The organism is Streptomyces sp. CA2R106, assembly GCF_037034245.1.
GTDB lineage: Bacteria > Actinomycetota > Actinomycetes > Streptomycetales > Streptomycetaceae > Actinacidiphila.
This window is the reverse complement of the sequence record NZ_JBAGKC010000026.1, coordinates 1-56,210: the sequence shown is the minus strand read 5'-3', so window position 1 is coordinate 56,210 and position 56,210 is coordinate 1. Positions and strand designations below refer to the sequence as shown.

General features: G+C 72.2%; 55 protein-coding genes. 33 read left to right on the top strand and 22 right to left on the bottom strand.

All coding sequences use genetic code 11. The features are described 5' to 3' along the window. Positions 1-160: 160 nt before the first annotated feature. Complete coding sequence (locus WA788_RS28070; protein ID WP_335981930.1) at positions 161-778, bottom strand: TetR/AcrR family transcriptional regulator; 618 nt, start codon at positions 776-778, stop codon at positions 161-163. Between the two features lie 79 nt (positions 779-857). On the opposite strand from WA788_RS28070, the gene WA788_RS28065 reads away from it, so the two are divergent. Continuing rightward, positions 858-1,739, top strand: coding sequence for an NAD(P)H-binding protein (locus WA788_RS28065; protein ID WP_335981928.1), 882 nt, complete (start codon positions 858-860; stop codon positions 1,737-1,739). 29 nt (positions 1,740-1,768) lie between these two features. Here the strand turns inward: WA788_RS28065 and WA788_RS28060 are convergent, their stop codons facing one another. After that, positions 1,769-2,116 carry a hypothetical protein gene (locus tag WA788_RS28060; RefSeq protein WP_335981925.1) on the bottom strand — a complete coding sequence of 116 codons (348 nt, stop codon included), beginning with the start codon at positions 2,114-2,116 and terminating at the stop codon, positions 1,769-1,771. A gap of 452 nt (positions 2,117-2,568) precedes the next feature. Between WA788_RS28060 and WA788_RS28055 the strand changes: the two genes are divergently transcribed. Next, positions 2,569-5,910, top strand: coding sequence for a GH92 family glycosyl hydrolase (locus WA788_RS28055; protein ID WP_443034105.1), 3,342 nt, complete (start codon positions 2,569-2,571; stop codon positions 5,908-5,910). Positions 5,911-5,998: 88 nt separating this feature from the next. Here the strand turns inward: WA788_RS28055 and WA788_RS28050 are convergent, their stop codons facing one another. Continuing rightward, complete coding sequence (locus tag WA788_RS28050; protein ID WP_335981921.1) at positions 5,999-8,656, bottom strand: alpha-L-rhamnosidase-related protein; 2,658 nt, start codon at positions 8,654-8,656, stop codon at positions 5,999-6,001. Between the two features lie 56 nt (positions 8,657-8,712). Between WA788_RS28050 and WA788_RS28045 the strand changes: the two genes are divergently transcribed. Further along, the gene (locus WA788_RS28045; RefSeq protein WP_335982031.1) at positions 8,713-8,982 is read left to right on the top strand and encodes a hypothetical protein; all 270 of its coding nucleotides are present in this window, start codon (positions 8,713-8,715) and stop codon (positions 8,980-8,982) included. A 129-nt stretch (positions 8,983-9,111) separates the two neighbouring features. On the opposite strand, the gene WA788_RS28040 is transcribed toward WA788_RS28045, so the two are convergent. The 8 genes from WA788_RS28040 to WA788_RS28005 all read right to left on the bottom strand — a co-directional run bounded on the left by WA788_RS28040 (position 9,112) and on the right by WA788_RS28005 (position 17,627). After that, a complete protein-coding gene (locus WA788_RS28040; protein WP_335981919.1) occupies positions 9,112-9,918 on the bottom strand; it encodes an ABC transporter ATP-binding protein in 807 nt (268 codons plus the stop codon). Continuing rightward, positions 9,915-10,715, bottom strand: a complete 801-nt coding sequence (locus tag WA788_RS28035) for an ABC transporter ATP-binding protein (protein ID WP_335981917.1) — start codon at positions 10,713-10,715, stop codon at positions 9,915-9,917. The genes WA788_RS28040 and WA788_RS28035 overlap by 4 nt, the downstream gene beginning before the upstream one ends. Beyond that, entirely contained in the window at positions 10,712-11,584 is an 873-nt protein-coding gene (locus WA788_RS28030) for an ABC transporter permease (RefSeq protein ID WP_335981915.1), read from the bottom strand. The genes WA788_RS28035 and WA788_RS28030 overlap by 4 nt, the downstream gene beginning before the upstream one ends. Beyond that, entirely contained in the window at positions 11,581-12,546 is a 966-nt protein-coding gene (locus WA788_RS28025; protein WP_335981913.1) for an ABC transporter permease, read from the bottom strand. The genes WA788_RS28030 and WA788_RS28025 overlap by 4 nt, the downstream gene beginning before the upstream one ends. After that, the gene (locus tag WA788_RS28020; protein ID WP_335981911.1) at positions 12,546-14,063 is read right to left on the bottom strand and encodes an ABC transporter substrate-binding protein; all 1,518 of its coding nucleotides are present in this window, start codon (positions 14,061-14,063) and stop codon (positions 12,546-12,548) included. Before WA788_RS28020 ends, WA788_RS28025 begins: the two co-directional genes overlap by 1 nt. Before the next feature lie 55 nt (positions 14,064-14,118). Continuing rightward, positions 14,119-14,850 (bottom strand): DUF1684 domain-containing protein, encoded by a 732-nt coding sequence (locus WA788_RS28015; protein ID WP_335981909.1) that lies wholly within the window; start codon positions 14,848-14,850, stop codon positions 14,119-14,121. 345 nt (positions 14,851-15,195) lie between these two features. Continuing rightward, positions 15,196-16,779 carry a S9 family peptidase gene (locus WA788_RS28010; RefSeq protein ID WP_335981908.1) on the bottom strand — a complete coding sequence of 528 codons (1,584 nt, stop codon included), beginning with the start codon at positions 16,777-16,779 and terminating at the stop codon, positions 15,196-15,198. Continuing rightward, positions 16,776-17,627, bottom strand: a complete 852-nt coding sequence (locus tag WA788_RS28005; RefSeq protein WP_335981907.1) for a helix-turn-helix domain-containing protein — start codon at positions 17,625-17,627, stop codon at positions 16,776-16,778. Before WA788_RS28005 ends, WA788_RS28010 begins: the two co-directional genes overlap by 4 nt. Positions 17,628-17,979: 352 nt before the next feature. Between WA788_RS28005 and WA788_RS28000 the strand changes: the two genes are divergently transcribed. The 3 genes from WA788_RS28000 (at position 17,980) to WA788_RS27990 (ending at position 19,302) form a co-directional block, all read left to right on the top strand. Continuing rightward, positions 17,980-18,807, top strand: a complete 828-nt coding sequence (locus WA788_RS28000; RefSeq protein ID WP_335981905.1) for a helix-turn-helix domain-containing protein — start codon at positions 17,980-17,982, stop codon at positions 18,805-18,807. Beyond that, on the top strand, positions 18,804-19,013 hold the full coding sequence (locus WA788_RS27995; protein WP_335981904.1) for a DUF397 domain-containing protein: 210 nt from the start codon (positions 18,804-18,806) through the stop codon (positions 19,011-19,013). Before WA788_RS28000 ends, WA788_RS27995 begins: the two co-directional genes overlap by 4 nt. 67 nt (positions 19,014-19,080) lie before the next feature. Continuing rightward, positions 19,081-19,302 (top strand): DUF397 domain-containing protein, encoded by a 222-nt coding sequence (locus tag WA788_RS27990; protein ID WP_335981903.1) that lies wholly within the window; start codon positions 19,081-19,083, stop codon positions 19,300-19,302. Here WA788_RS27990 and WA788_RS27985 read toward each other — a convergent pair. Then, a complete protein-coding gene (locus WA788_RS27985; RefSeq protein WP_335981901.1) occupies positions 19,286-19,777 on the bottom strand; it encodes a GNAT family N-acetyltransferase in 492 nt (163 codons plus the stop codon). The genes WA788_RS27990 and WA788_RS27985 overlap by 17 nt on opposite strands. A gap of 127 nt (positions 19,778-19,904) precedes the next feature. Between WA788_RS27985 and WA788_RS27980 the strand changes: the two genes are divergently transcribed. The 3 genes from WA788_RS27980 (at position 19,905) to WA788_RS27970 (ending at position 21,961) form a co-directional block, all read left to right on the top strand. Beyond that, a complete protein-coding gene (locus WA788_RS27980) occupies positions 19,905-20,114 on the top strand; it encodes a DUF397 domain-containing protein (protein ID WP_335981899.1) in 210 nt (69 codons plus the stop codon). An 18-nt stretch (positions 20,115-20,132) separates the two neighbouring features. After that, entirely contained in the window at positions 20,133-20,918 is a 786-nt protein-coding gene (locus WA788_RS27975) for an AAA family ATPase (RefSeq protein WP_335981897.1), read from the top strand. Between the two features lie 137 nt (positions 20,919-21,055). Further along, positions 21,056-21,961 carry an NADP-dependent oxidoreductase gene (locus WA788_RS27970; RefSeq protein ID WP_335981895.1) on the top strand — a complete coding sequence of 302 codons (906 nt, stop codon included), beginning with the start codon at positions 21,056-21,058 and terminating at the stop codon, positions 21,959-21,961. Between the two features lie 33 nt (positions 21,962-21,994). Here the strand turns inward: WA788_RS27970 and WA788_RS27965 are convergent, their stop codons facing one another. Together WA788_RS27965 and WA788_RS27960 are read right to left on the bottom strand one after the other, a co-directional pair. Then, positions 21,995-22,480: a 2'-5' RNA ligase family protein gene (locus tag WA788_RS27965; protein WP_335981893.1), complete on the bottom strand. Its 486-nt coding sequence runs from the start codon at positions 22,478-22,480 to the stop codon at positions 21,995-21,997. A gap of 72 nt (positions 22,481-22,552) precedes the next feature. After that, a complete protein-coding gene (locus tag WA788_RS27960) occupies positions 22,553-23,521 on the bottom strand; it encodes a LysR family transcriptional regulator (RefSeq protein WP_335981892.1) in 969 nt (322 codons plus the stop codon). A gap of 118 nt (positions 23,522-23,639) precedes the next feature. On the opposite strand from WA788_RS27960, the gene WA788_RS27955 reads away from it, so the two are divergent. Both WA788_RS27955 and WA788_RS27950 read left to right on the top strand, forming a co-directional pair. After that, positions 23,640-24,485: an alpha/beta hydrolase gene (locus WA788_RS27955; protein ID WP_335981890.1), complete on the top strand. Its 846-nt coding sequence runs from the start codon at positions 23,640-23,642 to the stop codon at positions 24,483-24,485. After that, positions 24,482-25,969: an MFS transporter gene (locus WA788_RS27950; protein WP_335981888.1), complete on the top strand. Its 1,488-nt coding sequence runs from the start codon at positions 24,482-24,484 to the stop codon at positions 25,967-25,969. Before WA788_RS27955 ends, WA788_RS27950 begins: the two co-directional genes overlap by 4 nt. Positions 25,970-26,019: 50 nt before the next feature. Here the strand turns inward: WA788_RS27950 and WA788_RS27945 are convergent, their stop codons facing one another. Further along, on the bottom strand, positions 26,020-27,012 hold the full coding sequence (locus tag WA788_RS27945; protein WP_335981886.1) for an SDR family NAD(P)-dependent oxidoreductase: 993 nt from the start codon (positions 27,010-27,012) through the stop codon (positions 26,020-26,022). Positions 27,013-27,075: 63 nt separating this feature from the next. Here WA788_RS27945 and WA788_RS27940 point away from each other — a divergent pair, with 63 nt between their 5' ends. Continuing rightward, entirely contained in the window at positions 27,076-27,651 is a 576-nt protein-coding gene (locus WA788_RS27940; RefSeq protein ID WP_435174554.1) for a TetR/AcrR family transcriptional regulator, read from the top strand. Between the two features lie 139 nt (positions 27,652-27,790). Then, the gene (locus WA788_RS27935; protein WP_335981884.1) at positions 27,791-28,168 is read left to right on the top strand and encodes a DUF2255 family protein; all 378 of its coding nucleotides are present in this window, start codon (positions 27,791-27,793) and stop codon (positions 28,166-28,168) included. Positions 28,169-28,414: 246 nt separating this feature from the next. Here the strand turns inward: WA788_RS27935 and WA788_RS27930 are convergent, their stop codons facing one another. Then, on the bottom strand, positions 28,415-29,236 hold the full coding sequence (locus WA788_RS27930) for a MerR family transcriptional regulator (protein ID WP_335981882.1): 822 nt from the start codon (positions 29,234-29,236) through the stop codon (positions 28,415-28,417). A 200-nt stretch (positions 29,237-29,436) separates the two neighbouring features. On the opposite strand from WA788_RS27930, the gene WA788_RS27925 reads away from it, so the two are divergent. The 3 genes from WA788_RS27925 to WA788_RS27915 are packed head-to-tail and all read left to right on the top strand — an operon-like array spanning position 29,437 to position 31,737. Continuing rightward, positions 29,437-30,084 (top strand): TetR/AcrR family transcriptional regulator, encoded by a 648-nt coding sequence (locus tag WA788_RS27925; protein WP_335981880.1) that lies wholly within the window; start codon positions 29,437-29,439, stop codon positions 30,082-30,084. Then, complete coding sequence (locus WA788_RS27920; RefSeq protein WP_335981878.1) at positions 30,081-30,767, top strand: type 1 glutamine amidotransferase domain-containing protein; 687 nt, start codon at positions 30,081-30,083, stop codon at positions 30,765-30,767. Before WA788_RS27925 ends, WA788_RS27920 begins: the two co-directional genes overlap by 4 nt. Before the next feature lie 49 nt (positions 30,768-30,816). Next, positions 30,817-31,737, top strand: coding sequence for an NAD-dependent epimerase/dehydratase family protein (locus tag WA788_RS27915; RefSeq protein WP_335981876.1), 921 nt, complete (start codon positions 30,817-30,819; stop codon positions 31,735-31,737). Between the two features lie 122 nt (positions 31,738-31,859). On the opposite strand, the gene WA788_RS27910 is transcribed toward WA788_RS27915, so the two are convergent. From WA788_RS27910 to WA788_RS27895, 4 genes are read right to left on the bottom strand one after another with little or no spacing between them, the layout of a single operon-like run. Then, the gene (locus WA788_RS27910) at positions 31,860-32,327 is read right to left on the bottom strand and encodes a MaoC family dehydratase (protein WP_335981874.1); all 468 of its coding nucleotides are present in this window, start codon (positions 32,325-32,327) and stop codon (positions 31,860-31,862) included. Between the two features lie 46 nt (positions 32,328-32,373). Next, positions 32,374-33,855 carry an acyl-CoA synthetase gene (locus WA788_RS27905; RefSeq protein ID WP_335981872.1) on the bottom strand — a complete coding sequence of 494 codons (1,482 nt, stop codon included), beginning with the start codon at positions 33,853-33,855 and terminating at the stop codon, positions 32,374-32,376. 11 nt (positions 33,856-33,866) lie between these two features. After that, positions 33,867-34,754, bottom strand: a complete 888-nt coding sequence (locus WA788_RS27900) for an amidohydrolase family protein (RefSeq protein WP_335981870.1) — start codon at positions 34,752-34,754, stop codon at positions 33,867-33,869. Continuing rightward, positions 34,751-35,698, bottom strand: a complete 948-nt coding sequence (locus WA788_RS27895) for an SDR family NAD(P)-dependent oxidoreductase (RefSeq protein WP_335981868.1) — start codon at positions 35,696-35,698, stop codon at positions 34,751-34,753. The genes WA788_RS27900 and WA788_RS27895 overlap by 4 nt, the downstream gene beginning before the upstream one ends. A gap of 76 nt (positions 35,699-35,774) precedes the next feature. Between WA788_RS27895 and WA788_RS27890 the strand changes: the two genes are divergently transcribed. The 5 genes from WA788_RS27890 to WA788_RS27870 are packed head-to-tail and all read left to right on the top strand — an operon-like array spanning position 35,775 to position 39,248. Beyond that, a complete protein-coding gene (locus tag WA788_RS27890; protein WP_335981866.1) occupies positions 35,775-36,233 on the top strand; it encodes a MarR family winged helix-turn-helix transcriptional regulator in 459 nt (152 codons plus the stop codon). 17 nt (positions 36,234-36,250) lie between these two features. After that, a complete protein-coding gene (locus WA788_RS27885) occupies positions 36,251-37,108 on the top strand; it encodes an IclR family transcriptional regulator (RefSeq protein ID WP_335981864.1) in 858 nt (285 codons plus the stop codon). Positions 37,109-37,126: 18 nt separating this feature from the next. Beyond that, a complete protein-coding gene (locus WA788_RS27880; RefSeq protein WP_335981863.1) occupies positions 37,127-38,140 on the top strand; it encodes an aromatic ring-hydroxylating dioxygenase subunit alpha in 1,014 nt (337 codons plus the stop codon). Between the two features lie 29 nt (positions 38,141-38,169). Next, positions 38,170-38,319, top strand: a complete 150-nt coding sequence (locus WA788_RS27875) for a hypothetical protein (protein WP_443034104.1) — start codon at positions 38,170-38,172, stop codon at positions 38,317-38,319. Next, positions 38,316-39,248: a PDR/VanB family oxidoreductase gene (locus WA788_RS27870; protein ID WP_335981858.1), complete on the top strand. Its 933-nt coding sequence runs from the start codon at positions 38,316-38,318 to the stop codon at positions 39,246-39,248. Before WA788_RS27875 ends, WA788_RS27870 begins: the two co-directional genes overlap by 4 nt. Positions 39,249-39,267: 19 nt before the next feature. Here WA788_RS27870 and WA788_RS27865 read toward each other — a convergent pair whose 3' ends face one another. Then, positions 39,268-40,470, bottom strand: coding sequence for a 4-hydroxybenzoate 3-monooxygenase (locus WA788_RS27865; protein ID WP_335981856.1), 1,203 nt, complete (start codon positions 40,468-40,470; stop codon positions 39,268-39,270). Between the two features lie 271 nt (positions 40,471-40,741). Here WA788_RS27865 and WA788_RS27860 point away from each other — a divergent pair, with 271 nt between their 5' ends. Then, positions 40,742-41,677, top strand: coding sequence for a PaaX family transcriptional regulator (locus tag WA788_RS27860; RefSeq protein WP_335981854.1), 936 nt, complete (start codon positions 40,742-40,744; stop codon positions 41,675-41,677). Here the strand turns inward: WA788_RS27860 and WA788_RS27855 are convergent. Then, complete coding sequence (locus tag WA788_RS27855) at positions 41,671-42,534, bottom strand: PaaX family transcriptional regulator (protein ID WP_335981852.1); 864 nt, start codon at positions 42,532-42,534, stop codon at positions 41,671-41,673. The genes WA788_RS27860 and WA788_RS27855 overlap by 7 nt on opposite strands. A gap of 310 nt (positions 42,535-42,844) precedes the next feature. Here WA788_RS27855 and WA788_RS27850 point away from each other — a divergent pair, with 310 nt between their 5' ends. From WA788_RS27850 to WA788_RS27800, 11 genes are all read left to right on the top strand, one after another. Continuing rightward, positions 42,845-44,428: an ABC transporter substrate-binding protein gene (locus WA788_RS27850; RefSeq protein WP_335981850.1), complete on the top strand. Its 1,584-nt coding sequence runs from the start codon at positions 42,845-42,847 to the stop codon at positions 44,426-44,428. A 40-nt stretch (positions 44,429-44,468) separates the two neighbouring features. Beyond that, on the top strand, positions 44,469-45,410 hold the full coding sequence (locus tag WA788_RS27845; RefSeq protein ID WP_335981848.1) for an ABC transporter permease: 942 nt from the start codon (positions 44,469-44,471) through the stop codon (positions 45,408-45,410). Continuing rightward, positions 45,407-47,323 (top strand): dipeptide/oligopeptide/nickel ABC transporter permease/ATP-binding protein, encoded by a 1,917-nt coding sequence (locus tag WA788_RS27840; protein ID WP_335981846.1) that lies wholly within the window; start codon positions 45,407-45,409, stop codon positions 47,321-47,323. The genes WA788_RS27845 and WA788_RS27840 overlap by 4 nt, the downstream gene beginning before the upstream one ends. Further along, complete coding sequence (locus tag WA788_RS27835; RefSeq protein ID WP_335981844.1) at positions 47,320-48,372, top strand: oligopeptide/dipeptide ABC transporter ATP-binding protein; 1,053 nt, start codon at positions 47,320-47,322, stop codon at positions 48,370-48,372. Before WA788_RS27840 ends, WA788_RS27835 begins: the two co-directional genes overlap by 4 nt. Further along, positions 48,369-49,883, top strand: coding sequence for an alpha/beta hydrolase domain-containing protein (locus tag WA788_RS27830; RefSeq protein ID WP_335981842.1), 1,515 nt, complete (start codon positions 48,369-48,371; stop codon positions 49,881-49,883). Before WA788_RS27835 ends, WA788_RS27830 begins: the two co-directional genes overlap by 4 nt. Continuing rightward, positions 49,880-50,728 (top strand): alpha/beta fold hydrolase, encoded by an 849-nt coding sequence (locus WA788_RS27825; RefSeq protein WP_335981840.1) that lies wholly within the window; start codon positions 49,880-49,882, stop codon positions 50,726-50,728. Before WA788_RS27830 ends, WA788_RS27825 begins: the two co-directional genes overlap by 4 nt. Further along, positions 50,725-51,861 carry a CapA family protein gene (locus WA788_RS27820; RefSeq protein ID WP_335981838.1) on the top strand — a complete coding sequence of 379 codons (1,137 nt, stop codon included), beginning with the start codon at positions 50,725-50,727 and terminating at the stop codon, positions 51,859-51,861. The genes WA788_RS27825 and WA788_RS27820 overlap by 4 nt, the downstream gene beginning before the upstream one ends. Before the next feature lie 5 nt (positions 51,862-51,866). Continuing rightward, a complete protein-coding gene (locus tag WA788_RS27815; protein WP_335982021.1) occupies positions 51,867-53,114 on the top strand; it encodes a CaiB/BaiF CoA transferase family protein in 1,248 nt (415 codons plus the stop codon). Then, positions 53,114-54,238 carry a 2-hydroxyacyl-CoA dehydratase family protein gene (locus WA788_RS27810; RefSeq protein WP_335981836.1) on the top strand — a complete coding sequence of 375 codons (1,125 nt, stop codon included), beginning with the start codon at positions 53,114-53,116 and terminating at the stop codon, positions 54,236-54,238. Before WA788_RS27815 ends, WA788_RS27810 begins: the two co-directional genes overlap by 1 nt. Next, positions 54,235-55,512 carry a 2-hydroxyacyl-CoA dehydratase family protein gene (locus tag WA788_RS27805; protein WP_335981834.1) on the top strand — a complete coding sequence of 426 codons (1,278 nt, stop codon included), beginning with the start codon at positions 54,235-54,237 and terminating at the stop codon, positions 55,510-55,512. Before WA788_RS27810 ends, WA788_RS27805 begins: the two co-directional genes overlap by 4 nt. Positions 55,513-55,577: 65 nt before the next feature. Next, a complete protein-coding gene (locus tag WA788_RS27800; RefSeq protein ID WP_335981832.1) occupies positions 55,578-56,027 on the top strand; it encodes a hypothetical protein in 450 nt (149 codons plus the stop codon). Positions 56,028-56,210 lie beyond the last annotated feature (183 nt).

Below are 56,210 nucleotides of genomic sequence, written 5' to 3'. Positions count from 1 at the left end.
CGCTGGCCACGATCACTGCTCCCCGCGCGTGCGGGGTTGGTCCCTGCACGCCCTCACCACTCACACACTCGCCTGAGTGCTCCCCGCGCCCGCGGGGCTGCTTCCCGGGTGGGGTGCCCGGCACCCCGGAAGCGCGGCTCTGCACGAAGAGACGGGCACTTCAGGGGTTGGAGAAGGGGGCGAACGCCTGGGTCGCGTCGGCGACAGCCTCGGGGTGGACGTCGTCCGCGGTGCGGCCGGCCGCGATCTTGTGCCAGGTGGTACGCGCGAGAACGCGCTGGGTCGCGAGGAGTTGGGCCGCGAGAAGGTGAGCACCGATGCCGGGGCCGAGGTCGGCCCCGAGGGCGTCGGTCAGGGCCGCTTCGTCGTCGAGTTGGTAGCGGGTGAGGCGGCCCGCCAGGGCAGGCGTGTCGAAGACGAGGCGGTGGAAGGCGACGACGGCCGGGTGGTCGTTGAGGCCGGTGACGGGGTCGCGGCGGTCGAGGCCGGCGCGGAAGTGGGCGTGGAGGGCGGCGGCGGGGGAGACCCCGGGGCCGCGGTCGCGGACGACGCGGGCGGCCTCGCCCTGGTGGTCGGCGAAGCGGTGGAGGACGAGGTCCTCCTTCGTGGGGAAGTAGCGGAAGAGGGTCGGCTTGGAGACCTCGGCCGCGGCGGCGACGTCGTTGACGGACACGGCGTCGAAGCCGTGCGCCAGGAAGAGGGAGATGGCCGCGTCCGCGATGGTGTCGCGCGTGCGGGCCTTCTTGCGGGCGCGCAGCCCCGTCGGCTCGTCGGTCACACGCACACCGTAGCATTTGTGACCAGGTTGCTTTTGTGGATGAGTTGCTTTTGTGACCGAGTAACGGTTTCATGGCCGGGTGCAGACGACAGACACCCTCCCCGTACTCGTGACCGGCGCGACAGGCCGGATCGGCCGCGCCGTGGTCGACCGGCTCCTGGCCGCGCGCGTGCCGGTACGCGCCCTCGTACGCCGACCGGAAGCCGCGGAACAACTGCCGCCGCAGGTCCAGGTGTTCACCGGCGACCTGACCGAGCCGGCTTCGCTGGACGCCGCGTTGGACGGCGCGGGCGCCGCCCTCCTCGTCTGGACCGCCCCACCGCAGACCGTCGGCGCCGTCGTCGAGAAACTGGCGGCCCGCGTACGGCGGGTGGTCTTCCTCTCCTCCCCGCACCGCACCCCGCACCCGTTCTTCCAACAGCCCAACCCCATGGCCGAGTTGCACGCGGACATCGAGCGGCACATCGCGGCTGCGGGACTGGCCGCGACCATCGTCCGCCCGGGCATGCTCGCCTCGAACGCGCTGGCCTGGTGGGCGCCCGCGCTCCGGGCCGGCGAGACCGTACGGTGGCCGTACGCCGCCGCCGAGACCGCGCCGGTCGACGACCGCGACGTCGCGGACGTCGTGGCCCGTACGCTCTGCCACGAGGCGCACGCCGGGGGCGACTACGTCCTCACCGGCCCCGACGCACTCACCCACGCCGCCCAAGTACAGGCCATCGGCGAGGCGTTGGGGCGCCGCCTGACCTTCGAGGAGATGACGCCGGACGAGTTCCGGCGCCTGTCGGAGGGTACGGCGCCCGCGCCCGTCGTCGAGATGCTGCTCGCCGCGTGGCGCGCGGCAGTCGGTCCGCCCGCGTACGTCACCACCACGGTGGCCGACCTCCTCGGAACGCCGTCCCGTACGTTCGGCCAGTGGGCCGCCGACCACGCCCCCGCGTTCACTCGCGACCGCCCCTGACGCTCCCGACCCGGCCGCGGCCCCCGCGGTCAGCGGAAGGTGTGGACCACCTCGATCCGCCCCACGATATGGGCGTTGAACTCGTCCAACTCCTCCGCCGGCACCCACAGTTCGAGGATCGTCCGGCCCCCGGCCTGCCGTACGGGGTAGCGGGTGAGGAAGTCCGAGGAGACCTCGAAGCGCGTCACGAAGCCGGCGCCGCTGTGCGGCACGTTCCAGTCCCGGGCGATCCGGATCGCGTACTCCTCGTCGAGCACCGGGTAGAAGATCGGCTGCTCGGGCAGCCGCGGCGGCCACGCCCGCCACCCGAGCGCCCGGACGAGCGTCAACTCCTCCGGGCCGGTGGGGCGCCACAAGGTCGTCGTCCCGCCGTTCACGTCCCCACCGCCCTCTCCGTAAGCGGGCCGCCACCGCAACGCCCCCCGGGCTCCCGGACGATACCGGCGCGCCCCGCCCCCCGACCACGGGATTTCGGAGCGGAGCGGGCACCCGTCAAAGAGGGCCGGTGCCCACCGAAAACCCCCGGCCCCACCTCCACCCCCGCCCCCAACCCCGCCCCCAAACCCCCCACTTGCCCCCTTTGCCCACCCCACCCCCACCCCTTTCCTTGACACCCCTCCAACCCCCGGAGGAACATCATCTGTCAATCTCCTGACAACGTTGTCGGGTTCGGCCCTGTCGCCCGCCCAGCCGGGCACAGCGGCCGTTCCCCTGCCGATCACCTTGTACGCCTCGTACGCCACGTACTTCACGAAGGGCAGGATTGGTGCACGACTCAACCCCGCACCGGACGGTCGCCGGCCGCCGCAGGCGCAGAGCCGCCTGCGCGCTGGCCGCGGCCTCCGCACTCCTCGGACTCGGCCTCGGCGCCGGGACCGCGAACGCCGCCTCCTCGAACGCCTCCTCGAACGCCTCCGCCTCCGCGGCGAAGGGCGCGCCCGCCGACCCGGCCGCCACCGTCAACCCGCTGATCGGATCGTCCAACGCGGGCAACACGTACCCGGGTTCGGTGGTCCCGTTCGGCATGCTCGCCTGGAGCCCGCAGAACTCGACGGGCAACCAGTTCTCCACGCCCGCCCCCGGCGGCTACCGGTACGACGCCACGAAGATCCGCGGCTTCAGCCTCACCCACCTCAACGGCGTGGGCTGCTCCGGCGCGAACGGCGACATCCCGATCATGCCGTACGTCGGCGACGTGGACTCCTCGCCGAGCGCGGACACCAAGGACGCCACGTACGCGAGCACCTTCAGCCACGCCAACGAGACGGCCTCGCCCGGCTACTACAAGGTCGGCCTGGACAGCGGCGCCAGCGCCGAGCTGACCACCACCGAGCGCACCGGCACCGGCGAGTTCGGCTTCCCGGCGGACAAGCCCGCCAGCATGCTGCTGCGCACCTCCAACTCCGAGAGCGGCAGCAGCGCCGCCGACGTCCACGTGGACGAGGCGACGCAGACCGTCACCGGCTCGGTCAGCGCGGGCAACTTCTGCGGCCCGCAGAGCGCGAACAACCGGCACGACCTGTACACCCTGTACTTCACCGCGCACTTCGACCAGCCGTTCGCGAAGGTCGGCACCTGGACCGACGGAACGCTGAACCCCGGCTCCACCTCGGCCTCGGGCGGCACCGGCTACAACTCCAGCGGCAACGCGGCCGCGGGCAAGGGCTCCGGCGCCTACGTCACCTTCGCCCAGGGCACCACCCACGTGCAGGCCAAGGTCGCGATCTCGTACGTCAGCGCCGCCAACGCCGAGGCGAACCTGTGCGCGGAGAACCCGCCGAAGAAGACGTTCGCCGCGGTGCACGCGCAGGCCGTCGCCGCCTGGAACACCGCGCTGCGCAAGGTCCAGGTCTCCGGCGGCAGCGACGACCAGACCAGCACCTTCTACACCGCGCTCTACCACTCGATGCTGGAGCCGACGCTCACCAACGACGTCAACGGCCAGTACCTGGGCGGCGACCGCAAGGTGCACCGGCTCGCCAAGGGCCAAAAAGCGCAGTACGGCACCTTCTCCGGCTGGGACCAGTACCGCGCCCAGGTGCAGCTGCTGACGCTGCTCCAGCCGAAGGTCGGCAGCGACTATGCCCAGTCGCTGTACAACTACGCGCAGCAGCGCGGCGGTGAGTGGGACCGCTGGCTGCTGGAGAACGGCAAGACCAGCGTGATGTCCGGCGACCCCTCCGACGCCGCGCTCGCCGGGATCTACGCCTTCGGCGGCACCGACTTCGATGCCAAGGGCGCCCTCGCCTCGCTCGTCAAGGCCGCCACGGTGCCGACCGCCAACGACTCCGACAGCTCGGGCTGCAACGTCGAGTGCGTCGGCCAGCGCCCCGCGCTCGACCAGTACCAGGCGCTCGGCTACGTGCCCGCCGACAACTGCCACTGCTGGGGCGGCGCCGCCGAGACGCTGGAGGACGCCGCAGCCGACTTCGGCATCTCGCAGCTGGCCGGCCAGCTCGGCGACCGCTCCGACGCGCAGAAGTTCGCGCAGCGCAGCGGCAGTTGGAGCAACGTCTTCGACCCGAACGCCACCGCGCAGGGCGGTTGGATGCGCAACCGCAACTCCGACGGCTCCTGGGCCGGCACCAACTTCAGCCCCGCCACCGGTGACGGCTTCGTGGAGGGCACCAGCTCGCAGTACAGCTGGATGGTCTACTCCGACATCGCCGGCCTCGCCCAGGCGATGGGCGGGAACAAGGCGGCCATAGACCGCCTCGACGCCTTCTTCCACGACGCCGACGGCAGCTTCGACTTCACCGCCGACGACCCGACGAAGAACGACCCGACCAACGAGCCCGACATCAACGCGGCCTACCTGTACGACTACTTCGGCGCTCCGTACAAGACGCAGGAGACCACCCGCGCCGAGACCGACACGCTGTGGACCAACACCCCCGGCGGCATCCCCGGCAACGACGACGCGGGCACCATGTCGTCCTGGTACGTCTTCTCCGCGCTCGGCATGTACCCGCAGGTGCCCAGCCGCGCCGACCTGGTGCTCACCGCGCCGGTCTTCCCGCACGCGGTGATCCACACCGGCCACGGCAAGTCCATCACGGTCAACGCGCCGCAGACCTCGGCGAAGAACGTCTACATCCAGAGCCTGCGCACCAACGGCAAGAGCTCCGACCAGCCCTGGGTGCCCGCCTCCTTCGTCACCCACGGCGGCACCCTGGACTACACCCTGGGCAGCACCCCGAACACCAAGTGGGGCAGCGCCGCCAAGGACGCGCCGCCGTCCTTCCGCGACGGTGAGGCGCCGTTCTTCGCCAGCACCGCGCCCGACGCGGTCAAGGCCGAGCCCGGCACGTCGGCGGACAGCACGCTGAACGTCTCGACGATCCAGGACAGCCGCCAGGACGTGCGCTGGTCGGCGTCCGCGCCCGACGGGATCACCCTCAGCCCGGCGAGCGGCCGGATCAGCCTGCCCGCAGGCGGCACGGCCAGCGCGAAGCTGTCGGTCTCCGTCGCCAAGGACACCAAGTCCGGCGTCTACGAGGTGCCGATCACCCTGACCTCCTCGGCCGCCGCGGCCGGCAGCACCCCCGCCCCCAAGGCGTGGCTGTCGGTGACGGTCGGGGTCAAGGGCAGCATCAGCTGGTACGTCAACAACCGCGGCATCTCCGCCGACGACACCAATCCGGCCGCCAACTTCGACGGCGGCGGCTGGAGTTACTCGGCGAAGGCACTGGCCGCGGCCGGGGCCACCCCCGGCAGCACCGTCTCCGTGAACGGCTTCGACTTCACCTGGCCGCAGGTGACCGCGGGCGCCCCGGACAACATCCAGGTCGGCGGCGGTGACCAGGTGCTGGACGTCTCCAAGACGTCGGCGGGCGCCACCCGGCTCAGCCTGCTGGGCAGCGCGGACGACGGGCCGACCAGCGGCACCGCCACCCTCACCTACACCGACGGCACCACCCAGCAGGCCGACATCGGCTTCAGCGACTGGACCCTCGGCGGGGGCGGCGACCAGCCCTCCTTCGGCAACATCACCGCGGTGCACACCACCTACCGCGACGTGATGGGCAGTCCCACCACCGACCCGGTGGGCACGGACGTGTTCGCGACCGCGCCCATCGCGCTCCAGGCGGGCAAGCAGCTCGCCTCGGTGACGCTGCCGGCCACCACCTCGGGCGGCGACATGCACGTCTTCGCGGTGGCGACGGCGTAACGCACACACCGCGGGCGGCCGTCCCCGGGCTCTCTGCCCGGGGCGGCCGCCCGCGGCTGTTCGCGCGCCGCCGGATCAGTCCGCCGGATCAGTCCGCCGGGCGGACCGACACCGCGCGGGTGCCCGCGGTCAGCCCGTCGAGCACCACATACCCCTCCTCGGCCGCGGCGTCGTACGCCTTGGCCTTCTTCCCGTTCCAGGCCAGCTTGCCGTCCACCCGCACGCTGACCGCCTTCCCGTCGGTGGGCACCGCGACGCTGCCCCGGGTGCCGCCCGGCACCCGCAGCGTCAGCGCGAACGCGCCCTGGCCGGGGTGGCGCCAGTCCACGCCCAACGGTCCGTGCGGGGTGGGCAGTTGGCCGCGCGCCCAGGCCACCGAGCCGGGCCGGGGCCGTACCGACCAGGTGGTGAAGCCCGGAGCGGTCGGCCGGGCGCCGAGCAGTTCGTTGGTGAGCGCCGGGACGACGCCGGTGGACCAGCCGTGCGCCATGCTCGTGTAGGCGCCCTCGTACAGCGAGCCGTCCGGGCCGATGCCCTCCCAGTTGGTGATGCCCGGGTCGTGGCGGTCCATCCAGCCGTAGGTGCGGCGGATCTGGTCCAGCGCGGAGTCCGCGCGGCCGGTGCGGAAGCGCGCGACCAGCTCCGGGTAGGAGGTGAAGGCGTAGACCCGCTGCGAGGCGCCGTCGAAGATCGTGTCGTTGTCCATGAAGGCGTTGCCGTAGGGCAGCACCGTGGTGGCGTCCAGGTGGGCCAGCGCGGAGGCGGCGCGGCTCGCGCCGGCGACCCCGGCGGTGATCGCGATGGCGTTGCCGTCCTGGGCGTGCCGGGCCGGGCCGGTGGCGGAGTCCAGGTAGGCGCCGGCGGCCGCGTCCCACAGGTGGGCGTTGACCGCGTTGGCGACGGTGGCCGCGCGGGCCGTCCAGCGCGCCGCGTCGGCGGAGTTGCCGAGCCAGCCGGCGAGCGAGGCGGCGTCGTTGAGCGCCTGGACGTAGTTGGCGTTGTAGTACGTGATCTGCCCGGAGCGGCCGAGGAAGGCGTAGTCGCCGTACCCGGACGTGCCGTTGAGGCCCTTGCTGAGCAGCCCGTCCCCGTCGGTCACCGACGGGTACCAGGAGTCGAGCACCTTCGTCAGGTGCGGGTAGTAGCCGGTGGCGTAGCCGCGGTCGCCGGTGTGCAGGACGTAGTCCCAGCTGCAAGTGACCCACCACAGCGGGTAGTCGAAGAGCGGGAGGGTGTAGCCGTTGATCGACGCGGGCGGAATCCAGCCGTCGGAGCGCTGGTGGTCGGCGAGGTCGGCGAGCACGTTGCGGGCGGCCTCGGCCGCGTCGTCGTGGGTGAGGTACAGCGTGCGGGCGGAGACCGCGAGGTCCCCGACGTACGGGTCCCGGTCGCGCTTGGCGCCGTCCTGGAGGACCAACTTGCCGTCCAGGGACGGGCTGTCGGCGCCGCGCGGGTCGATGTCGTCGGACCGGAAGGTGTCGGTGACCAGCTCGTTGGTGTACGCGGCCCCGTACCAGTAGCGGTTGAGGTCGTCGTCGGAGCTGAGGAACCAGCCGCTGTACGACTCGGGCGTGCCCAGGTAGGCGGTGAACTCCAGCCACACCTCGTCGATGGACACCTCGCCCCACGGCTGGGCGGCCGGGGCGTCGGAGGCGAGGGCGTCCAGGCTGATCTGGAGGTAGCGGAAGCCGTGCAGGCCGTCGGCGTAGACCTGGTCGCCGCTCTGGTAGCCCTTGGTGTCCTTCCAGTCCGTGCCGCCGGCCGGTACCGCGACCTGGTCGGTGCCTTGGGAGGCCACCCCGGACTGGTCGGCCCGGGTGAAGTCGCTGCGCTCGGTGAGGTATTCGACGGTCTCGGAGAACGCCAGCCGCACGCCGGGGAAGTTGTCCGACGCGGAGCTGAACCTGATGTGCGGGTAGCCCACGACGACCTTGCCGAAGTCGACCACGACGCGGGGGACATCGTTGTCAGGCAGCAGGCCGGGATAGACCTCGTTGATCCGGGTGAATTCGCCCTGGGGCGTGCTCTGGTCGGCGGTGACGCTGATCCGCACCTGGGTGGTGGATACGGTGGCGGCGAAGGGCACGGCCCGCTGGACCTGGGTGTTGCCGCTGACGGTGGCGGCCGGCTGCCAGGCGGCGCCGTCCCACGTCTCCACGGTGAAGTCGCTCGGTACGCCGTCGGCGTTGGAGAGCAGGGTGATGCCCGGCAGCGACAGGGGTGCGGTCGTGGTGACCGTGAGGGTGTCCGGATACGCCGCGAGGGTGTCGTCGTTCCAGAAGGTGCCCGGGTCGCCGTCGATCGCGTTGGCCGCGTCATAGGTGCGCGGCTGGCCGTCGTCGCCGTTGTTGGGGGCGTGGGCGGAGGAGGCGGTGGCGGTGGTGCCGTCCGGCCAGTGCGGCGGCTTCGGCGGCTGCGGGCGGCTCAGCTTGGTGCTGCCGCCGCCGGGCGCGAGCAGTGCGTCGGGGTCGGTGACGGCGCCGCTGCTGCGCAGGATGCCCACCGGGCGGACGGTGCGGTCGGTGGGGCCCTGGAGGTAGCGGTGCCAGTCGGCTTCGGGGCTTTGGGGCGCCGCCGGGCCTGGCGTGCTGCCGGTGCGGGCGGGGTCGGGGTCGGCGGCGGCGGTTCCGGCGGCGCCGAAGGTGAGCCCGGCGGCTGCGAGGGCGGCGCCGCCGAGTCCGGCTCTCATCACGGTGCGGCGCTGGGGTCCGCGGGGGCGGGGTTCGCCGGCGGGGGAGTGGGGCATGGGGCGGCTCCAGACGGGGGTTGGTCATATGAAACGATTCAATGACGGAGTGCGGCTTGAGGCTACAAGCGGGTGCGGACGGCGTCCAGATCTCGCGCGGTGCCGAATCGGGTGCGGGTGGGTGCTTCGTCCGTGTGACCCGGCTGCGGATCGCCGACGCCGACGGCCTGCGGCTCACGGCGTTCGCCACCAGCACCGCCGAAATGCCGATCGCCGTACTGGAACTGCGGCACCGCCAACGCGCCACGGCCGAGGGCCGCATCCTCGACGGCATCGCGGGCTCCACCACCAACACCTACGGCGACACGGCCAGTCGGTGCCGGTGACCGTGCCCGCCGGGCTGACGGCCGACGTCGTCTCCGGCGGCACCGCCCCCGCCTCCTGCGCCGGCCTGACCGTGCCCACCTACACGATCCCGGGCTACTAGCCGGCCGCGGTGCGGCCTTCGCTTCCTGCTACGCCGGCAGGCGCGGGACGCTGTCCAGCAGCCGGCGGGTGTAGGGGTGGGCGGGGTCGCCCAGCACCTGGCCGGTGTCGCCCTGTTCGACGACACGGCCCCGTTCGAGGACCACGGTGTGCTCGCAGAGGGACGCGACGACGGACAGGTCGTGGGAGACCATCACGATCGTCAGGTCGTACTCCTCCTTCAGTTCGGCGAGGAGGTCGACGACCTTGACGCGGGTGGTGACGTCGAGCGCGCTGACCGGTTCGTCGGCGAGCAGGACGCGCGGGTCGCAGACCACGGCCCGCGCGATCGCGATGCGCTGGCGCTGGCCGCCGGAGAACTCGTGCGGGTAGCGGCTCGCGGCATCCGCGGGCAGCCCGACCCGTTCGAGGGCGGCGGCGACCTTGGGGGCGGCGGTGCTCCGGCTGTCGATGCCGAGGGAGCGCAGCGGTTCGGCGACGATCGCGGCGACGCGGCGCCGGGGGTCGAGGGAGGAGTAGGGGTCCTGGAAGACCACCTGGACGCTGCGGCGGAAGCGGCGCAGCTGCTGCCGGTCGCGCGCGGTGAAGGGGTCGCCGTCGAAGCGGACGGTGCCCGCGGTGGGCCGCAGTAGCCCCGACAGGAGCCGCAGCAGGGTCGTCTTGCCGGCGCCGGACTCGCCGACGAGGGCGAGGGAGCGGCCGGGTTGGACGGCGAAGGAGACGTCCCGGACCACGTCGGCGGCGCCTCCCCGGTAGCGCACTGCCACGTCGTCGAGTTCCAGAAGCGGCGTCCCCGGCCGCTCCGCCGTCTTCGCGTGGGCCCGGGCCGGGGTCATCGTGCGCTCCTTCGGTCCAGCGCGTCCTGCAACTTCCGTGCGCCCGCGATGAGTTCCCGGGTGTACTGCGCGCGGGGCGCGGTGACGACGTCGAGCACGGCGCCCTCCTCGACGGCGCGGCCGTCCTTGAGGACGAGGGCGCGGTCGGTGATGCGGGAGACCACGGCGAGGTCGTGGCTGACGAACAGGACGGCCATGTCGCGTTCCCGGACGAGGGTGTCGAGGAGGTCGAGCATCTCGGCCTGCACGGACACGTCGAGCGCGGTGGTGGGCTCGTCGGCGATGAGCAGGCTCGGTTCGCAGGCCAGTGCCATGGCGAGGGCGACGCGCTGGCGCTGGCCGCCGGAGATCTCGTGCGGGAAGGCGCGCGCGATGCGCCGGGGTTCGGGCAGCCGGACGCGGTCGAGCCCTTCGAGCACGGCGGCGCGCAGGGCGGCGCCCTTCAGGCCGGTGCGGCGACCGAGCGGACCGGCGATCTGGCGGCCCAGCCGCATCAGCGGGTCCAGGGCGGTCAGCGGTTCCTGGAAGACGACGGCCGCGTCCTTGCCGCGTACGGCGTTGAGGCGCCTTTCGGGGGCGCCGACGATCTGGGTGCCGGCGAGCTCCACGCTGCCGGAGGCGGTCATGCCCTCGGGCAGCAGACCGAGGACGGCGAGCGTGGTCAGCGACTTGCCGGAGCCGGACTCGCCGATCAGGCCGAGCCGCCCGCCCCGGTCGACGGAGAAGGTCAGGCCGTCGACGAGGGTACGTCCCGCGGCGGTGCGGATGGTCAGGTCGCGTACGTCGAGGAGGGTCATGCGCGCCTCCCGCGGCTGGCCGGGTCGAGGGTGTCGCGCAGCCCGTCGGCGACGAGGTTGACGCCCACGACGAGCACGACGAGCAGGATGCCGGGGGCGAGCGCGCCCGCGGGGGCCGTGGTGAAGGTGGCCTGGGCCTCCTGGAGCATCCGCCCCCACGAGGCGTTGGGCGGGGGAGCGCCGAGGCCGAGGTAGGACAGTCCGGCTTCGGCGAGGACCGCGAGGCCGAACTGGAGGGCGAGGTTCACCACGAGGGTGGGCCAGATGTTCGGCAGGACGTGCCCGAGCACCGTACGCGGCCAGGAGGTGCCGGAGGTCCGTGCCGCGGTGATGTAGTCCTGGGTGAGGACCCGCTTGACCAGGATGCGGACCAGCCGGGCGACCACGGCGCTCTGCGCGAGGCCGATGGCGATGATCGCGGAGCTGAGGGTGGCGGAGCGGGCGGTGACGACGAGCATCGCCAGCAGCAGCGTCGGGAACGCGATGAGGATGTCGAGGAACGCGGCGAGCGTGTCGTCGAGCCAGCCCTGGGCGAACGCGGCGAGCACCCCGAGGGTGACGCCGATGAGCGCGGCGATGGCCACCGAGCCGAGTCCGGCCTCGACGGCGATACGGGAGCCGGTCATCAGCTGGGTGAACAGGTCGCGGCCGAGCTTGTCGGTGCCCAGCAGATGCCCGCCGCCGGGCCCGGCGAGCCGTCCGCCGGAGGTGTCGTCGGTGGCGTAGGGCGTCCAGAACGCGGAGACCAGGGCGAGCAGCACGATCAGGCCGGTCAGGGTCACACCGGACACCAGGGTGGCAGAGCGGCGGCGCCGCCCGGCGGGGACGGGCTCGACCTCCTCGGTGAGCAGGTCGGGGGCGGCGGTCATCGGGCACCTCCGGAGAGCCGTCCGCGTAGCCGTGGGTCGATGAGCCGCTGCACCAGGTCGGCGGCGAAGCCGATCAGCAGCACGGCGAGGGTGGAGACGAACAGGACGCCCTGGATGACCGGGTAGTCGTGCTCCGAGATGCCGGTGGCGAGCAGGGAGCCGAGGCCGGGCAGCGCGTAGACCGACTCGACGACGACGGCGCCCAGCAGGGTGGAGGCCAGTTCGATGCCGAGGACGGAGATCACCGGCACGGAGGCGCTGCGCAGCCCGTGGCGCCACATCGCGCCGGCGAAGGACTCGCCGAGGGCCCGCGCGGTGCGCAGGTGGTCGCTGCCGAGGACGTCGAGGACGGCGGAGCGGACGTAGCGGGTCAGGGAGGCGCTCATCACCAGGGCGATGGTGATCACCGGCAGGACGAGTGAGCGGACGGCGTCGCCCGGCGCGGACCAGCCGTCCGGGGGGAACCCGCCGGCGGGCAGCCAGCGCGCGTTGAGCGCGAACACCGAGATGAGGATCATGCCGAGCCAGAACACCGGGACGGCGATGCCCAGTTGGGATATCCCGCTGAGCAGTGCGCCGTACCAGCGGTGGCGTTTGTGGGCGGCGACGAAGCCGACGGGCACCGCGATGACGACGGCCAGCACGAACGCGGCCAGCGTCAGCGGCAGCGTGACGTCCAGGCGGGAGGTGACCTCGGGGCGGACCGGCAGCGAGCTGACGAAGGACGTGCCGAGGTCGCCGCGGGCCAGCTGCCCGATCCAGTGGGTGAACTGTCCGAGCAGCGGCCGGTCGGAGCCGATGGAGTGGCGGGCCGCGGCGATCTGCTCCGGGCTGGCGCCCACCGAGGTGAGCGCGTTGGCCGGGTCGCCGGGCAGCAGGCGCAGCAGGACGAACAGCACCACGCTCGCCAGCGCCAGCGACACCAGCAGGAACGCCAGGCGGCGCAGCAGGTAGCGCCCCATCAGCCCTTCTTGATGGCGTAGGCGTAGAACTGGGAGTTGAGGCCGTTGAGCGGGTAGCCGGACACCTTGGTGCTGGCCACGACGATCTGCGGGTAGAGGTAGAGCCAGTCGCTGGCCGCGTCCTTCGCCGTCTGCTCGTTGACCTTCTTCAGCAGCGCGGTTTGCTCGCCGGTGGTGGAGGCTTCCTCGGCCTCCTTGACCCACGCGGTGACCTGCTTGTTGTCGTAGCCCCAGTAGAAGTCCGGGTTGCCGTACCAGGTCAGGTCGCGGTCGTTGACGTGCTCCTGGAGGGTGGCGGTGAAGTCGTGGTTCTTGTAGACCTTCGTGTACCACTCGTCGGGCGTGATCGTGTTGATCTTGACGGTGATGCCGACCTTGGCCAGTTGCGACTTGACGAAGGTCGCGACGGTGGGGTGCGGGTCGTAGTTGGGTGTGTCGAGGGTGAAGCTGAAGCCCTTGGCGTAGCCGGCGGCGGCGAGGAGCTTCTTGGCGTCGGCGACGTTGTAGGCGTTGACGCCGGTGAGGTCCTCGTACCAGGGGTCGGTGGGCGGCACCATCGAGCCGATGAGCTTGCCGTAGCCGCCCCAGATGGATTCCAGGAGCTTCTTGTCGTCGATGGCCTCGGAGACGGCCTTGCGGACCTTGACGTCGGTGAAGGGCTTCGCCTTGTCGTTGAAGGCCAGGAGCAGCTTGGTGGTGGAGTTGCCGTCGTTGACCTTGTAGTTCTGGTTGCTCTTGAACTGGTCGAGGGCGTCGGGGGACTGCTCGCTGGTGACCACGTCCACGGCGTTGGTCAGCAGGGCGTTGTTGAGGGCGGTGGCGTCCTTGAAGTAGTGGAAGACGACCTGCGCGTTGGTGGCCGGGGTGCCCCAGTAGCCGGCGAACCGCTTCAGGCTCAGTGCGGAGCCGCGGGTCCACTTGCCGAGCTCGTACGGGCCGGTGCCGTCCTCGGTCGTCTTCAGGTTCTTCGCCTGGGAGTCGATGATCCAGACGTAGGAGAGGTTGTAGACGAAGGAGATCGACTTCTGCGACAGCGTGACCTTGACGGTGTGCGCGTCGGGGGTGGCGATGTCCTTGACGACTTCGAGGTTGCTCTTGCGGGCGGACTGCGAGTCGTCGGCGAGGACCTTGCGCAGGCTGTACTTGACGTCGGCGCTGGTGAGTTCCCTGCCGCTGTGGAACTTCACGCCGTCGCGCAGGGTGAAGGTGTAGGTGAGGCCGTCGGCGCTCTTGGTGTAGCTCCTGGCGAGGAGGTTCTCGACCTTGCCGTCGTCGGTGAGCTTGAACAGGCCCTCGTAGACGTTGCCGTTGAGGGCCTCGGTGACGCCCTGGCCGCCGCCCGCGGTGTTGTCGAGGTTCTGCGGTTCGTACAGGGAGCCGATGTTGACGGTGGCGTCCTTGTTCCAGCCGCCGGACGAGGAGGCGCTGCTGCCACCGGAGCCGCCGCAGGCGGTGAGGGTGATCCCGAGGACGGCGGAGGCGGCGACGGCGTAGCGGGCGGTCTTGTGGATTCTCATGGTGTCCAGAGCGCTTTCGTGCGGAAGGTGCGAGGGGTGCTGCGGAGGGGGTCGATCAGTGCTGTGCGGCGAAGCCGTCGCGGAAGACAGGGTGCTTCTCGCCGGCGTGGACCGGCAGGTGGAAGCGGTTCTGCCGCGGCGGCATCGGACAGTTGTACTGATCGGAGAATCCGCAGGGCGGCACGAAGGCCCGGTTGAAGTCGAGGACGACACGGCTGTCGTCGTCGGTGCGCTGGACGAACAGGAAGCGGCCCGCGCCGTAGGTGGTGTCCCCGTTGGTGGGGTCGCCGAAGACGAGCAGGAGGGTGCCGTCGTCATCGAAGGCGCTGAGGGTGTAGGCGCGGCCGTCCACGGTGAGCGTGATGTCGCCGGGGACGACCAGGTCGCGGGTGCCGCCGTTGTCGCGCAGGTGCTCGAAGGCGACGCGGCGGGCGCCGGGGACGGGCGTGTAGTCGGCTTCCAGGACCCAGGAGGGGTGGTACGGGAAGGTCGCGATGCCCTCGAAGTGCGCGATGGCCGGCGAGTCCGCGTCCCACAGGCGCAGGCCGTGCTCGGGGGCGCCGGTGACCAGGTCGGTGCGGCTGAGGGTGGTGACCGTCACCGTGTCGGGAAGTCCCGCGCGGACGGCGTCGGCGTCCGCCTCCTCACCGGCGGGCAGCCAGCGGGTCTCGACGAGGGCGAGGTTCCCGGTGGGCGCGGTGAGGGCGCGAACGCGCTCGGCACGCCAGGTGTTCCACTGCTCCTCGGGGCCGGCGGAGGGCGAGGGCGAGGCGGGGAGCTGGGACACGGCGTACTCATTCGGCTAGAGGGTGGTGAACGTGACGCCCGTCACAGACCGTGAGGGAATGGCCAAAGCAAATACTTTATCGGCCATAAGGTCTCCTAATGTCAAACCGTCGTCTCGCCATGCGGAACAACCTGTCTCACCGCCGGGCGTGCGCCCGCCGCCGGGGCCGGAAACCGTGGTCGAGCAGAAGGGGTCGGGCCTCCGGTCCGGGGCCCGTGCCCGTCGATCGGTCAGACGGCTTCGGGTTCCATGGCGAAGTACCCACCGCCGACCGCGGTGGTCCTGGCACGGCAGGAGCGCGGTCTTGCCGCGCGGACCGGAGGGCCCGCAACCGTCTGCTGCCGGTCAGGAGGCGTGCGGTGCGGGTGCGGCGAGGTGGTGGGTGAACCAGGCGCGGATGCGGTGGAGGGCGTCGAGCTGGTGGGCGCGTTCGGTGAGGCCGTGCCCCTCGCGGGGGTAGACGGCGAACTCGTGCGGGACGCCGAAGTGGCGCAGGGCGCGGTGGAAGGAGAGCGACTGCCCCAGCGGCACGTTGGTGTCGTCCTGGCCGTGGAGGATGAGGACGGGAGTGCGGACGCGGGCGGCGAAGCTGATCGGGCTGTGCGCGTCGTGGCGGTGCGGCCCCGGGCCCTCCCAGCCGCGGCTGCCGCTGAGCGCGCCCTCCAAGGCGCCTTCCTCGCCGATCGCGGCCTGCATGCCCCAGTCGCTGATCCCGGCGCCCATCATGGCGGCCCCGAACCGGTCGGTCTGCCCGACGGCCCAGGCCGCCATGAACCCGCCGTGGCTCCACCCGCCGATCCCCAGCCGGCCCGGGTCCGCGATGCCCGCCTCCACCAGCAGGTCGATCCCGGCCAGGATGTCCGTGAACTCCTCCGCGCCCAGCCGGCCCGCGACGGCCGCCGCGAACGCGTGGCCGTGACCCTGGCCGCCGCGCGGGTTGGGCAGGAACACGGCGAGGCCGGCCGCCGCGAGCCACTGGCCCGGATCGAACCAGCCGCTGGTCAGCTCGTCGGCCCAGCGGTGGTATGGGCCGCCGTGCACGAAGGCGACCAGCGGGAACGGGCCGTCCCCGCGCGTCCGGCCGGGCGGCAGGATCAGCAGGCCGTCGAGCCCGAGCCCGTCACCGGCCCGGTAGGACAGGCGCTCCTGGGTGCCCCAGGCGATCCGGCGCATCTCGGGCCTGGTGTCCGTGAGCCGGGTCAACGGTCCCCGCGCTGCCCCGGCGAAGACGTCCATGGGGTGCGGCGCGGTGCTGACCAGCGCGGCGACGGGCCCGAGGCCGCGTACCGCGCCGCTGCTGGGATCGACCAGGTGCAGTTCGGCGGTGAAGACGCCCGGATCGGTCTCGGGTTGGGCCCAGCTGAGGACGGCGAGGGGTCCGCCGTCCGGCCGTTGGGACACGTCGACCACATGCCGGTCGCCCAGCCCGTCCACGGTCCGCAGCGTGCGCGTGCCGAGGTCGAGCAGCCGGAGCCGGGCACTCGGGCCGCGCCCCCACAGGATCGGGTCGCCCGCGCTGTCCTCCCCGGCCCCGCCCGGCTCGTCCAGCGCCGATACGGCGACGGTGGCGCCGTCGGCCGACGGCCAGTGGTCCACGATGCCGCCCGGGCGGTCGGTCAGCGGTCGCGGGGCGCCCACCGCCGTACCGTTCACCGGCACCTGGTGCAGCTGGCCGCCCGAACGGAAGACCAGCGAGGCCGAGTCCGGGCCCCAGTACGGGCGTTCGCAGGCCGTGAACCCGGCAACGACCGGCGCGGGAGGAGCGGAACCGTCGCTCGGGCCCACCCACAACCTGCTCGTACGCCCGCCGTCCGCGTCGAACGCCTCCACGCAGTACGCGACCAGGCGCCCGTCCGGCGAGACCGCCGGGGAGTGCGGCACGGCGCCGTCCACCAGCAACTCGGCGCGCAGAGGCGGAACGGCGGTCAATGCTGCGGCCCGTTCCCCATGTGGTCCTCCAGCAGGGTGCGGAGGAACGCCAGCGACTCCGCCGGCAGGAGCGCGGTGTCGCGCAGCGCGTCGAACGCGACCCGCAGCGCCTCGAGGTCTTCCGGGTCGTCGGTGAGGTGGCCGCTCCAACTGCCCTGCGTGTACGCCACGGTGGACCCGTCGCGCAGGGAGATCAGCTCCAGCGAGCCGCGCAGGTGGTGCGGACCGGCCGCGAACGGTACGACGTGCAGCGCGATCCCCGGCCACTGCGCGGCCTCGATCAGGTGCTCCAGCTGGGCCGTCCACGTCTGCGGGTCCCGCGCCTTGCGCCGCAGCGCCGCCTCGTCGATCAACGCCCGGTAATACACCGGCTCCGGCCCGGCCAATGCGGTTTGGCGCTCCAACCGCTCCGCGACTTCGGCCGCCACCTGCTCCTCCGCCACCTGCGCCCACTCCAACTGCTCTCGCGCATACGCCCCGATCTGGAGCAGGTCGGGAATCGCGTGGCCGGCGTACTCACGGATACGGGCCGCGTTCACCTCGAACGGCGCCGGACTCCGCACCAACTGGTCCTGCGTCTCCCGCTTCGCCAGGCGCCACAGCCGCTCCAGCAGGTCCCCGGTCCCGTACACCTTGTCCAGCATCCGGGCCACCTCCAGCGTGCCCAGGCGCTGCCCGCGCTCCAACCGGTGCAGATACGACTGCTCGTACATGCACAACGCGCCCAACTGCATGTAGCTCATCCCCGCTTTCTCGCGCAGCGCGCCGAGCTGACGTGCGTACAACGCCCGCGCCGAATGCGGGTCCGAGGCGATCACTGCCTCGTTGACCCCGACCCTGTCGGACATACGATTTCCCTTTCCCCCGGCCACCCATTACGGCTGACGCGTAGTTGTGCGTAGCGGAAATTCCGTGGCGCTTTCGAATTCGCCGGAATCCGTCCGACGAGAAAGCCCCCGCGGCTAACTGGCCCCGGTGCGTGCGGTATTGTGACACCGCTTGCACGTGCACGGCGGCAACGCCCCACGCGTGTAGTCCGGAACTCTTCCGGGGGCAACGTTGTAGCGCTTCCGGTGCTTGGCAAGCGTCATATCGATGCCCCGTTCCTTTCCTTGGCGGATCACCACCGGGAAGGCCAGCGTGGCCCAGAGTCCGGGCGTGTTCAACTTGCGGAATTTGGATGAGGAGTTGACGTAGCCGTTGAACCGCAAAGATCTGGAGCCCGACAGTTCTCCGGCCGCGGCATTCGGCGAGCGTCTGCGCAGGCTGCGGGATGCGCGGGGGTGGACGCAGGATGAGCTGGGCGAGCGCACGGGTTGCTCCGGCTCGCACGTTTCGGCAGTGGAAACTGGTCGCCGGTCTCCAACTCAGCGGTTTGCGGCAAGTGCTGACCGGGCGTTTGGCACCGGTGAGCAGCTACAGCGTGAGTGTCGAGCGGTCCGGCACACGGCACTCATCGAAGGCTTCCCGGAGTATGTAACCCATGAGGCGAGAGCGGCCGAGATCCGGCTGTACGAGGTCGGTGTCATACCCGGTCTCCTTCAGACGGCCGACTATGCCGCCGTGCTGGAAGCGGACGCGGTGCGGAGAGAGGCGATCACTCCCGAGCAGGCGGACGAGCGAGTTGCCCTCGTTGCGAGACGGCAGGCGGGCCTCGCACGGTCGCCGTCGCCGTTGATCATCGTGGTGCTGGACGAAGGGTGTATCCACCGGCCGATGGGAACCCCGTCCATCATGGACGCCCAGCTGGAACGCCTTGTCGAGTTCGCGGACCTGCCCAACACCGTGCTGCAAGTGGCCCCGTTCACCATGGGGGAGCGTCGGCCGTTCAGTCTGCCCGTCACTGTGCTCACGATGCCGGACCGCTCGCTCATGTTGTACGCCGAATCGGCATACAGGGGACATCTTGTGCGCGAAAGCACGTTAGCGGTGCCCATGCTGACGGCCTACCATCAGCTACAGACAGAAGCGCTGTCACAGGCGGAGTCTGTCGCCTTGATCAATCAGTTGCGAAAGGGCACCCCGTGACGACCCAAACTCCGCGTTGGTTCAAGTCTTCTTACAGCGGCAACGGCGGCCAGTGCGTTGAGGTCGCGGCCAACCTCGTCGCCTCGCGCGGCGTGGTCCCCGTCCGTGACTCCAAGGACCCGTCCGGCCCGGTGCTGGACTTCCCGTCGGCCTCGTTCGCTTCCTTCATTGCCGGTGTGAAGTCGGGCGAGTTCGGCACCGTCTGACACGGGTAGGTATGTCCTGTGCCGCCGTTGGAGGCGGCACAGGCAGCCAACCGCGAAAGGGCACCCCGTGACGACCGAAACTCCGCGTTGGTTCAAGTCCTCCTACAGCAACAACGGCGGCGCATGCGTCGAGGTGGCCGCCAACCTCGTTGCCTCGTGCGGCGTGGTCCCCGTGCGTGACTCCAAGGACCCGTCCGGCCCGGTGCTGGACTTCCCGTCGGCCGCGTTCGCTTCCTTCATTGCAGGCGTGAAGGCAGGGGAGTTCGGCACCGTCAGGCGGCGCGGCTGAGGTCCTTGCCGTACCAGATCTCCACGTACGGCCCCGTGCAGTAAGCCGGAATCTCGCGGTAGCCGTGGCGGACGTACAGCCCGCGGGCCTCGACCAGGTCGAGGCGGGTGTTGAGGACCGTACGGGAGGCGCCGAGCAGCCGTGCCTCGTTCTCCAGCAGCTCCAGCAGGAGGTCGGCGCCCTTCCTGCCGCGGAAGGCGGGGGCCAGGTAGATGCGCGTGAGCTCGGCGCGCTCCGTGTCCAGCATCAGCAGTCCGCCGCACGCGGCCGCCTCGCCGTCGAAGCGGCCCACGACGAACTGCCCGGTGGGCGGGGTGAGCAGTTCCGCGCCGTCGTCCGCCAAGCCCTGGTCGACCTCCGCGGAGGTGGCGGGCCGTTTCCAGTAGCGGCTGGCGACCTCGTCGTAGTAGTCCCGCCGCAGGCGAGTCGCGTCCGCGGTGCCGACGGCCTCGGGGGCCAGCTGCCATGAGCTCATACGACTTCTATAACCGCCACGTGCTTCCCCCTCCAACCGATTTGACGGCCTACCATCGACTCCAGGCCGACGCGCGGTCGTAGGCGGCGTCGGTGGCCGTGCTCAACCGGTTGCGAAAGGGCACCCCATGACGACCGAGTCCCCCCGCTGGTTCACGCCCTCCTACAGCAGCAACGGCGGCGCCTGTGTCGAGGTCGCGGCGAACCTCGTCGCCTCGCGCGGCATCGTCCCGGTCCGCGACTCCAAGGACCCGTCCGGCCCCGTGCTGGACTTCCCGGCCGACGCGTTCGCGTCATTCGTCGCGGCCGTGAAATCCGGCGAGTTCCCGCTCGCCTGACCGCCCACCCCCCGCACCATGGCACGCGACGGCAGCGCGCAGCACCGCATCGGCGGTCCGGCGATGGCCCGGCTGGAGTGGTTGCTCGACGGTCTCGCCGGTCGGGCGGACTGGGGGAAGGACGCGGCCGAGGTCCTGGCCCCGGCTTTCACGGCTCGGGTGGCGCCGGACGTCTTCGTCGAACGGTTCCGCGGCCGCGCGGCCACGCACGCCCCTTTGACCGTCGTCGCGTTGGAGGGCGGTGCCACCACCGCCCGGGCGCGCGTGCGGCGGCACGCCGACGGGACGGCGGGCCCTTCCGTCGATGTCGTCACCTGCACGATCGAGCCCGACGAGCCGCACCGCATCGTCGCGGCGTACACCACCGCCCTGGTACCCGACCATGTGACGCCGCGGCTCCCGGCGGACTTCTCCCGCTATCCGCTGGACCGGGCGCCGGGGGCTCGGCTGATCGTGTTCTCGGGGGTGCCGGGGGTCGGCAAGAGCACGCTGGCCGACGCCGTCGGGGCGCGCCTGGGCGTTCCGGTGTTCGCGGTGCACTGCGTGTGCTCCGATCCGGTCGTCCACCGGGCCCGGCTGGAAGGGCGCACGCGCGGCATCCCCGGGTGGCACGATGCCGGGCTCTGGCCGAACGTCGAGCAGCGCATGGCGCGCTTTCCGCCCTGGCCCGAGGGCACGCTGACCGTCGACACCACGGGGCGCACGAGGAGAACGTGGCCGCCGTGCTCGCCCGGTTGGCGTAACGCCGGCGGCGGGACCGGACTGCCGCGGACACGCCCCAGGGCACCCTGCCACCGCCCCTGAGCCGAGGTCGTGGTCGGCTCGACTTGCATCTGACACTGATGTGAGGTTCTAGCGTAGTGGGTGTCGGCGTTCGCCGGCAGTTATCGCGGCGATCTTGAGCAGCGGCCCGCCGCGGCCGTGTGGAAAGGCAGAACATCATGCGTGCAGCCCGCTATCACGAGTACGGCGGCGTGGACACCCTCGTGGTCGAGGAGGTGCCGGCCCCGCATCCCGGGCCGGGCGAGATCCGTATCCGCGTCGCGGCAGCCGGCGTCAACCCGGTGGACTGGAAACTGCACTCGGGTGCGGTGCGCGAGGTGTTCCCCCTGGACCTGCCCGCGATTCCCGGGCGTGAGGCCGCAGGCGTGGTCGACGAGATCGGTGCGGGCGTGGAGGGGGTGGCCGTCGGCGACCGCGTCTTCGGGCTGGGCGGCCTCACGGGCACGACGGCGGAGCTGGCCGTGCTCTCGGCCTGGACCCTCGCGCCCATCTCGTGGAGCGACGAGCAGGCCGCAGGTGCCGCACTGGCGTCCGTGACCGCGCTCGGCGGGCTGAACGCGCTCGGTCCCCTGTCGGGCCGGACCCTGCTCATCGAGGGTGCCGCCGGTGGCGTGGGCAGTGCCGCGGTCGAGATCGCGGTGGCCCGGGGAGCGAAGGTGATCGGGACGGCCAGTGAGCGCAACCACGAGTTCCTCACCTCCCTGGGAGCCGTGGCGACCACCTACGGCGCCGGCCTCGCGGAGCGCCTCGCCGACCTGGCGCCCGACGGCGTCGACGTCGCGCTCGACACCGCGGGTTCCGGGTCCCTGGCCGACCTCGTCGCGATCGTCGGGGACCCCGCGCGCGTGGCCACGGTCGCCGACCACACCAACGCGCAGGGCCTGGGCGTCGTGGTGGCACACGCGACGAACGACTCCGCGCTCCTCGCCGAAGCCGCCGAACTCGGCCGCCGGGGCCGCTACGCACCGCACATCGAGCGGACCTACCCGCTCGAACAGATCGCGGAAGCGCACACCTCCTCCGAGGGCGGCCACACCCGGGGAAAGATCGTGATCCGCCTCTGACCCGGTCCACTTCCGACAGACGAGCGTGCGCGGCTACCCCAGCGGGAAGGAGGCCCGCTGCCGCCACCGCGTCCCGTCGTAAACCAGCAGGTCGACGGCCGAGACCCGGGCGACGACGGGAAGGCCGGTGCGCAGGTCGGCCTCGACCTGCTCCACGGCAGCCTCGTCCTGGCCCTGGGCGACGGTCAGATGCGGCACGGCATCCTCGAACTGCCCGCCGAACGGCGGGTGTTCCGGCCACCGCCGCACGATCGCCCCGGTGAGGCGTCTGAATCCGGTGTCCGGTTCGGGCGCGAGATACAGCACTCCGGGGAACCGGCCGCAGTGGTCGAACCGGGCCTCGAAGGACTCCTGTCGGCCGAGCACCTCGCCGATGGCGGCGCGGACACCCTCATCGATGCGGCTCGCGTCGAGAAACGGGAAGAGCACGGTGACGTGTGCGGGAACTCCGGCGCGGGCCGAGGGGTCGAGCCGGTCCCGCCACGTGCCTACCAGGGGCTCCGCCTCCGGAACCCGCACGATCAGCCCTGACTGTCCTGCCCGGGGTGCCCGGGGTCCTTGCGCCTCGTCATCCGCCATCGTGTCTGTCTATCAGCGGGGTCCGACGGGCGGCGACCCGGGGGAGGCCAGGCCGGACGGCCGGAGCCGGTCGTCCAGGGCGGCCCCGACCTCGGGGCAGTTCGACCGGATCGTGTCGAGGAAGGCGCGCAGTACCGGGGAGTGGTCGCGGGCCGCGAAGGACAGGATGAGGTCGGGCAGGCCAGTGCGCGGGGTCACCTCGCAGAACCGCACTCCCGGCCGCGGGACCGCCCTCATGCGGGACGGCCCCAGCCCGACGCCCACACCGGAGGCGGCCAGGCCGATGATCGTGTGCACGTCCCGTGCGACGGTCGCGCCGCCGAGAGCAGGGGAGTCCGCACCCAGCAGGGCGCGCAGTCCGGCGACCACCGCGGGCTCGTCCTCGCCGGCCGACACGATCAGCGGCTGCCGCCGCAACTGGTCGGCGGTGACCGCCCGTTGACCCGCGTACGGGTGCGCCGTACTGATCACGGCGATCACGTGGTCGCGTCCGACCGGGACGGACACGAGATGCTCCGCTCCGGCACCCCGGGGCGGGCCGAGGGTGAAGGCCACGTCCAACTCCCCGGCGACGAGGGCGGGGCTGCTGCGGCTGGTCGCCATCTCGTGCAGTTCCAGTCTCACGTCGGGCCGGTCGCGGCCGAACCGGCTCAGCACGCCCGGCAGCGGGTCGAGCAGCGCCGAGGCGACGAACCCCAGGCGCAGCCGCCCCGTCTCGCCGCGCGCGGCCCGGCCGGCGTCGACGGTGGCCGCCGCGATCTCGTCGAGCGCCCGGCGCGCCCGCGCGAGGAACGCCTCGCCGGCGGCGGTCGGGAACACGCCCTGGCGCGTCCGGTCGAACAGCCGGACCCCGACCTCGCGTTCCAGGTCGGCGATCTGCTTGGACAGCGGCGGCTGCGCGATGCCCAACTCGCCGGCCGCCCGGCCGAAGTGCGCGTGCTCGGCCAGAGCGACCGCGTACCGCAGGTGCCGCGCCTCCACGTCCCGCCCTCCGTTCCCTCGACCCCATTCCACTGCCGACCATACCTCGAAGGTATCGCCACGCCACTTGCCAGATCTACGAATGGATGGCGCCCCGGTTCCCGCCTGGAATGGAGCCATGAAGAACGCATCTGCGACCGACACCGCCTTCGTCCTCGTGCACGGCGCCTGGCACAGCTCCGCGCAGTGGGCGGCGACGCAGCGCGCGCTGGCCGGACCGGGCACCGCGAGCGTGGCCGTCGACCTGCCGGGGCACGGCTTCGACGCGCCCCTGCCCACCGGATACCTGCTGCCCGGCCAGCCGGGCCTGCTGACCGAGAAGTCCCCGCTCGCCGCCGTGACGATGGACGACTGCGCCGAGGCCGTACTGAACGTCCTGCGCCAGGTGCGCCACCACCGCACCGTCGTGCTCGTCGCGCACAGCGCGGGCGGCGGTCCCGCGTCCCTGGCCGCGGAGCGGGCGCCCGAGCTGGTGGATCGGATCGTGTACCTGTCCGCCTTCGTCCCTGGCGGGCGGCCGCGGTTCTTCGACTACCTGGGCGCACCCGAGAACGCCACCGCGCTGGGCCAGCACCTCAACCTCGGCGACGCCGCGGCCCTGGGTGCCGTACGGATCAACCCGCTCTCGACGGACCCCGCGTACGTCGACGAGCTGCGGCAGACCCACTACCACGACACCCCGCCGGACCGCTTCGACCGGTGGCGGACCGCGCTGAGCCCCGACCTGCCCCTGGCGATCCCGACCGCGCCGGTCACCCTGACCGCGGCACGGTGGGGGCGCATCCCACGGACGTTCCTGCGCTGCGCCGAGGACCAGGCCCTGGCACCGGCCGCGCAGGACCTGATGATCGCGGAGGCCGACCGGGCCTTCCCCGACAACCCGTTCACGGTGCGCGCCCTGCCCGGCAGCCACAGCCCGTTCGCCGCCCGGCCGAGCGAGCTCGCCGCGGCACTGGCGTCGTGAGCCGGCAGCGGTTCGTGAGCCCGCGGCGGCCCGCGGTGGTTGTCCCGTCGCTGAGCAGGGGACGGCCGGCGGCCGGTGGCGGCTCGCGGCTCGTCCTGCCGGTCGTGCTGAGCGCGACCTTCGTGCAGCTGCTCAACGTCACCATCGCGCAGATCGCGGCCCCGGCGATCCGGACCGACCTGGGCGCCGGCTCGGGCGCCGTGCAGCTGATCCTGGCCGGGTACACCCTGACCTACGCCTGCCTGCTCATCACGGCCGCGCGCCTCGGCGACCGGTACGGCTACCACCGGCTGTTCGTGCTGGGCACGATCGTCTTCATGGCCGGCTCGGTCGCCGCCGCGTGCGCTCCCGACGCCGCGACCCTCATCGCGGCCCGGCTGGTCCAGGGCGCGGGCAGCGGCCTCGTCGCCCCGCAGGTGCTGTCGATCATCCAGGTCGCCGTCCCCGCTGCCCGGCGCCCGCGGGCTCTCGGCCTGTTCGGTGCCACGATGGGACTGGCGTCGCTGGCCGGGCCGCTGATCGGCGGACTCCTCGTCGGCGCCGACCTCTTCGGCCTCGGCTGGCGTTCGGTGTTCCTGGTCACGGTGCCCGTGGCGCTCGTCTCACTCGCGGGGGCGACCGTACTGCCCCGTACGCGCGGGGCGGCCGGACAACGCGTCGACACCGCGGGCGTGTTGCTGACCACGGTGGGCTTCGGCGCGCTGGTGCTGCCGCTCGCGCTGGGCGGGCAAGTCGGCTGGCCCTGGTGGACCTGGGCCCTGCTGGCCCTGTCCGTCGCCGTGCTGGGCTGCTTCGCCCTGACGCTCCCGCACCGGCCGGACCCCCTGGTGCAGCCGTCGCTCTTCCGCGACCGCGGGGCGCGTGCGGGGGTGCTGCTGGTGTTCGTGTTCAACGCCGGGGTGCCGTCCTTCACGTATCTGCTGTCCCTGCACCTCCAGTCGGCCATCGGGTACTCCGCGCTCACCGCCGCACTGACGTCGGCGCCCTTCGCGGCCGCGGCCGTCCTGGGCAGCCGTGCCGCACCCGCCCTGGCCCGCAGGCACGGGTCGGCCGTGCTCACGGCGTCGGCGCTGGTGCTGGCCGCCACGTCCCTGGCTCTCGCGCCGCTCATCGGCACAGCGGCCGGGCGCTGGGCCGCGCTGCCGGTCCTGGCGTTCGGCGGCGCCGCGTTCGGCGCGTTCACCGCCTCGGTGTTCGCGCTGGTGCTGGCACGGGTGGACGGCTCCGCCGCCGGTTCGGTCTCCGGGCTGCTGCCCACCGCCCAGCAACTGGGCGGCTCGATCGGGGTGGCGGTGGCGGGCCTCGTCTACTTCGCCCCCGCGGCCTCCCCGGGCACCGCGTTCCACCACGCCATGATCTACGAGGCCGCCGTCTTCGCCCTCACCGCGCTGATCAGCCTCCGCATGCACCCCCGCCCCCACCCGCCCACGGAGCGGACGGACGCGGCGCGCGCCACGGCGACGTCCGGAACCCCCGGAGTGTGAGCCCGCCGACCGGGCAGGCCGACGCGGTGCAGAAGCGCGGGCCCTTGCGGTCAGAGGTGGAGCAGGGTGGTCGAGACGGTCCAGAGGTGGTGGGCGGTGGCGGGGTCGAGGGCCCATTCTTTGACGCCGTGCGGGTGTTGCGCCAGGTCGGCGTCGTTCGGCACGGTGTACGCCTCGCGGCAGTCGTCGAGGTAGTGGCCGCCGGAGTGGGCGAACTGCGGGGCGACGGCCGCGACGATGGTGGTGGCTGCGCCCTGCTCGACCGTTTTGTAGGTGAAGACCCCGGCGGCCTCGGCCGCGTCGAGGGACTCCCGCTGCCGCGCCGTGAAGTTCCGTTGCAGTCCGGTCGCGACGCCGCCGGGGTTCACCGCGTTGGCCACGATGCCGTCGGAGGCCCAGCGCCGGCTCGCCTCGACGGCGAAGAGGGAGTTCGCCGTCTTCGACTGGGCGTAGGCGATCTGCGGATCGTAGCCGCGGCGCTCGAAGTGCAGGTCGTCGAAGTCGATGCCGGCGCGCATGTGGGCCGTCGAACTGACCGCGACGATCCGTGCTCCGCCGCGGTCGGCCGCGCCCAGCGCCAGGGCGTTGTGGAGACCGGTCGCGAGGGCGAGATGGCCCAGGTGGTTCGTCGCGAACTGCAACTCCCAGCCCTCGCGGGTGCGTTCGAGGCCGCTGGTGACCACGCCCGCGTTGTTGATCAGCAGGTGGAGCGGGCCGTCCCACGCGTCGACGCAGCGTGCGACGGAGGCCCGGTCGGCGAGGTCGAGCCGGACGACCCGGGGCCGTGGCCCCTCGTTTGCGCCGCCGCTCTCCGCAGTCGATTTCGCGATCGCCTCGGCGACGGCTTCCCCCGCCGCCGTGTTCCGGACGGCGAGCGTTACTTCCGCCCCGGCAGCGGTCAGCGCGCGGGCCGTCTCGACCCCGATCCCGGACGACGCTCCTGTCACGATCGCGCGGACGCCGCCGAGGTCGATGCCCCGCACGACGTCGTCCGCGGTGCTGGTGGCGGTGAAGGGTGTGGAGAGGGGTTCGCGTGTCGTCATGGCGGCGACTATACGCACTAGACTTGATTTGTATAGTGCGGCGCCCACTCGTATGCTCGGCCCATGAACAGCCCCACCGCCGGCGGCCACCCCTCGCCGTCGGCCGCCGACACCGACCGGCGAACGAAGGTCCTGGACTCCGCCATGGCCACGTTCGCGCGATTCGGCTACCGGAAGACCTCGATGGAGGAGGTGGCGCGGGCCGCCGACATCTCCCGGCCCGGGCTGTACTTCCTCTTCTCCTCCAAGGAGAGCCTGTTCCGCGCCGCCGCCACCCAGGCGCTGGAACGCGACATCGCGGCCGTCGACCATGCCCTGGCCGCCACCGGGCGGCCCCTCGCGGAGCGCCTCCTCGACGCGTTCGACCACTGGGCGGGCCGCTACATCGGCCCGCTGGCACGCGACGTGGCGGGGGTCATCGAGGCCAACCCCGGCCTGCTGGGGGAGATCGCCGAGACCGCACCGCGCCGTTTCGAGCAGCTGATCACCGACGCGATCGCCGCCACCGCGGGGCGGGCGGCGGCCCGCCGTATCGCCAGGACGATGATCAGCGTGTCGATCGGCCTCAAGCACCAGGCCGCGGCACGGGACTTCTACCGTGAACGGATGGGGATCGCGATCGACCTGCTGCTGCGCTGAAGGCGCACCGGAGGAAACGGGTGACCCCGCCGACCGTCACCTGAGCGGCCCCGCACCGCTTCCCACGCCCGCGGCCCGGTGGACGGGATGATGACGGTCGTAGCCCGACCACGCCCCGCGCCGTGAAGGAGAGCAGCCCGTGAGCACCTGGAACCCCCGGACGCTGGAGCGGATCGCCGCAGCCGACGAACTGCGCATCGCACCCCGCCGCAGCGACGGCTCCCTGCGCAAAGCCACCACCATCTGGGTCGTACGGGACGGCGACGACCTGTACGTCCGGTCCTGGCGCGGTGCGGCCGGCTCCTGGTGGAACACCGCCCGGGAAAGCGGCACCGGGCACATCGCCGCCGGGGGCGAGGAGGCCGACGTCGCCTTCACCCCGACCACCGACGACACGGTCAACGCACAGGTCGATGCCGCCTACCGGGCCAAGTACGGCCGCTACACCGGCTACGTCGAGCCGATGGTCGCCGACCAGGCCCGGGCCACCACCCTGCGCCTGACCCCGCAGCAGTAGCCCGATCCGACGTTCGCCGGCCCGCCGGCCCCCGCTTGCCGACCCGCGCTTGCCGTCCCGCCGGACACCGCCGCCCGCACCCGACCACCGCTCAGGAGAGCCTGCCGGTCGGCTACGGCCGGGCCGTCGGCGGCACCGTGGGCGCGGAACACCTGGGCGCCCCCCCACATCGGCCGGCTGCTCCTGCTGCGCCCGGCCGGTGCCGACCGACGTCGGTCGGCACCGGACGGGCCCGAGCATGCGGGGTCAGGCCCGCGCCACCGGGGCCTGGAGTTCCGTCACCCACTCGGCGCGGTTCTCCGGGCACTCTAGGGTGATCTCACGCGGGTATCCCGTCGACCGGTAGCCGTTGGCGTCGATCCAGCGGGCCAGGGTCTGGGCGGTGGGGACCACGCGGTCCATCGAGCCCCGGTGCACGATGGTCGCCGCCTGGTCGAGGGCCGGCAGGTCGAGGACGCGGAACGTCCCGTCCTGGAGCGGCGCCGAGACCTGGACGGCCGCGTGGACGGCGATCCCGCCACCGCCCTGCGGAGCGTCCTCGTAGTACGCGATGCCCGGACCGGTCGGCGCGATGCCCGCCGCGCCCAGGCACCGGAGCAGCTCGTCGTAGAGCGGACCGATCACCGGCCCGATGTCCTCGGGCGCGAAACTCGCGGCGGTCGCGGTCAGTTCCGCCACGCGGACGGCGGGGACGGTCTTGATGACGACGTCGTTCGTGGGCATGTGCCCCTCACTCTCGATCGCTCGGAGCCTCGCCTCGACCTGGACCAACCGCGCGGCCGCGGCAGCCACCGCGGTCTCCAGTTCGGCCCGCCGCAGCCGCAGCATGCCGTGCAGCTCCGCGACACCGACCTTCTCGTCCACGATGTCCCGGACCTGCTGGAGGGTGAACCCCAGGTCCTTCAGCGCGACGATCCGGTTGAGGCGGGCGAGTTGGGCCGCGGTGTAGTGGCGGTAGCCGCTGGCGGGGTCGACGTGGGCCGGGTGCAGCAGCCCGGTCGCGTCGTAGTGCCGCAGCATCCGGACCGAGACACGGCCGTGGCGGGCGAAGTCTCCGATGGTGAACATGATGTCTCCGAGTTGACCGCCTGACACGGTGTGAGGGTCAAGAAGCTACGGGACCATCTGCGGCGACATCGGCGAGCGCGGCATCGGGCCCGGGGGCGGGGCGTCCGTGCGCTTACCCATGCCGACGGATTCTTCCGTATATGTCCCTTTCGCTCGCGCCGCTGTGCTAATGTAAGCAGCGCTTACTTTGTGAGGTGGCGATGGAGACGAATCCGGCCAGACCCGGCTACCACCACGGCGACCTGCGGGCGGCGCTGGTCCTGGCCGCCCTGGAGATGCTCGAGGCGGGCGAGCCGTTCTCCTTGCGGGCGCTCGCCCGCCGGGCGGGTGTGTCCACGGCAGCCCCGTACCGGCACTTCGCCGACCGCGAGGAGCTGGAGTCGGCGCTCGCCGTCCACGGACTGCGTGAACTGCTGAGCGACCTCACCTCGGGCGGGCCGGCCCCGACGTCGGCCGCCGACGTCGGTGAACTCGCCGTCGGGTACGTGCGTTTCGCCCTGCGCAGGCCGGCGCTGTTCCGGCTGATGTTCGGGCAGGCGTGCGACGACCAGGACGACGCGAGGGTGCGCGCGGCCGGTGCGCTGCACGACCACCTCGAAGCGGTCATGGCCGGGGTCTTCCCCGCGTCCGATCCGGCCGTCCTGGCCACCGCCGGGTGGTCGCTCGCCCACGGCCTGGCCTTCCTCCACCTCGACGGCAAGCTGTCCCGGGCCGATCCCGCCGCTGTCGACGCGCGCGTGCGTGCGGCATTCGCCGCCGTCCTCCCGCCGGTCGCCCCGCCTGCCGGCCCACCTTCCGCCCCGCCTGTCGTCCGACCCGTCCCGCCGCCCGGAATCGAGGGCCCATGAGCCGCCGCATCCTGATCGTCGTCAGCAATGTCGACCACTACGAGGCCGATCCGTCGCACCCGACCGGGCTCTGGCTGTCCGAGCTCACCCACGCCTGCGACATCTTCGAGCGGCACGGCCTGGAGCAGACGATCGTCAGCCCCGCGGGCGGGAAGTCCCCGCTGGAGCCGCGGTCGTTGAAGTTCCCCAGCTACGACGCGTCCGCCAGGTCCTGGCACGGCGACCCGGCCCGGATGGCCCTGCTCGACGACACGGCCGCCCCCGGACACATCGACTCGGCCGACTACCACGCGATCTACTTCACCGGCGGCCACGCGGTGATGTTCGACTTCCCCGGCAGCGCGGGCCTGCAACGGATCACCCGCGAGATCTTCGAGCGCGGCGGGGTCGTCGGCGCGGTCTGCCACGGCTACTGCGGGCTGCTCGACACCACTCTGTCCGACGGGAGCCACCTCGTCGCCGGCCGCAAGCTGACCGGGTTCTCCTGGCGGGAGGAAGTGCTCGCCCGCGTCGGCGGACTCGTGCCCTACAACGTCGAGCAGCGGATGAAGGAGCGCGGCGCGCGCTACTCGAAGGCGCTCCTGCCGTTCGCCTCCTACACCGTCGTCGACGGCCGGCTGGTCACCGGGCAGAACCCCGGATCGGCCAAGGCGACGGCGGCCAAGGTTGCCGCGCTGCTCTGACGGCGGGCACCGCCACCGCCACCCCGGACATCGACCTGAAAGGCGCACCATGCAGACCGTGCTCGGATCAGGCGGCCAGATCGCCGAAGAGCTCACCCGTGAGCTGTACCGGAACGTCACGCACGACATCCGGCTCGTGAGCAGGAACCCCGCCAAGGTGCACGAGAGCGACCAGCTCGTGGCCGCCGACCTCACGGACGCCGAGGCCACCGACGCGGCGGTGGCGGGGAGCGACGTCGTCTACCTCACCGTCGGGCTGCCGATGGACTCCGGACTGTGGGAGCAGCGGTTCCCGGCAATGATGGCGCACACGATCGCTGCCTGCCGCAAGCACGGCAGCAGACTCGTCTTCTTCGACAACACCTACATGTACCCGCGGACGTCGAGCCCGCAGACCGAGGACACCGCGTTCGCGCCGGTCGGGCGCAAGTCCGCGGTGCGTGCGCGGATCGCGACGGAGCTGCTGGCCGCGATGGACTCGGGCACCGTCGAGGCCGTGATCTGCCGCGCCCCCGAGTTCTACGGGCCCGGGAAGACCCAGAGCCTGACCAACTCGGCCGTCTTCGACCGCATCCGGCACGCCAAGCGGGCGATGGTGCCGCTGAACGCCCACGCCCGGCGCAGCCTGATCTGGACCCCGGACGCGTCCCGGGCGATGGCCCTCATCGGCAACACGCCCGACGCCTACGGGCAGACCTGGCATCTGCCGGTCGACCCGGACCGCCTGACCTACCAGCGCATGATCGACGTCGCCGCGCGGACCCTGGGGCGGCGCGTCCGCTACTCCACCGTCCCCGGGTGGGCGTTCCGGATCGGCGGGCTGGTCAACCCGGCGGTCCGGGAAGCGGAGGAACTCCTGCCGCGCTACCGGCAGGACAACATCTTCGACGCGTCGAAGTTCGCGGCCCGCTTCCCCGACTTCCAGGTCACCAGCTACCCCGACGGCATCGCCCGCCTCCTCCGCGCATGACCCTCCAGAGCGAGCAGCCGCAGCCGCACAGCCGGGGGAGCGGGCGTCCCGTCCTGGTGACGCTGACCGGCGGACCCGGTGCGGGCAAGACGACCCTGGCGGCCACCGCGTCGGCCGCGGGCTCAGGCGTAGAAGCGGGACACGCTCTGGAGGACCGCTGCCGGCTTGGGGGCGCCCTCGATCTCGATGGTGCCGTCAACGGTGATCTGCAAGCCGCCGGGGACCTCGTCGACCGCCGCCAGGCGCGCGGCGAGGCGGATGCGGGAACCGACGCGGACCGGCGAGGGGAAACGGACCTTGTTGAGGCCGTAGTTGACCTTGGTACTGACGCCCTCGACCTCCAGCAGGCCGGTGAACAGCGGGATGAACAGCGCCAACGTCAGGTATCCGTGGGCGATCGGGGCGCCGAAGGGGCCCGCGGCGGCGCGCTCGACGTCCGTGTGTATCCACTGGTGGTCGCCGGTCGCGTCGGCGAAGCCGTTGATACGGTCCTGGGTGACCTCGATCCAGTCGCTGGTGCCCAACTCGGCGCCGGCGAGCGCCTTGAGCTCGTCGAGTCCGTGGACGGTGAGGGTGGAGGGCGTGGTCATGACGGGTGGTCCTTGCTCTTGGAGGGGGGCGCCGGCTGCCGTGCGGCTACTGGTGTTCTTCGCGCAGCCGGCGCTTGAGGATCTTTCCTGAGGCGGTGCGCGGGAGGCTGTCCACGAGCACCACCGATTTGGGGATCTTGTACCTGGCCAGCCTGCCGTCCAGTGCGGCAAGCAGCTCCCGGGGAGCGGGTGCCGCGCCCTGCGCCGGGACCACGAAGGCCCGCCCGGACTCGCCCCACCGCTCGTCGGCGACGCCGATCACCGCGCACTCGGCCACGCCGGGCAGCGCGAGCAGGGCGTCCTCGACCTCCGCGGGGTAGACGTTCTCGCCGCCCGAGATGTACATGTCCTTGATCCGGTCGGCGATGGTGACGTAGCCGTCGGCGTCCACCCGCGCGGCGTCGCCGCTGTGGAACCAGCCGTCGTGGAGGGCGGCGGCGGTCTCCTCCGGAAGACCCCAGTAGCCGGGGCCGACGTGCGGTCCGCGGACGACGACCTCGCCCAACTCGCCCGCCGGCACGGGCCGCCCCCCGGGCCCCAGCACCCGGACGTCGCTGAAGAAGTGCGGGACGCCGGCCGAGCCGGCCTTGCTGACGGCGTGCTCGGCGTCGAGGAAGAGCGTGCCGGGGGCCGCCTCGGTCATGCCGTATCCCTGGAGGAAGGTGAGGCCCCGCTGCTGGTAGGTGTGGATGAGCGCGGCCGGCACCGGAGCGCCGCCGCAGGTGAGCAGGCGGAGTGAGGAGAGGTCCGCCTGCTCCCAGCCCGACTGCCGCGCGACGAGGTCGAACATGGTCGGGACGCCGAACATGAAGCTGATCCGGTGCCGCTCGATCAGCGCCAGCGTGGCTGCCGGGTCGAAGGACTCCACCAGGACGCAGGCGCCGCCCTTGAGCAGGACGGGCAGGGTGAGCATGTTCAGCCCGGCGGTGTGGAAGAGCGGGGCGGAGACGAGGGCCCGCTCGTCGGCGGTGAGGTCGTGGTCGACCAGGACGTTGACGGCGTTCCAGGTGAGGTTGCCGTGGGTGAGCATGGCGCCCTTGGGGCGACCGGTGGTCCCCGAGGTGTACATGATGAGGCAGAGCTCGTCCTGGGCGACGGTCTCGTCGATCGGCTCGGTGGCGGCCGCGGCCAGCAGGCCCTCGTAGACCGGACCGATCTCCACGGTCCAGGGGACCTCGGCGGGTACGAGGCCGGCGAGCGAGGACGCGTGGAGCAGGGCCCGGACGCCGCTGTCCTGGAGTTGGTAGGCGATCTCGGCTGCGGCGAGGCGGGTGTTGAGGGGGACGAAGACCGCGCCGAGGATGCCCGTGGCGAAGAGGGTTTCCAGATAGGCGGGGTGGTTCGGTCCCAGGTAGGCGACGCGGTCGCCGCGGCGGATGCCGGCGGCGCGCAGCGCGTGCGCGAGGCGGGTGGTGCGCTCGTGCAGGTCGGCGTAACTGTGATGGTGCTCGCCGTGGATGAGCGCGGTGCGGTGCGGGGTCTTCCGGGCTCGGCGGGCGGGCCAGGACCCGATGCCCTCGTTGCGCATGTGAGGCTCCTTCAGGAGGTGAGTCCCAGCAGCCGAGCCGCGTTGTCCTTGAGGATCTTGGGCCTGACGCTGTCCTTGATGGGCAGCTTCTCGAAGTCGGCGAGCCAGCGGTCCGGGGTCAGCACGGGGTAGTCGGAACCGAAGAGAACCTTCTCCTGGAGCAGGGAGTTGGCGTACTGGACCAGTTGCGGCGGGAAGTACTTGGGCGACCAGCCGGAGAGGTCGATGTGCACGCCGGGTTTGTGGGTGGCGACCGCGAGCGCCTCGTCCTGCCAGGGGAAGGAGGGGTGCGCGAGGATGATCTTCAGATGCGGGAAGTCGACGGCGACGTCGTCCACACGCATCGGGTTGGAGTACTTCAGCCGGATTCCGCCTCCGCCGGGGACACCCGCGCCGATGCCGGTCTGGCCGGTGTGGAAGAGGGCGACGGTGCCGGTCTCCTCGATGACCTCGTAGAGTCCGTACGCCATCCGGTCGTCGGGGTAGAAGCCCTGGATGCTGGGGTGGAACTTGAACCCGCGCACTCCGTACTCCTCGACCAGCCGCCGTGCCTGGCGGATGCCCGCCTTGCCGCGGAAGGGGTCGATGGAGGCGAAGGGTATGAGCACGTCGGGGTTGGCCGCGGCGGCCTCGGCCACTTCCTCGTTGGGGACCGGCGGTGTGCCGGTGGCGTGCTCGGCGTCGACGGTGAAGACGACCGCGGCCATGTTCCGCTCGCGGTAGTAGGCGGCCATCTCCGGGAGGGTGGGCTTGCGCTTGCCCTCGACCTTGAAGTAAGCCTCCGAGGCCGTGTCGAGTTCGGCCGAGAGCGAGGCGTTCCCCCGTGCGGAGACCTCGGCGTGGGTGTGGACGTCGATGGCGGTGAGCTCTTCGGGGGCGAGGGGCCGGGCGGTTGTCATGCCTGCTGCCCCTCGGGGATGCGCGGAGCGGGGATGCCGACCGACTGCGGCTCGCGGCCGACCGAACCGTGCCAGCCGGCGGCCAGTGCCTGCGGGGTCCAGCCGCCGTCGGCGTAGGCGACGGCGCTCTCCTGCGGGTGCGACCAGAGCGTGAGCCGGTCGCCGCCGATGCCGATGCACTGGCCGGTGACGTCCCGGGCGGCGTCGGAGGCGAGAAAGGGCAGCAGGGCGGCACAGTCCTCGGGCGTGCCGAAGCCCTCTGTCTTGCGCAGGAAGTCGGGCAGCGGCTGCCCCTGCCGGAGGCGTTCGACGTAGGGCGCGAAGGCGGGGATGGTCTCGGTCATGGCGGTGGCGGCGACCGGCACGATCGCGTTGACGGTGATGCCGGCGCGGGCCAGCTCCATGGACCAGGTGCGGACCATGGCCGCGATGCCGGCCTTGGCGGCGGCGTAGTTGGTCTGGCCGAAGTTCCCGCGCTGCCCGGCCGGGGAGCCGACCATGACGAGGGTGCCGCCGTCGCCCTGCTCGCGCATGCGGACCGCGGCCGCGCGGGCGCAGGTGAAGGTGCCGCGCAGGTGGGTGCCGATGACGGCGTCGAAGTCCTCGTCGGTCATCTTCCACAGCACCCGGTCGCGCAGTATCCCGGCGTTGGTGACCATGACGTCGAGGCGTCCGAACTCGCTGACGGCGCGGGCGACCAGGCGGTCCGCGGCTTCGCTGCCGCCGACGGCGACGGCCTCGGCGACGGCTCGGCCACCGGCGTCGGTGATGGTCCTGGCGGCCCGCTCGGCGACTTCCGCGTCGAGGTCGTTGACGACGACGGCCGCTCCGGCAGCGGCGAGTGCGGTGGCGTAGGCGAGGCCGAGTCCCCGTCCGCTGCCGGTGACGACGGCGACCTTGCCGGCCAGATCGAGGGAGGGGTGGGGAGTGGGTTCATCGCTCATGGGGAACGAAGTTAAGAGCAACCATTGTTGCTGTCAATAGTTGCGATCGACCGTCGCTTTGCGGAATGATGCCGCCATGAGCGACGCACCCTGGATGCGCGGCCTGCACGCCGACACCGGATACCTGCTGTACCGCCTGGGCCTGCGCTCGGGCAGTCTGTTCAACGCGGGCCTGGAACAGCACGGCCTGCGACTGCGGCACTACGCGTTGCTCCGCTATCTCTCCGCCGTCGAGGGCGCCCGGCAGCGGGAGTTGAGCGACCGGCTCGGCTACGACCCCAGCGCCATCGTCAGCCTCGTCGACGACCTGCAGCGGCTCGGACTGGTCGAACGCCGCCCCGACCCCGGCGACCGGCGCAACCGGATCGTCGTGCTGACGAAGGACGGAGAGCAGCTGCTCCGGGACAGCGAACAGGACGGCGCCCGCGTCACCGACGACCTGCTGGCACCCCTCGGCGCCGAGGACCGCCGGACCCTGCACGCCCTGCTGCTGCGGATCGCCGAACCGGCGGACTCCACCGCCGGCGGCGACTGACCCCACATCCCGGCCGCGTGCCCGGCCCACCCCCCGCCCGTTCGGCGGCCGACCGCCTGCTCGCCGTGCTCGGCTCCTTCGAGCAGGCGCATCCCGCCCTGACGCTGACCCAGATCGCCCAGCGCGCCGACCTTCCGCTGCCCACCGCGCACCGTCTGGTCGGCGCGCTCACCGGCTGGGGCGCGCTCGAACGCACCGAGGACGGTCGCTACCACGTGGGGCTGCGCCTGTGGGAGGTCGCCGCGCTGGCCCCGCGCGGGGTGGGACTGCGCCAGGCGGCGATGCCCTTCCTGGAGGATCTCTACGAGACCACCCACGAGAACGTGCAACTCGCGGTGCGCGACGGCATGGAGGTCCTCTACACCGAGCACATCGCGGGCCGCTCGGCCGTCGGCGTCCGCAGCCGGGTCGGCGCCCGCTGGCCACTGCACGCCACCGGCGTCGGCCTGGTGCTGCTCGCCCACGGCGGCGCCGCGCTACAGGACCGCTACTGCGCCGGGAACCTGGCCGCGTTCACCTCCTTCACGGTCACCGATCCGGTGCGGCTGCGCCGCATGCTCGCCGAGGTGCGACGCAGCGGATGCGCGGTGAGCGACCGCCAGATCACCGACGACGCGCTGTCCGTGGCGGCGCCGGTGCTCGGTTCCCGCGGCGAGGTGGTCGCGGCCGTCTCGGTCGTCGTGCCGTTCGCGGGCGCGCGGACCGCGGCGCTCGTCCCCGTCGTGCGGGTGGCCGGCCGTGGCATCTCACGGGCGCTGGGCTGGCAACCCGCGTCGCATCGGCCCCGGGACTTCCGCCGGGCGGAAGTCCCCTTGTCCCAGGCCGGACACAGGCCGGAGCCTGGCGGCACGCGGAGCACCGGCGCTCCGCCGTAGAGGGACGGGACTCCTGCCATGGCCACGCACTCAGCCTTCGCCCGCAACCAGTGGTACGTCGCCGCCTGGTCCGCCGAGGTCGGCCGCGACCTGCTGGGCCGCACCGTCCTGGGCGAGCCCATCGCGCTGTACCGCACCGAGGCGGGCGGGGCCGTCGCCCTCGCCGACCGCTGCGTACACCGCCGATTCCCGCTGTCGGCAAGCCGCCTGGACGGCGACCAGGTGGTCTGCGGCTACCACGGCTTCACCTACGACACCACCGGCACCTGCGTCTTCGTCCCGGGCCAGAAGCGCGTCCCCCGTACCGCGCGGGTGCGCTCCTATCCCGTGGCGGAGGTCGACTCCTTCGTCTGGGTCTGGATCGGCGACCCCGAGGCGGCCGACACCGCCGCGATCCCGCGCGCCCCGCACCTGGTGGACGACGGCTGGGTCACCGTCAGCGGCATGGAGCCCATCGACTGCGACTACGGCCTGCTGGTCGACAACCTGCTGGACCTCTCCCACGAGACCTACCTGCACGGCGGCTACATCGGCACGCCGGAGGTGGCGCAGACCCCGATCACCACCGAGGTCGACGAGGAGGCAGGGGTCGTCCGGGTCTCCCGTCACATGCCCGACGCCGAGTGCCCGCCTTTCTACGCGCGCTCGACCGGCATCGAGGGACGCATCCAGCGCCTCCAGGACATCGAGTACCGCGCGCCCTGCCTCTACCTGCTGCACAGCCGGATCAGCCCCACCGGGCAGGATTCCCCCGTGTTCCGCACCGAGATCACCTATGCGATCACCCCCTCGGCTCCCGGCCAGGTCTACGACTTCTGGGCCGTCTCAAGGGACTTCGCGGTCCAGGACGCCGAGGTCACCACCTTCCTGCGGGACTTCAACCACACCGTGGTCATGCAGGACGTGGACGCGCTCAACGTGTTGCAGCGCTGCCTCGACACGGAGACCGAGGGCTACCAGGAACTCAGCATCAACATCGACACCGGCGGCCTGGCCGCGCGGCGCATCCTGGCCCGGCTGGCCGCGCGATGACCCCGGGGCCGCGATCCGCCGAATCCGGTGTGTTCCGCATTCGCTGGCTGCCCGGCACCGATGTGCTGCTCGGCCGCTGCCACTGCGGCGCGGAACACGCGTGCCAGGACCCCGTCGGGATGTGGGACTGGCTGCTGACCCACCCCGACCACCCCGCCGACGAGGACGCCGCCCGGTGAACGACACCACCCTGGACCTGGTCGTCGCCGACCGCCGCGACGAGGCGGTCGGCGTGGTGTCCCTGACGCTGCGCCGTGCCGACGGCCGGGCGCTGCCCGACTGGCAGCCCGGCGCGCACGTGGACCTGCTGCTGGCCGACGGCCTGGAGCGCCCGTTCTCCTTGTGCGGACCGCCCCGCGGCGAGGGGTGGCGGATCGCCGTGCTGCGGAGGGCGGACGGGCGCGGCGGCTCGGACTTCGTCCACACTTCCCTGTGGCCGGGCGCCCGGGTGCGGGCCCGCGGCCCTCGCAACCACTTCCCGCTGGAGCCGGCGCCGCGCCACCGCTTCGTCGCCGGAGGCATCGGCATCACACCGATCCTCCCGATGCTGGCCGCGGCCACGGCGTCCGCCTCGGACTGGTCGCTGCTGTACGGCGGGCGCTCCCGCTCCTCCATGGCCTTCGTCGAGGAACTGGCGGAAGAGCACCCGGCCGGACGCGTCACCCTCACCACCGGCCACCTCGATCTGGACGGCTACCTCGACGGCCTGCGCCCGGGTGAACTCGTCTACGCCTGCGGCCCGGCGTCGCTGCTGGCGGCCGTCGAGTCCCGTGTGCCGGCCTCCACCCTGCGCCTGGAACGCTTCACCGCCGCCGCCACCGACACCTCGGGCGACACGGCGTTCGACGTCGAACTCGCCCGGTCCGGCGTCGTCCTGACCGTCCCGCCGGACCGCAGCATCCTGCACACCGTTCAGCAGGCGGGCATCAGCGTCCTCTACTCCTGCGCGGAGGGCACCTGCGGCACCTGCGAGACCGATGTCCTGTCGGGCGAGGCCGACCACCGCGACACCGTCCTCACCGACGAGGAACGTGCCGCCGGCGAGACGATGATGATCTGCGTCTCCCGCTGCCGCACACCTGGCGGCCGGCTGACCCTGGACCTGTGACTTCGGCCGGCACCGCATCTCAGCCCACCGGCAGGCCCGCGTAGTTCTGCGCCAGTTCGGCGGCGGCATGCGGCGAGGCGGCGATGCGGTCGAGTTGCGAGAGCTGGAGACGGGTGTCGAACGGGGACTGGTCCGGGGCGGTGTGCAGGGTCGTCGTCATGAACCAGGAGAAGTGCTCCGCGCGCCACACCCGCCGCAGGCAGGTGTCCGAGTAGGAGTCGAGCCCTGCCGTGGAGCCGGTCGCGGCCAACTCCTCGAAGGCGCGGGCCAGGACGATGACGTCGGAGGCGGCGAGGTTCAGGCCCTTCGCGCCCGTGGGCGGGACGATGTGCGCGGCGTCGCCCGCGAGTATCACCCGGCCCCAGCGCATCGGCTCGGTGACGGAGCTGCGCATCGGCAGGACGGACCGCTGCGTGATCGGCCCCCTGGCCAGCTTCCAGTCCCCGTCGACAGCGAAGCGGGCGTCGAGTTCGTCCCAGATCCGCCCGTCCGTCCAGGTGGCGGCGTCGGTGCCGTTGGGCACCTGGAGGTACAGCCTGCTGACGGTCGGGGAGCGCATGCTGAGCAGTGCGAATCCGCGCGGCGAGTGCGCGTAGACCAGCTCGTCGCTGGAGGGCGGCACGTCGGCGAGGATGCCGAACCACGAGTAGGGGTAGACCCGTTCGAAGGTGCTCAGGGCGGCTGCCGGGATGGCCTTGCGGGTGGCGCCGTGGAAACCGTCGCAGCCGACGACGTAGTCGCAGACGACGGTGTGCTCGCCTCCCCCGTGGGTGTAGTGGACGATCGGCTGGTCGGTGTCGGCGGCGGTCACCTGCGAGACCTCGGCGTCGAAGAGCAGCGGCGCGCCGTCGCGGAGCTGGAGGGCGATGAGGTCCTTGACGACCTCGGTCTGGGCGTAGACCCAGACCTTGCGGCCGCCGGTGAGCGACGGGAAGTCGATGCGGTGGCCGCGCCGGTTCCAGCGCAGTTCGACGCCGTCGTGGACCAGGCCCTCGCGGTCCAGCCGCTCGGCGGCGCCGCTGGAGCGCAGCGCGTCGACGGTTCCCTGCTCCAGGATTCCGGCGCGCTGGCGCTGTTCCACGTAGGCACGGCTGCGGGACTCGAGTACGACGCAGTCGACGCCCGCCTGGTGGAGGAGGCGGGCGAGCAGGAGGCCGGCGGGGCCGCCGCCCACGATGCCGACGGTGGTACGGGCGGGCAGGGGCGCGGTGAGCGAGGTCATGGCGAGGTCTCTTCTTGGAGGATGCGGTCGGCGAGGGCGGAGGTCGCGTTCGCCGCGGGCTCTCGGCCGTGGACGGCGGACCGGGCCGAGCTCCGTCCGCCCATCCACTCGATCGTGTTCGCCTGGTGAACTATTATTCGTAATTGGCCAGCATGAGTCTGTGTCGGGTCGCGCCCCTTGTCAACAGCAGCCGGCGACCCGGCAGATACCGGGTGCCGGTACGGACGCGGCGCCCGGGCCGAGAGCCGGGCGGCCCCGATAGGCTGGCGCCATGTCACTGGAGAAGCCGTCCCTGGAGGCGCTGGTACTGCGACGTGCCGAAGAAGGCAGCGTCCTCCCGCGCCAGCAGACGGGGGCCTCGCCGCAGCGACTCCTGACGACGCTGCTGGGGGAGTACTGGCTGGACACCGCCGCGGCCCTGCCGATGAGCGCACTCATCGCGCTGCTGGCCGAGTTCGGCATCAGTGAGACGAGTGCGCGCGCGACGGCGAACCGGCTGGTCAAGCGCGGCGTCCTGGCGGCCGAGAAGTCCGGGCGGCAGTCGTATCTGCGGCTGAGCGACGACGGCCGGGAGGACAACCGGCAGCGGACCGCCAGCATCATGCGGTTCGGTGCCGACTCCCAGGACTGGGACGGCCTGTGGACGGTCGCGGCCTTCAGCGTGCCCGAGCAGGAGCGGCACGTGCGCCACCGTGTGCGCAGCTACCTGCGGTGGCTGGGGTTCGCCCCCCTCTTCGACGGGCTGTGGGTGTCGGCGCACGCCGACCCCGCGACGCTCGGGCCGATCTTCCGGGCCGCCGGTGTCGGGAACCTGACCGTGCTGAGGGCTTCGGAGGCCGGCGGCAACTCCCCGCTGAAGGCATGGGACCTGGACGACGTCGCCGCGTCCTACGAGCGCTTCCTCGCCGATCACCGGGAATCGCCGGCGCAGATGGACGCCGGGACCGTCAGCCCGAGCGACGCGCTGGTCACCCGTACCAGGGTCTTCGACGCCTGGCGGGTCTTCCCCGGACTCGATCCGAGCCTGCCGGACAAGCTCCTGCCGCCCGACTGGCCACGGGCGCGGGCCCGCCGGCTGTTCACCGCGCTCCACGACGGACTGGCGCCGCTCGCGGCACTGCGGTTCCGGCAGATCATCGCCGTCCATGACAGCGGCCTGGCCGAGCTAACCGAACAGCGCACCGTCGCGGCGTGGGCGGCCTACTGACCGCACCGGCGCCCCCGCGGGGGAGTCGGGGCCCAGTCCGCGGACCGGAAGCGCGCCTGCGCGGCGGCGTCCTCGTCGTGCAGGGCCATGATCTGCTTGATCCGCGCCTCGGCGAGCGGGCCGAGGGCGTTGTACGCCTGGATGAACAGTGAGCGGGCCTGGTCGCGAGGCCACCCGGCCGGCATGTGGGCACTGGGGAGGCCGGGGTCGATGCCGGGGAAGCGCCGGTAGGTGTCCATGAGGCGGGTGCGCGCGATCAGAGCGTGCCGTGGTGTGACCCGGCCGGCCAGTGCCTCTTCCAGCAGCGGGCGGGTCCCGTCGATGAAGGAGGCGTACACCTCGGCCACGGCGTCCAGGTCCCAGGCGGCCAGCGGTGAGCGGTCGGCCGTCAGGACGGTGGTGCCGCGCAGGACCGTCGCGGTGAAGATGTCCAGTTCGTCCAGCACGGTCTGTGCGTCGGCGGCGGTCGCGGAGGCGGACACCCACACCGCGTCGTAGAGCGGGGCGAAGCCGAACCAGCGCAGCCGCGAGCGCAGCAGGTGCCTGCTGTCGCGCCGGTCCTCGGGCACCGAGAAGGCGACGACGGTCCAGTGGCCGTCCCAGTCGCCGTCCAGGCCGAAGGCGGCGATGCGCAGGCCCCCCTCGCGCACGCGCTCGGCCGCCTGGTCGGCCAGGCGGTAGAAGGTCTGGCGCCCCACTTTGCGGACCTCCACGACGCCGCGCCGCAGCAGCCGGCTCATCGCCGCGCGGGCGCTGGACCTGCTGATGCCGAACTCGGAGAGCAGGTCGATGAGTCCGGCCGAGGAGAGGTGGCGGTCGTGGAGGAGCCAGTAGTCGCCCAGCAGGGTCACTAACACGTGCTGGGGGGACGGGCCTTCCTGCATGCGGGGCATCGCCTGTTCCGCGGAGTCCCGGGCCGAAGCCGAGCGAGCCTTCGTGTCCAACGGCGACACTCCTCCAACTGATCACACATTCGATGCCGGACGTCACAGATCCTGCTCGAATCATCGAGACCGCCTCGACGAATGTCAACGTCAACCGGGATCTTCCTGCGCCCCATCCGTCACGCGGGCAGGAAAGATACGTTGCACTTCTATTGACGCTCGTTATCTACGTAGATACGTTCGCCCCGTCCCGTGGTCCCCATCACAGTCGCTGAGGAGCGCAATGTACGGCTTCACCTCCGCCTCCGGGCGCCACCCAGGAGCCACCCGTCCCCGTCTGGCGGTCGCGGCCGCGGCCTGCGCCCTCGCGCTGGCAGGCTGCTCCGGCGGCGGGACCGGTTCGCAGTCGGGTTCCCAACTCTCCCTCCAGTTCCCCGGACCGCCGGTGAGCCTGGACCCGGCGAAGGCCGGGAACGGCGAGTCCGCGGTCTTCGTGTCACTGGCCTACGATCCGCTGATCTACCTGGACGGCAAGGGCGAGTTGGTACCGGACCTGGCCGTGAAGTGGGGCTTCACCGACCACGCCAACAAGGTGTTCGAGCTGACGCTGCGCCCGGGTGTGAAGTTCTCCGACGGCTCGGTGCTGGACGCCAAGGCGGCTGCCGCTTCCATGAACTACTTCCTGGGCGCCGGCGGCGGCCTGGTCGGAAAGGTCGGCCCGGTCGCGAAGGTCGAGGCCGTCGCACCCGCCAAGGTGCGCATCACCTACAAGAAGCCGACCCCGGAGGCGGCGTCCACGCTGACCCAGTACAACGGGATGGGCAACCTCATCGGGCCCAAAGCACTCGCCGACCCCCAGTCGCTGCTCACCTCCAGCGACGGCACCGGCCAGTTCGTCTACGACGGCACCACCTCGGTCGCGGGCAACCGGTACGTGTACAAGAAGAACCCGCACTACTTCCAGCCCGCGGCACAGCACTTCGACTCCACGATCGTCCGCGTCATCAACAACCCGAACGCCGTGCTGTCCGCGACCCAGACCGGCCAGGTCCAGTTCGCCGCCGGCAGTTCCACCACCGCGGCCGCCGCGAAGCGGTCGGGGCTGACGGTCGACACCGCACCGTTCTTCAACTGGTCGCTCAACCTGGTCGACCGCCAGGGCGCCATCGCCCCCGCCCTCGCCGACCCACGGGTACGCCAGGCGATCGGGCTGGCCTTCGACCGCCCCGCCATCGCCAAGGCACTGGCCGGCGCCTACGCCTCCGGCAGCAACCAGGTGCTGCTCCCCGGGACCGACGGCTACGACAAGGGCATCGGCTACGGCCACGACGTGGCGAAGGCCAAGGCCCTGCTCGCCCAGGCCGGCTACCCGAACGGATTCAAGCTCAAGGTCCTGACGGAGTCCGTCCTCGACGTCAACAACACCTACTCCCAGGCCATCGCCAGCACCCTGAAGGACATCGGCATCGACGCCACGCTCCAGGTGCAGACCACCGGCATCGCCCAGTTCACCGCGGACGCCCTGTCGAAGAAGTACGCCGCGGTCATCTTCCCCACCGCCGGCACCACCATGTCCGATCTCGACTCGCAGATCACCACCGGCCTGTTCAACCCCTTCGGCTCCTCCGACGCCCGGCTCGACTCGATCCTCCAGCAGGCCGCGACCGCGACCGACGCCCGCACCCGTACCGCGCAGTACCAGAAGGCCTCGCAGCGGCTGCAGGATCTCGCCTGGACCGTGCCGATCTTCGCCACCCAGAACGTCTACTACACCGCGGCCGGGCTGCAGAACGTCCAGCTGTCGGTCCTGAACCCCAACCCCATGCCCGTAGGCCCCACCGCCGATCTGTCCTGGCGGCTGAAGTGACCGGCGCGGCCGTACGGCACGCAAGAAGCGGAGGCACGCCGTGTGGCGGCTGATAGTCCATCGCCTCGTGATGTCCATCCCCCTCCTGCTGATCGTCTCCCTGATCATCTTCGGCCTGGAGGCCGTCGTGCCGGGAGACGCGGCCCGCACCATCCTCGGGGAGAACGCGACGCCCCAGAGCCTGGCGGCGTTGCGCGGCCAACTCGGGCTGAACGACCCGTGGGCCGTCCGCTACGGCCACTGGCTGCTCGGCGCCGTCCACGGAGACCTGGGAACGTCGATCATCAGCGGCGTGGACGTGATGTCCAGCCTGAACAGCCGGCTCGGCGTCACCCTGTCGCTGCTGGTGCCGAGCATGCTGCTGAGCGCTGTCGCAGGAGTCGCGCTCGGCTTCGCCAGCGCGGTGCGCGGCGGCGCGCTGGGCCGGTTCATCGACGTGGTGTCCCTGCTCGGCTTCGCCCTGCCCAGCTTCTGGATCGCGCTGATCCTGGTCACCTTCTTCGCCGTGCACCTCAACCTGCTGCCGGCCACCGGCTACCAGGACTTCGCGGCGTCTCCCACCGGATGGCTGAAGTCGATCATCCTGCCCGTACTGGCGCTGAGCCTGCAGGGCATCACCTCCGTCGCCAAGCAGACCCGCGACACCGTGATGGAGGTGCTGGAGGCCGACTACGTGAAGTTCCTGCGGGCCAACGGCGTCCCCGAGCGGTCCGTGCGCTACCGGCACGTGCTGCGCAACGCCGCCATCCCGGTGGTGACCTCGCTCGGACTGGTATCGGTCGGCATGCTCAGCGGGGCGGTGTTCATCGAGAACGTCTTCGTCCTCCCCGGCCTCGGCTCCCTGGCCACCCAGGCCACGCTCGACCACGACGTGCCCGTGATTCTCGGTGTCGGCGTCTTCTTCACCCTCTCCGTGATCGTCATCAACCTCCTGATCGACTTCGCCTACGGCCTCCTCAACCCGAAGGTCCGCGTCTCATGACCACGGCAACCGACTCTCCCGCCAAGAGGCGCGGCGTCCTGCGCTCCGTACTGGCCACCTGGCGCGGCCGGATCACCGCGGGCTTCCTGCTGCTGCTGTTCGTCTGCTGCCTGCTCGCCCCGGTCATCTCACCGGCCGACCCGCTCCACCAGAACCTCCAGCAGATCCTCCAGAAACCCTCCGGCGCCCACTGGCTGGGGACCGACAGCCTCGGCCGGGACGTGCTGAGCCGGCTGCTGTACGGCGGCCGGTCATCCATCATCGGCATCCTGGAAGGCGTAGCCGCGCACCTGCTCGTCGCCGTGCCGCTCGGCGTCGCCACCGGCTACCTGGGCGGCAGGTTCGACCGGTTCGTCATGCGGGCCGCCGACATTGTGCTGTCGGTGCCGGTCATCGTGATCCTGCTGGCCATCCTCTCCATCTTCGACCACTCCATCGCGGCCGCGATGATCACCCTCGGCGTGCTCGGCGCCTCGGGCACGATGCGCATCATCCGCAGCGCCGCGATGACGGTCCGGCAGGAACTGTACGTCTCCGCCGCCGAGTTGCTCGGGCTGAGCCGCACCCAGATCATCTTCCGGCACATCCTGCCCCGCAGCCGCGGCGTCATCATCGTCCAGACCTCGCTCTTCGCCGCGCTCGGCCTCGGCATCCAGACCGGTCTGACCTTCCTCGGGCTCGGCCCGCCCCCGCCCGCCGCGACCTGGGGCGGCATGGTCAACGAGGCGGCCACGACCTTGAGCACGGCGCCCTGGCTGCTGGTCCCGTCAGGCGGCCTGATCGCTGTGACCGTGCTCGCCCTCGGCATCCTGGGCGACACCGTGCGGGACGTCACCGCGCAGAACCACACCTCTTCCGGCGGCCTGCGCGTCAAACCCGCGACGCGTCGCCCCGACACCGCCCCGGCTGCCGCCCCGGCTCCCGCCCCCGAGGGGACCGCCCTGCTGTCGGTGCGGGACCTGAGCGTCTCCTTCCTCACCCCCGGCGGCGAGGTGGAGGTACTCGCCGGCGTCGGCTTCGACCTGGCCGCAGGGCAGACCCTCGGGCTCGTCGGCGAGTCCGGCAGCGGCAAGTCCGTCACCGCACGGGCGGTCCTCGGCCTGCTGGAGGCCAACGGCGCCGTGACCGGCGGCTCGGTGGTCTTCGACGGCCAGGACCTGACCCGGGCGAGCCGCAAGGAGATGGCCGCCCTGCGCGGCACCCGGATCGCCCTCATCTCGCAGGAACCCATGGTCGCCCTGGACCCCTCCTTCCGGATCGGGGCACAACTGTCGGAGATCGTGCGGTCCCACGCCAAGATGTCCCGCGAGGCGGCGCGGCGCCGGGTGATCGAACTCATGGAACTGGTCGAACTCCCCGAACCCGAGGAGATGGCGAGGCGCTACCCGTTCCAGATCTCCGGCGGCATGGCCCAGCGCGTGGCCATCGCGGCCGCCCTGGCCGGCTCTCCCGACCTGCTCATCGCCGACGAGCCCACCACCGCCCTGGACGTCACCGTCCAGGCGGACATCCTGGCCCTGCTGCGCCGCCTCCAGCGGGAGACCGGCATGGCCGTCCTGCTCGTGACCCACGACTGGGGCGTCGTCGCGGACATCTGCACCCACGTGGCGGTCATGTACGCGGGCCAGGTCGTCGAACGCGCCCCGGTCGAGCAGGTCTTCGGCGCCGCCTGCCACCCGTACACCGCCGCGCTCATGGCATCCAGCCCCGACAACGCCCCGCGGCGCACCCCGATCGACGCCGTCGCCGGGGCCGTGCCGCCGCCGGGCAGCCGGTTCGACGGCTGCCGCTTCAAGGACCGGTGCGCCCTGTCCTCGGCCGACTGCGCGGGCGACGTCATTCCGCTGATCCGACTGAACGAGGAACGTGCCAGCCGATGCATCCACACCAAGCTCCTCCAGGCGCGGCAGTGAAGGGCGCCACGGCGGCCGACGAGGCCGCCGAACTCACCGTCACCGACCTCGTCGTGGACTACCCGACCGGTCGGCGGCGCAAGCGCCGGGCGGTGGACGGGGTGAGCCTGAGCGTCCCCGCGGGCCGCGTCGTCGGCCTGGTCGGCGAGTCCGGATCGGGCAAGTCCACCGTCGCCAAGGCCGTTCTCGGCATGGCCCCGCTCAGCGTCGGCCGGATCTCCTACGGCACGCAGGTGCTGAACGATCTGCGCCGGGGGGACCGGCCGCAGGACATCCAGGTCGTCTTCCAGGACCCGTACAGCTCGCTGGACCCCACCAAGACCATCGGCTACACCCTCCAGGAGCCGCTGCGGGCGCACGTCGCCCGCACCGGGGGCCCGCTGACGGCGGCCGCCCGCGAGGAACGCGTCCGGGCCATGCTGGCCAGGGTCGGGCTGCCCGAGGAGGCGGCGGACCGCTATCCGGCCCAGTTCTCCGGCGGGCAGCGGCAGCGCATCTCCATCGCCCGCGCACTCGTCCTGCGGCCCCGGCTGCTGATCTGCGACGAAGCCGTCAGCGCCCTCGACCTGTCGATCCAGGCACAGATCCTCAACCTGCTCCTGGAACTCCAGCAGGACCTCGGCCTGTCCCTGCTGTTCATCAGCCATGACCTGGCCGTCGTCGACCACATCGCCGAGGGCCTCGTCGTCCTCTTCCGCGGCCGGGTCATGGAGACCGGGCCCGCCGAGCACGTCCACCGGCAGCCGCAGCACCCCTACACGCGGCAACTGGTCGTGTCCGCGCCGTTGCAGGACCTCGACCGGCAGCGGGCCCGCCGCGAGCGGCGCGAGGCACTGGCGCTGCCGCCGGCCAGGCAGGCCCCGCTGGGTGACGCCTGCCCCTTCGCACACCGCTGCCCCTTCGCCGTCGACCGGTGCCACAGCGAACGGCCCCTGCTGCGGCCCGCGCCCCTGGGCGGCCAGGTCGCCTGCCACCGCGCCGACGAACTGCCGCCCTGGTCCGAGGACCTCACCCCTTCCCACGAGACCCCCGGGAGCACCACACCATGACGCTGCGCCACCTGCGCGAAGTGGACGCCGCCGCGCCATCGCCACCGCTCGGCACCAGCCATCTGCCCGCAGACGGCGTCGGCGTCGACCTCGGGCCGTTGGGCTACCAGGAGCGCGAGCTCCTCGCCACCGGCACGGCGGGGGAACACCGCCACCGCGACGGGGTGCGGGAGCAGACCGGCGAACAGCCCTACGTCACCCGCGTCCTGGTGCGGTTCCCCACCGCCCAGCGCTTCAACGGCGTCGTCCTGGCCGAACCCCTGCATCCCGACTACGACACCGCGAGCACCTGGCAGACGGCGCATCCGTGGATCACCGACACCGGCGCCGCCTGGGTCGGCATCACCCAGGACCACCGCATGGCGGCCACGATGCGGGAGGCGTTCGACCCGCAGCGCTACGGCGAGCTGTCGATCCCCGCCGCCGGCCTGCGCTGGGACATCGTCGGCGGCATCCTCGCCGCGCTGCGCACCCCCGGCCGCAGCGCGCTGGGCGAACTCGCCGACCAGGTGCGGTACGTGTACCTGTCCGGCTGGTCGAACACCGGCAGCTTCTGCCGGGTCTTCCTGCGCGACGGCTTCCACCAGCGGCACCGCCTGGCCGGCGGGGCGCCGGCCGTGGACGGCTACCTCATCGGCATCTCCTCCGGGGCCGCCGGCGACGCCGGCTACCCGCCGCTGGGCGACGGCTCCCCGGTACTGCCGGCCGACGACCCGCGGCGCGTCATCGGCCCCGCCGACGTCCCCGTCTTCGAGGTGCTCAGCGAGCTGGAGAGCGAAACCCACGGCCCGGCGCTGCGCGAGGACAGCGACGCCCCGAACGACCGCTACCGCCTCTACCAGGTCGCCGGCACCTCGCACGACAACCCGCACCTGTGGACGGTGCTGACCAACCGCACCCAGTTCCGCCGGCGCGGCCACGACGTGTCCGACCGGCGCATCAACGAGCAGACCAGCGACGCCCGCCTGGACGCCGTGGCACGTGCCGCGTACGCCCTGCTGCACCGCTGGGCGGCCACCGGCGCGGTTCCCCCGCGCGCCGAGCGATTCGCCTTCGCCGGCCCCGAGAGCACCGCAGGCGTACAGGAACTGGTACGCGACAGCAGAGGCAACGTACGAGGCGGCGTCCGCACCCCCTGGGTCGAGGCGCCGGTGGCGGCCTACCGCCCGCACAGCACACCGGTCCCCGGATACTGCGCTCCCTCGCCCTGGGCGCCCATGGGCACCGCGGAGATGGTCGCCCGGATGATCGGCCACGCCGAGCCGCTGCCCGTCGCGGAGCTGCGCGCGCTCTACCCCACCCGGCAGGAGTACCTGGACCGGTACGAGGCCGCGTGCGCACGGCTCACCGGCCAGGGCCTGCTCCTGGAACGCGACGCGCGGCAACTGCTGGACGCCGCGCACCGCCGGTCCCTGCCCCACCTGACCGGTGAACCCGCGCCCCCCGCGCCCCACCCGCACGACAGGACCGCCCGCACCGCGGCGGCCCGGGAGAAAGGAACCCGCCCGTGACCATCCTGGCCCTCGAGGGCGCCGACATCTGGTTCGAACAGCACGGCGCCGGCGGTGACGTCGTCATCTCCAGTGCCTCCGGCTTCGGACCGTATCCGGCGATCCTCGCCGAGGAGCCGTACGGCTGCACGGTCGTCACGGTGCAGGCCCGCGGCTTCGGCCGCTCCACGCATCTGGCCCGGCCGCCGGCCGCCGGCTGGTTGGACCAGTGGGGCGCCGACGTGCTGGCCGTCGCCGACCACCTCGGCATCGACAGCTTCGTCTACACCGGCGTCTCGCACGGCGCCGGCATCGGCTGGCACCTCGCCCGAAGCCACCCCGAGCGGCTGCGGGCCCTGATCAGCGTCGTCGGCACACCGCACGACCGGTCCGGCGACACCTCCTCCTCGGCCGGCCGCAGACGCGTCGTCGAAGGACGCCGCGACCCGGCCGTCCTCAGGGAGCAGTTCGGCATCCTCGGCGGCAGGACCGAGGGCGAGGAACGGCTCAGGACGCGGGAGCGCACCCTGCGCAGGCTGGTGGAACACCACCTCGGCTACACCGAGCAGGAAGCGCTGGTGAACCAGGGAATGCCCTTCCCCGAGGCCGCCACCGACGAGGAACTCAGCAAGATCCTGCGCACCATCGAGGTTCCCGTGCTGTCCCTGGTCGGCCTGCGCGACGGCGTCATCTCCCCGCGGTCCGCGCTGCGCGCCGCGACCGCCGTCCCCCACAGCAAGACCGTGCTGTTCGAGGACGAGGGCCACTTCATGGCGGAGGAACGCCCGCGGCGACTGGCCCGCGAGGTGGGGGTCTTCCTCGGCGAACTGGCCGACTACGAGACCAACGGGGGTGAGTGGCGATGACGACGCTCCTGGCCGTCGGCGACATCATCCTCGACGAGCCCGACCCGGACTCCTTCTTCGAGCCCAGCCGCCGCACCCTGCTGGGCGCGGACACCGTCATCGGCCATGTCGAGGTGCCGCACTCGACCACCACCGCGCAGACCAGCACGGACGTCCCGGCGCCGCCGGCCGATCCGGCGGCCCTGGGCGCCCTGGCCCGGGCCGGCTTCTCCGTGGTGACCCTCGCCGGCAACCACATCGCCGACACCGGACCCGACGGCGTGCTCGACACCGTGCGGCACGCCCACGAGCACGGCCTCGCCAGCGCCGGGGCGGGCGCAACCCTCGCCGAGGCCAGGAAGCCGGCCGTGGTCCGCGCCGGGCACCGCAAAGTGGCGGTGCTCAGCTACAACTGCGTCGGCCCGCGCGAGAGTTGGGCGACCTCGTCGAAGCCCGGCTGCGCCTACGTACACGTGCTGACCCACTACGAACTCGACCACGCGAGCCCGGGCGGCCCGCCCAGCACCTACACCTTCGCCGAACCCGGCAGCCTCGACGCGATGCGCCAGGACATCGCGGCCGCCCGGGAGCAGGCGGACATCGTGGTGGTCGGACTCCACAAGGGAATCGGGCACACCCCGGCCGTACTCGCCATGTACGAGCGGCCCGTGGCGCAGGCCGCGATCGACGCCGGCGCACACGCGGTCTTCGCCCACCACGCGCACATCATGCGCGGTATCGAGATCCACCGCGGCCGCCCCATCTACCACGGCCTGGGCAACTTCGTGACCGTCACCCGCGCCCTCACCCCCGCCGACGACAACGACAGCCCGGAACGCCGGGCATGGGCGCAGCGCCGGGTCGAACTCTACGGCTTCGCCCCCGACCCGGACATGCCCTCCTACCCCTTCCACCCCGAGTCCAGGAACACCGTCGTCGCCTGCGTCGAGGTCGACGACGACGGGGAGGTGCACGCCCGGCTGCGGCCGTGCCGCATCGACGACGCGGGCCGGCCGGTACCCCTGACCCGGGCCACGGGCGGCGAGGAGGTCGTCGCCTACGTCCGTGACATCAGCCGCAGGGCCGGCCTGTCCACCCGCTTCGACTGGAGCGGCGACGACATCGTGACCATCACCCAGGGAGAGCAACGGTGACCGACATGCCGCACCAGGCCCGTACGCCGAGCCGTCCGCTGGCGGGCACCGTGGTGCTCGACCTGACCACCGCCCTGTCCGGGCCCTACGCCACACTCCTGCTCGGCGGGCTCGGCGCCACCGTCGTGAAGGTCGAGAACCCCGCGACCGGCGGCGACAGCGCGCGTACCAACTCGCCCTACTACGGGCCGCACGGGCTGAGCACCGGGCGGACCTCCGACACCGACATGTCGGTGTCGATGATGGGCCGCGGACGCAACAAGAAGAGCATCACCATGAACCTGAAGGACGCGAGGGGACGCGCGGCCTTCCTGCGGCTGGCCCGCAACGCGGACATCGTCGTGGAGAACTACGCCGCCGGCACCGCGGACCGCCTCGGCGTCGGATACGACGACGTGCGGGCCGTCAACCCGTCCGTGATCTACACCTCGATCAGCGGATTCGGTGCCGGGGGCGGAACGGGCAAGGCGATGGACTCCATCATCCAGGCGCTGAGCGGGGTGATGTACACGGCCGGAGAGCCGGGTGCCGACCCGGTCCGCTTCGGCCTGCCGGTGGGCGACCTGCTGGCACCGCTGTACGCGGTCATCGGCACCCTCGCGGCCAAGGTCCAGCGCGACCAGGACGGTGTGGGCCAGCATGTCGACGTCTCCATGCTCGGCGCGCTGACCTCGCTGCTGTCCACGGAGCCCTTCGACGCCCTCGAACAGGTCGGGATGCCGCTGCGGACCGGCAACTCGGTACCGCGCCTTGCCCCGTTCGGGATCTTCCCCGCCAAGGACGGGCAGATCGCGCTCTGCGGGCCGACCGACACCTTCGCCCGGGGCGTCTTCCGGGCGATGGGCCGTCCGGAGCTGATGGACGACGAACGGTTCGCCACCCGCGACCAGCGCGTGCGCCACGCCTCCGAACTCCACGAGATGGTCGCGGCCTGGTCGCAGGGCCGGCCGCGCGCCGAGGCCGTCGCGGCCCTCGTCGCGCAGGGCACGCCCGCGGCCGAGGTCCTGGAGCCGGCGGACGCGCTGCGCAACCCCGACGTGCTGCGCCGGGAGGAGGTCGTCGAACTCGGCCACCCCCAGCACGGCCCGACCGGCCTGATGGGTCCGGGAGTCCCCATCCGCTTCTCCCACGCCGACGTCCGCCTGGACACTCCCGCACCCCATCTCGGGGAGCACACGGAGGAGTTGCTCGCGACCATCGGTGGCCTGTCGGCTGCGGAGATAGCCGAACTCCGGCAGGCGGGGGTGGTGTGATGACGGCGCCCCCCGAGGCACAGCGGGCGGCCGTCGCCCTGCGCGCCGCGCACGACGACCGGGGACTGAGCGCCCGGCGGCACGCGGCGCACGGCCGGCCGGTGGTCGGCTACGTCGGCTGCGACACCCCGGTCGAACTGATCACAGCCGCCGGTGCCCTGCCCGTACGGCTGGCCGGACACACCGGGCGGGACACCACCCTGGCCGGGACCTATCTGGACGGCGCCGTCGACCCGCAGACGGTGAACGTCCTCGCGGCGATCCTCACACCCGAGGACCACGACCCCGTGCCCGACCTGATCGTCATCACCCACGACTGCGACGCCTCACTCCAACTGTTCTACACACTCAGGGAGCTGCGCCGGATCGGGGCGCAGACCCTCCCCCCGGTCCACTTCGTCGATCTGCTCCACCTGCCCGGGGAGCCCACCCGGCTGTACAACCTGGGCCGCCTGCGCCGCTTCGCCGACCAGTTGGCGGCCTGGCGGGGACGCGCTGTCGACGCGGCCGAACTGGCGGAGGCGGTCGCCGACCACGACGCCGCACGGGCCGCGCGCACCGAGCTGCGCCGCCGCCGCGCCGGCCTTCTGCCGGGAGGCGAGGCGCTGCGGTGGTACGCCGCCGGCACGGCCATGCCGGCCCGGGAGTACGCCGCCGTCCTCACCACCGCGCTGGCCGGTGCCACCGCCCGGCCCGCGGGCCGTCCGCTGTACGTCTCCGGAAGCACCCATGACACCGCCGACGTCTACGACGCGCTCGAAGGCGACGGCTGGCGGGTGGTGGGCGAGGACCACGACTGGGGCGACGGCGGCGACCAGCCGCCCGTCGGCGAACCGACCCTGAAGGCCCTCGCGGACCACTACACCCGCGCGGTGCTGCCGGCCACGGCCCGGCCCCCGCGGCAGACGGCATCCGCCCTCCGCGACGCGGTCGGCAGCAGCGGCGCGCGGTACGTCCTCACCTACTGCCGCAGGTACGACGACGCCCACCGGTGGGGCGAGCCCGCACGCGCGGCAGCGGCGGGAGTGCCCACCACGCTCCTGCGCGACCAGCCCTACGCCGGCATCGACCTGCCCGAACTGAGCCGCCGGCTCCTCACGCAGGAAGCGCAGACGACACCATGACCGACCGCACACCCGCCCGCAGGGGAACCGGCCCGCGCCTCGAAGCGGCCGGGGACGCGCTGCGCCACCAGCGCAAATGGTTCGCGAGCCTGCGGGGCCAGACGGAGCGGGGGCGCCCGCTGGCCCTCGTCAACGCCGACTTCCCGCAGGAACTGCTGCGCGCCATGGACGTCCCGTACGTCGTCAACCAGTGGTGGGCGTCCATCATCTCCGCCAAGCGGATGTCGGGCCGGTACCTGGAGGCGCTGCGCGAGCGCGGGCTGCCCGACGACGTCGAGCAGTACAGTGCCCTGCCGCTGGCCGAGGCGCTGTCCCCGCGCGGCGAGGACGCGCCCTGGGGCGGGCTGCCGCTGCCGTCGGTCGTCCTCGCGGACTGCACGGGCGACAACATGCACCGTATGTTCCAGCTGTGGGAGAGCGAACTGGGCGTGCCCTTCCTCCCGCTGGAGGGCGCCGCGGCGGAGACCGTGCCGGCGAACTGGTGGGAGTTGATGCGCCACGACTGGGAGACGGCCATCGGCTCCCCGCGCATCGATCTGCTCCACCAGGAACTCCGGGTGCTCGTCCCCCGGCTCGAAGAGCTCACCGGAGCACGCTTCAGTACCGAACGCCTCGCTCGGATCATGGCGCTGTCCAACGAGCAGGCCGAGTGGAACCGCAGAACCCGGGACCTGCTGGCCTCCGCCCCGCAGTGCCCTGTCCCGGTCAACGACGTCATCCCGGCGGTGATGATCCCGCAGTGGCACCGCGGCACACCGTGGGCGACCTCGGCAGCCGAATCCCTCTACCACGAGGTCAGTGCGCTCGTGGCCCAGGGGCGCGCGGTCGTCCCGCGGGAGAGGCGCCGGCTGATGTGGATCGGACGCGGCCTCTGGTTCGACATGGACTTCTACCGTTCCTTCGAGCAGTCGCACGGCGCGGTGTTCGTCTGGTCCATGTACCTCGCCCTCGCCGCCGACGCCTATGCCCGCTACGGCGACGACCCGCTGCGCGCCCTGGCGGCCAGGTTCTGCGCCTTCCGCGACCAGATGTACACACCGCCGTGGTCGGTGGAGTGGTACGTGAAGGAAGCCCGTGCGCACCGGGTCGACGGCGTGGTCCACCTCATCAGCCCCGACAGCCGCAGCAGTTGGTTCACCACACGTGCCCTGCGGGAGGCGGGCATCCCGGTGACGGAGATCCGGGCGGACAACGCGGACGGCCGTTCCCTCGACCCCGCGGCCCTGCACGCCCAGGTCGCGCGCTGGACGGAGTCGCTGCCCGATCACGGCTGAGCCGCTCCACGGGGGCTGATCGATATCGGATCGCGCGGGGGGCCGCGCCCTGTCACGCTGTCCCCATGGACCACGCGGACGCACAGCCGGTCGGGGACATCGCGCGAGAAGTGGTCGCCGCGACCGGTCGGGCCGGACCGCACCCGACCCCCGAGGAGGCGCTTGCCGAGGCGAAGAGACGGCTCGCCCTCCCGGGGGTCGTCGTGATCTGCGGGTCCACCCGGTTCATGGCGGAGATGGCCGAGGCCGATGTGCGGGAGACCGCGGCGGGGAAGATCGTCGTCAAACCGGGTTGTGACATGAAGTCACCGCACGCGCTGTGGTCCGATCCCGTCGAGGCCAAGGCGCTCAAGGCCCGGCTCGACGACCTGCACCGGGCGAAGATCCGGCTCGCCGACGAGGTGCTCGTCGTCGGCGGCTACATCGGGGACAGCACCCGGGCCGAGATCGCCTACGCCCGGTCGCTCGGCAAGCCCGTGCGGTTCACGCACCCCGACGTCGACCCGGACACCTGAACCGGGTCCCTCTCACCATCCCAGGACTTCGCGGAGGTAGCGGCGGGCCATCGTGGCGTACTTCAGCGGTTCCGCCGTCGCCGGGTGCTGTTCGGCCTCGACCACCAGCCATCCCTCGTAGTCGGCTTCCGCCAGCGCCGAGAGGACGGGCCGGAAGTCGATCGCGCCTTCCGGGTCTCCGGG

Coding starts and splice junctions, on each gene's coding strand:
- WA788_RS27815 (WP_335982021.1), top strand. CDS start 51,867: ATGCCGCACCAGGCCCGTACGCCGAGCCGTCCGCTGGCGGGCACCGTG.
- WA788_RS27890 (WP_335981866.1), top strand. CDS start 35,775: ATGAGCGACGCACCCTGGATGCGCGGCCTGCACGCCGACACCGGATAC.
- WA788_RS27800 (WP_335981832.1), top strand. CDS start 55,578: ATGGACCACGCGGACGCACAGCCGGTCGGGGACATCGCGCGAGAAGTG.
- WA788_RS27910 (WP_335981874.1), bottom strand. CDS start 32,327: ATGACCACGCCCTCCACCCTCACCGTCCACGGACTCGACGAGCTCAAG.
- WA788_RS27850 (WP_335981850.1), top strand. CDS start 42,845: ATGTACGGCTTCACCTCCGCCTCCGGGCGCCACCCAGGAGCCACCCGT.
- WA788_RS27940 (WP_435174554.1), top strand. CDS start 27,076: ATGAACAGCCCCACCGCCGGCGGCCACCCCTCGCCGTCGGCCGCCGAC.
- WA788_RS27880 (WP_335981863.1), top strand. CDS start 37,127: ATGGCCACGCACTCAGCCTTCGCCCGCAACCAGTGGTACGTCGCCGCC.
- WA788_RS28005 (WP_335981907.1), bottom strand. CDS start 17,627: ATGTCCGACAGGGTCGGGGTCAACGAGGCAGTGATCGCCTCGGACCCG.
- WA788_RS27955 (WP_335981890.1), top strand. CDS start 23,640: ATGAAGAACGCATCTGCGACCGACACCGCCTTCGTCCTCGTGCACGGC.
- WA788_RS27925 (WP_335981880.1), top strand. CDS start 29,437: ATGGAGACGAATCCGGCCAGACCCGGCTACCACCACGGCGACCTGCGG.
- WA788_RS27980 (WP_335981899.1), top strand. CDS start 19,905: ATGACGACCGAGTCCCCCCGCTGGTTCACGCCCTCCTACAGCAGCAAC.
- WA788_RS27895 (WP_335981868.1), bottom strand. CDS start 35,698: ATGAGCGATGAACCCACTCCCCACCCCTCCCTCGATCTGGCCGGCAAG.
- WA788_RS27970 (WP_335981895.1), top strand. CDS start 21,056: ATGCGTGCAGCCCGCTATCACGAGTACGGCGGCGTGGACACCCTCGTG.
- WA788_RS27975 (WP_335981897.1), top strand. CDS start 20,133: ATGGCACGCGACGGCAGCGCGCAGCACCGCATCGGCGGTCCGGCGATG.
- WA788_RS28030 (WP_335981915.1), bottom strand. CDS start 11,584: ATGACCGCCGCCCCCGACCTGCTCACCGAGGAGGTCGAGCCCGTCCCC.
- WA788_RS27915 (WP_335981876.1), top strand. CDS start 30,817: ATGCAGACCGTGCTCGGATCAGGCGGCCAGATCGCCGAAGAGCTCACC.
- WA788_RS27985 (WP_335981901.1), bottom strand. CDS start 19,777: ATGAGCTCATGGCAGCTGGCCCCCGAGGCCGTCGGCACCGCGGACGCG.
- WA788_RS27830 (WP_335981842.1), top strand. CDS start 48,369: ATGACGCTGCGCCACCTGCGCGAAGTGGACGCCGCCGCGCCATCGCCA.
- WA788_RS27860 (WP_335981854.1), top strand. CDS start 40,742: ATGTCACTGGAGAAGCCGTCCCTGGAGGCGCTGGTACTGCGACGTGCC.
- WA788_RS27840 (WP_335981846.1), top strand. CDS start 45,407: ATGACCACGGCAACCGACTCTCCCGCCAAGAGGCGCGGCGTCCTGCGC.
- WA788_RS27810 (WP_335981836.1), top strand. CDS start 53,114: ATGACGGCGCCCCCCGAGGCACAGCGGGCGGCCGTCGCCCTGCGCGCC.
- WA788_RS27820 (WP_335981838.1), top strand. CDS start 50,725: ATGACGACGCTCCTGGCCGTCGGCGACATCATCCTCGACGAGCCCGAC.
- WA788_RS27905 (WP_335981872.1), bottom strand. CDS start 33,855: ATGCGCAACGAGGGCATCGGGTCCTGGCCCGCCCGCCGAGCCCGGAAG.
- WA788_RS27920 (WP_335981878.1), top strand. CDS start 30,081: ATGAGCCGCCGCATCCTGATCGTCGTCAGCAATGTCGACCACTACGAG.
- WA788_RS27930 (WP_335981882.1), bottom strand. CDS start 29,236: ATGTTCACCATCGGAGACTTCGCCCGCCACGGCCGTGTCTCGGTCCGG.
- WA788_RS28040 (WP_335981919.1), bottom strand. CDS start 9,918: ATGACCCCGGCCCGGGCCCACGCGAAGACGGCGGAGCGGCCGGGGACG.
- WA788_RS27945 (WP_335981886.1), bottom strand. CDS start 27,012: ATGACGACACGCGAACCCCTCTCCACACCCTTCACCGCCACCAGCACC.
- WA788_RS28025 (WP_335981913.1), bottom strand. CDS start 12,546: ATGGGGCGCTACCTGCTGCGCCGCCTGGCGTTCCTGCTGGTGTCGCTG.
- WA788_RS27900 (WP_335981870.1), bottom strand. CDS start 34,754: ATGACAACCGCCCGGCCCCTCGCCCCCGAAGAGCTCACCGCCATCGAC.
- WA788_RS28035 (WP_335981917.1), bottom strand. CDS start 10,715: ATGACCCTCCTCGACGTACGCGACCTGACCATCCGCACCGCCGCGGGA.
- WA788_RS27805 (WP_335981834.1), top strand. CDS start 54,235: ATGACCGACCGCACACCCGCCCGCAGGGGAACCGGCCCGCGCCTCGAA.
- WA788_RS28050 (WP_335981921.1), bottom strand. CDS start 8,656: ATGCCCCACTCCCCCGCCGGCGAACCCCGCCCCCGCGGACCCCAGCGC.
- WA788_RS28020 (WP_335981911.1), bottom strand. CDS start 14,063: ATGAGAATCCACAAGACCGCCCGCTACGCCGTCGCCGCCTCCGCCGTC.
- WA788_RS27865 (WP_335981856.1), bottom strand. CDS start 40,470: ATGACCTCGCTCACCGCGCCCCTGCCCGCCCGTACCACCGTCGGCATC.